At 68.9% G+C, this 54,941-nt stretch carries 55 protein-coding genes (2 of these 55 cut by a window edge); 17 read left to right on the top strand and 38 right to left on the bottom strand.

The features are described from left to right. The 3 genes in view from NX780_RS19150 to NX780_RS19140 are tightly spaced (at most 12 nt apart) and all read left to right on the top strand, a layout consistent with a single transcriptional unit that may run on beyond the window. Window positions 1-378, top strand: partial view of a phosphoribosyltransferase gene (locus NX780_RS19150; RefSeq protein WP_258829478.1) — the 3' portion only. Its footprint begins 324 nt before the window's first position; only the last 378 of its 702 coding nucleotides appear in the window; its start codon lies beyond the left edge, outside the window; the stop codon is at window positions 376-378. Continuing rightward, complete coding sequence (locus NX780_RS19145; protein ID WP_258829477.1) at window positions 375-1,127, top strand: hypothetical protein; 753 nt, start codon at window positions 375-377, stop codon at window positions 1,125-1,127. The genes NX780_RS19150 and NX780_RS19145 overlap by 4 nt, the downstream gene beginning before the upstream one ends. A 12-nt stretch (window positions 1,128-1,139) precedes the next feature. Next, window positions 1,140-2,486, top strand: a complete 1,347-nt coding sequence (locus tag NX780_RS19140; RefSeq protein ID WP_258829476.1) for an erythromycin esterase family protein — start codon at window positions 1,140-1,142, stop codon at window positions 2,484-2,486. Between the two features lie 23 nt (window positions 2,487-2,509). On the opposite strand, the gene NX780_RS19135 is transcribed toward NX780_RS19140, so the two are convergent. Next, a complete protein-coding gene (locus NX780_RS19135) occupies window positions 2,510-4,495 on the bottom strand; it encodes a diguanylate cyclase domain-containing protein (protein WP_258829475.1) in 1,986 nt (661 codons plus the stop codon). A gap of 183 nt (window positions 4,496-4,678) precedes the next feature. On the opposite strand from NX780_RS19135, the gene NX780_RS19130 reads away from it, so the two are divergent. Further along, window positions 4,679-5,158, top strand: a complete 480-nt coding sequence (locus NX780_RS19130) for a (2Fe-2S)-binding protein (RefSeq protein WP_258829474.1) — start codon at window positions 4,679-4,681, stop codon at window positions 5,156-5,158. After that, window positions 5,155-7,401, top strand: coding sequence for a xanthine dehydrogenase family protein molybdopterin-binding subunit (locus NX780_RS19125; protein WP_258829473.1), 2,247 nt, complete (start codon window positions 5,155-5,157; stop codon window positions 7,399-7,401). The genes NX780_RS19130 and NX780_RS19125 overlap by 4 nt, the downstream gene beginning before the upstream one ends. A 12-nt stretch (window positions 7,402-7,413) precedes the next feature. On the opposite strand, the gene NX780_RS19120 is transcribed toward NX780_RS19125, so the two are convergent. Continuing rightward, window positions 7,414-7,737, bottom strand: coding sequence for a hypothetical protein (locus NX780_RS19120; RefSeq protein WP_258829472.1), 324 nt, complete (start codon window positions 7,735-7,737; stop codon window positions 7,414-7,416). Window positions 7,738-7,856: 119 nt separating this feature from the next. Between NX780_RS19120 and NX780_RS19115 the strand changes: the two genes are divergently transcribed. Beyond that, window positions 7,857-8,408 (top strand): PH domain-containing protein, encoded by a 552-nt coding sequence (locus tag NX780_RS19115; protein ID WP_258829471.1) that lies wholly within the window; start codon window positions 7,857-7,859, stop codon window positions 8,406-8,408. Here NX780_RS19115 and NX780_RS19110 read toward each other — a convergent pair. Continuing rightward, the gene (locus NX780_RS19110) at window positions 8,405-9,298 is read right to left on the bottom strand and encodes a LysR family transcriptional regulator (RefSeq protein ID WP_258829470.1); all 894 of its coding nucleotides are present in this window, start codon (window positions 9,296-9,298) and stop codon (window positions 8,405-8,407) included. The two genes, NX780_RS19115 and NX780_RS19110, sit on opposite strands and share 4 nt — an antisense overlap. A gap of 89 nt (window positions 9,299-9,387) precedes the next feature. Here NX780_RS19110 and NX780_RS19105 point away from each other — a divergent pair, with 89 nt between their 5' ends. Further along, window positions 9,388-9,771 carry a nuclear transport factor 2 family protein gene (locus NX780_RS19105; protein WP_258829469.1) on the top strand — a complete coding sequence of 128 codons (384 nt, stop codon included), beginning with the start codon at window positions 9,388-9,390 and terminating at the stop codon, window positions 9,769-9,771. Window positions 9,772-9,783: 12 nt separating this feature from the next. On the opposite strand, the gene NX780_RS19100 is transcribed toward NX780_RS19105, so the two are convergent. From NX780_RS19100 to NX780_RS19085, 4 genes are read right to left on the bottom strand one after another with little or no spacing between them, the layout of a single operon-like run. Continuing rightward, complete coding sequence (locus NX780_RS19100; RefSeq protein WP_258829468.1) at window positions 9,784-10,176, bottom strand: RidA family protein; 393 nt, start codon at window positions 10,174-10,176, stop codon at window positions 9,784-9,786. Then, window positions 10,176-11,342, bottom strand: coding sequence for an acyl-CoA dehydrogenase family protein (locus NX780_RS19095; RefSeq protein ID WP_258829467.1), 1,167 nt, complete (start codon window positions 11,340-11,342; stop codon window positions 10,176-10,178). The genes NX780_RS19100 and NX780_RS19095 overlap by 1 nt, the downstream gene beginning before the upstream one ends. A gap of 1 nt (window position 11,343) precedes the next feature. Next, a complete protein-coding gene (locus NX780_RS19090) occupies window positions 11,344-12,198 on the bottom strand; it encodes an enoyl-CoA hydratase family protein (protein WP_258829466.1) in 855 nt (284 codons plus the stop codon). A 24-nt stretch (window positions 12,199-12,222) separates the two neighbouring features. Next, a complete protein-coding gene (locus NX780_RS19085; RefSeq protein ID WP_258829465.1) occupies window positions 12,223-14,607 on the bottom strand; it encodes a bifunctional salicylyl-CoA 5-hydroxylase/oxidoreductase in 2,385 nt (794 codons plus the stop codon). Window positions 14,608-14,764: 157 nt separating this feature from the next. Between NX780_RS19085 and NX780_RS19080 the strand changes: the two genes are divergently transcribed. From NX780_RS19080 to NX780_RS19065, 4 genes are all read left to right on the top strand, one after another. Beyond that, complete coding sequence (locus NX780_RS19080; RefSeq protein ID WP_258829464.1) at window positions 14,765-17,011, top strand: hybrid sensor histidine kinase/response regulator; 2,247 nt, start codon at window positions 14,765-14,767, stop codon at window positions 17,009-17,011. 45 nt (window positions 17,012-17,056) lie between these two features. Further along, on the top strand, window positions 17,057-18,703 hold the full coding sequence (locus NX780_RS19075) for a Na+/H+ antiporter (RefSeq protein WP_258829463.1): 1,647 nt from the start codon (window positions 17,057-17,059) through the stop codon (window positions 18,701-18,703). Between the two features lie 92 nt (window positions 18,704-18,795). Beyond that, window positions 18,796-20,016 (top strand): DNA topoisomerase IB, encoded by a 1,221-nt coding sequence (locus NX780_RS19070; RefSeq protein ID WP_258829462.1) that lies wholly within the window; start codon window positions 18,796-18,798, stop codon window positions 20,014-20,016. Beyond that, window positions 20,013-21,077 (top strand): L-dopachrome tautomerase-related protein, encoded by a 1,065-nt coding sequence (locus NX780_RS19065; RefSeq protein WP_258829461.1) that lies wholly within the window; start codon window positions 20,013-20,015, stop codon window positions 21,075-21,077. The genes NX780_RS19070 and NX780_RS19065 overlap by 4 nt, the downstream gene beginning before the upstream one ends. 14 nt (window positions 21,078-21,091) lie before the next feature. Here the strand turns inward: NX780_RS19065 and NX780_RS19060 are convergent, their stop codons facing one another. The 7 genes from NX780_RS19060 to NX780_RS19030 all read right to left on the bottom strand — a co-directional run bounded on the left by NX780_RS19060 (window position 21,092) and on the right by NX780_RS19030 (window position 26,695). Continuing rightward, window positions 21,092-21,541, bottom strand: coding sequence for a DUF4019 domain-containing protein (locus NX780_RS19060; protein ID WP_258829460.1), 450 nt, complete (start codon window positions 21,539-21,541; stop codon window positions 21,092-21,094). Between the two features lie 88 nt (window positions 21,542-21,629). Beyond that, window positions 21,630-22,373 carry a GAF domain-containing protein gene (locus NX780_RS19055; RefSeq protein ID WP_258829459.1) on the bottom strand — a complete coding sequence of 248 codons (744 nt, stop codon included), beginning with the start codon at window positions 22,371-22,373 and terminating at the stop codon, window positions 21,630-21,632. A 252-nt stretch (window positions 22,374-22,625) separates the two neighbouring features. Further along, window positions 22,626-23,816 (bottom strand): nicotinate phosphoribosyltransferase, encoded by a 1,191-nt coding sequence (pncB, locus tag NX780_RS19050; protein WP_258829458.1) that lies wholly within the window; start codon window positions 23,814-23,816, stop codon window positions 22,626-22,628. Between the two features lie 9 nt (window positions 23,817-23,825). Further along, window positions 23,826-24,323, bottom strand: coding sequence for an SET domain-containing protein (locus NX780_RS19045; RefSeq protein WP_258829457.1), 498 nt, complete (start codon window positions 24,321-24,323; stop codon window positions 23,826-23,828). Between the two features lie 89 nt (window positions 24,324-24,412). Continuing rightward, window positions 24,413-25,078, bottom strand: a complete 666-nt coding sequence (locus tag NX780_RS19040; protein ID WP_370663628.1) for an N-acetyltransferase — start codon at window positions 25,076-25,078, stop codon at window positions 24,413-24,415. Continuing rightward, window positions 25,075-25,938: a FapA family protein gene (locus tag NX780_RS19035; protein ID WP_258829456.1), complete on the bottom strand. Its 864-nt coding sequence runs from the start codon at window positions 25,936-25,938 to the stop codon at window positions 25,075-25,077. Before NX780_RS19035 ends, NX780_RS19040 begins: the two co-directional genes overlap by 4 nt. Window positions 25,939-26,041: 103 nt before the next feature. After that, a complete protein-coding gene (locus NX780_RS19030) occupies window positions 26,042-26,695 on the bottom strand; it encodes a universal stress protein (RefSeq protein WP_258829455.1) in 654 nt (217 codons plus the stop codon). Window positions 26,696-26,862: 167 nt separating this feature from the next. Between NX780_RS19030 and NX780_RS19025 the strand changes: the two genes are divergently transcribed. Together NX780_RS19025 and NX780_RS19020 are read left to right on the top strand one after the other, a co-directional pair. After that, a complete protein-coding gene (locus NX780_RS19025; protein ID WP_258829454.1) occupies window positions 26,863-28,458 on the top strand; it encodes a sensor histidine kinase in 1,596 nt (531 codons plus the stop codon). A 3-nt stretch (window positions 28,459-28,461) separates the two neighbouring features. Next, window positions 28,462-29,073, top strand: coding sequence for a response regulator transcription factor (locus NX780_RS19020; protein WP_258829453.1), 612 nt, complete (start codon window positions 28,462-28,464; stop codon window positions 29,071-29,073). 30 nt (window positions 29,074-29,103) lie between these two features. Here the strand turns inward: NX780_RS19020 and NX780_RS19015 are convergent, their stop codons facing one another. The 19 genes from NX780_RS19015 to NX780_RS18925 all read right to left on the bottom strand — a co-directional run bounded on the left by NX780_RS19015 (window position 29,104) and on the right by NX780_RS18925 (window position 45,967). Continuing rightward, window positions 29,104-29,352: a hypothetical protein gene (locus NX780_RS19015; protein WP_258829452.1), complete on the bottom strand. Its 249-nt coding sequence runs from the start codon at window positions 29,350-29,352 to the stop codon at window positions 29,104-29,106. Window positions 29,353-29,685: 333 nt separating this feature from the next. Further along, on the bottom strand, window positions 29,686-30,606 hold the full coding sequence (locus NX780_RS19010) for a universal stress protein (protein ID WP_258829451.1): 921 nt from the start codon (window positions 30,604-30,606) through the stop codon (window positions 29,686-29,688). A 52-nt stretch (window positions 30,607-30,658) separates the two neighbouring features. Next, entirely contained in the window at window positions 30,659-31,027 is a 369-nt protein-coding gene (grpE, locus tag NX780_RS19005; protein WP_258829450.1) for a nucleotide exchange factor GrpE, read from the bottom strand. Between the two features lie 13 nt (window positions 31,028-31,040). Beyond that, entirely contained in the window at window positions 31,041-31,433 is a 393-nt protein-coding gene (locus NX780_RS19000) for a GreA/GreB family elongation factor (protein WP_258829449.1), read from the bottom strand. Window positions 31,434-31,861: 428 nt separating this feature from the next. Continuing rightward, complete coding sequence (locus tag NX780_RS18995; protein ID WP_258829448.1) at window positions 31,862-33,550, bottom strand: AMP-binding protein; 1,689 nt, start codon at window positions 33,548-33,550, stop codon at window positions 31,862-31,864. 92 nt (window positions 33,551-33,642) lie between these two features. Next, the gene (locus tag NX780_RS18990) at window positions 33,643-35,310 is read right to left on the bottom strand and encodes a 4Fe-4S binding protein (RefSeq protein ID WP_258829447.1); all 1,668 of its coding nucleotides are present in this window, start codon (window positions 35,308-35,310) and stop codon (window positions 33,643-33,645) included. Beyond that, the gene (locus tag NX780_RS18985; RefSeq protein ID WP_258829446.1) at window positions 35,307-35,777 is read right to left on the bottom strand and encodes a DUF3306 domain-containing protein; all 471 of its coding nucleotides are present in this window, start codon (window positions 35,775-35,777) and stop codon (window positions 35,307-35,309) included. Before NX780_RS18985 ends, NX780_RS18990 begins: the two co-directional genes overlap by 4 nt. A gap of 11 nt (window positions 35,778-35,788) precedes the next feature. Further along, window positions 35,789-36,229 (bottom strand): DUF3305 domain-containing protein, encoded by a 441-nt coding sequence (locus tag NX780_RS18980; protein WP_258829445.1) that lies wholly within the window; start codon window positions 36,227-36,229, stop codon window positions 35,789-35,791. After that, on the bottom strand, window positions 36,226-36,876 hold the full coding sequence (locus tag NX780_RS18975) for a hypothetical protein (protein ID WP_258829444.1): 651 nt from the start codon (window positions 36,874-36,876) through the stop codon (window positions 36,226-36,228). Before NX780_RS18975 ends, NX780_RS18980 begins: the two co-directional genes overlap by 4 nt. Next, window positions 36,873-37,328, bottom strand: a complete 456-nt coding sequence (locus NX780_RS18970) for a hypothetical protein (RefSeq protein ID WP_258829443.1) — start codon at window positions 37,326-37,328, stop codon at window positions 36,873-36,875. Before NX780_RS18970 ends, NX780_RS18975 begins: the two co-directional genes overlap by 4 nt. 16 nt (window positions 37,329-37,344) lie before the next feature. Continuing rightward, window positions 37,345-38,448, bottom strand: coding sequence for a formate dehydrogenase subunit gamma (locus NX780_RS18965; protein WP_258829442.1), 1,104 nt, complete (start codon window positions 38,446-38,448; stop codon window positions 37,345-37,347). Window positions 38,449-38,461: 13 nt separating this feature from the next. Next, window positions 38,462-38,677 carry a hypothetical protein gene (locus tag NX780_RS18960; RefSeq protein WP_258829441.1) on the bottom strand — a complete coding sequence of 72 codons (216 nt, stop codon included), beginning with the start codon at window positions 38,675-38,677 and terminating at the stop codon, window positions 38,462-38,464. Further along, window positions 38,674-39,357, bottom strand: a complete 684-nt coding sequence (gene fdh3B, locus NX780_RS18955; RefSeq protein ID WP_258829440.1) for a formate dehydrogenase FDH3 subunit beta — start codon at window positions 39,355-39,357, stop codon at window positions 38,674-38,676. The genes NX780_RS18960 and fdh3B overlap by 4 nt, the downstream gene beginning before the upstream one ends. A gap of 28 nt (window positions 39,358-39,385) precedes the next feature. Then, the gene (locus tag NX780_RS18950; protein ID WP_258829439.1) at window positions 39,386-42,205 is read right to left on the bottom strand and encodes a formate dehydrogenase subunit alpha; all 2,820 of its coding nucleotides are present in this window, start codon (window positions 42,203-42,205) and stop codon (window positions 39,386-39,388) included. Between the two features lie 28 nt (window positions 42,206-42,233). Next, window positions 42,234-42,473 (bottom strand): twin-arginine translocation signal domain-containing protein, encoded by a 240-nt coding sequence (locus tag NX780_RS18945; RefSeq protein ID WP_258829438.1) that lies wholly within the window; start codon window positions 42,471-42,473, stop codon window positions 42,234-42,236. A gap of 17 nt (window positions 42,474-42,490) precedes the next feature. Beyond that, window positions 42,491-43,192: a TorD/DmsD family molecular chaperone gene (locus NX780_RS18940; RefSeq protein ID WP_258829437.1), complete on the bottom strand. Its 702-nt coding sequence runs from the start codon at window positions 43,190-43,192 to the stop codon at window positions 42,491-42,493. 75 nt (window positions 43,193-43,267) lie between these two features. Beyond that, complete coding sequence (locus NX780_RS18935; protein ID WP_258829436.1) at window positions 43,268-43,471, bottom strand: DUF2474 domain-containing protein; 204 nt, start codon at window positions 43,469-43,471, stop codon at window positions 43,268-43,270. Next, window positions 43,471-44,478: a cytochrome d ubiquinol oxidase subunit II gene (cydB, locus tag NX780_RS18930; RefSeq protein ID WP_258829435.1), complete on the bottom strand. Its 1,008-nt coding sequence runs from the start codon at window positions 44,476-44,478 to the stop codon at window positions 43,471-43,473. Before cydB ends, NX780_RS18935 begins: the two co-directional genes overlap by 1 nt. 1 nt (window position 44,479) lies before the next feature. Continuing rightward, window positions 44,480-45,967, bottom strand: a complete 1,488-nt coding sequence (locus tag NX780_RS18925) for a cytochrome ubiquinol oxidase subunit I (protein ID WP_258829434.1) — start codon at window positions 45,965-45,967, stop codon at window positions 44,480-44,482. Window positions 45,968-46,297: 330 nt separating this feature from the next. Between NX780_RS18925 and NX780_RS18920 the strand changes: the two genes are divergently transcribed. From NX780_RS18920 to NX780_RS18905, 4 genes are all read left to right on the top strand, one after another. Then, on the top strand, window positions 46,298-47,944 hold the full coding sequence (locus tag NX780_RS18920) for a M10 family metallopeptidase domain-containing protein (protein ID WP_258829433.1): 1,647 nt from the start codon (window positions 46,298-46,300) through the stop codon (window positions 47,942-47,944). 205 nt (window positions 47,945-48,149) lie between these two features. Next, window positions 48,150-48,914 carry a fumarate/nitrate reduction transcriptional regulator Fnr gene (fnr, locus tag NX780_RS18915; RefSeq protein ID WP_258829432.1) on the top strand — a complete coding sequence of 255 codons (765 nt, stop codon included), beginning with the start codon at window positions 48,150-48,152 and terminating at the stop codon, window positions 48,912-48,914. A 15-nt stretch (window positions 48,915-48,929) separates the two neighbouring features. Beyond that, window positions 48,930-49,673 (top strand): helix-turn-helix transcriptional regulator, encoded by a 744-nt coding sequence (locus NX780_RS18910; protein WP_258829431.1) that lies wholly within the window; start codon window positions 48,930-48,932, stop codon window positions 49,671-49,673. Window positions 49,674-49,730: 57 nt separating this feature from the next. Next, window positions 49,731-50,660: a DMT family transporter gene (locus NX780_RS18905; protein WP_258829430.1), complete on the top strand. Its 930-nt coding sequence runs from the start codon at window positions 49,731-49,733 to the stop codon at window positions 50,658-50,660. Window positions 50,661-50,664: 4 nt separating this feature from the next. Here NX780_RS18905 and NX780_RS18900 read toward each other — a convergent pair whose 3' ends face one another. From NX780_RS18900 to NX780_RS18880, 5 genes are all read right to left on the bottom strand, one after another. Continuing rightward, on the bottom strand, window positions 50,665-51,498 hold the full coding sequence (locus NX780_RS18900; protein ID WP_258829429.1) for a metallophosphoesterase: 834 nt from the start codon (window positions 51,496-51,498) through the stop codon (window positions 50,665-50,667). A 49-nt stretch (window positions 51,499-51,547) separates the two neighbouring features. Continuing rightward, a complete protein-coding gene (locus tag NX780_RS18895) occupies window positions 51,548-51,976 on the bottom strand; it encodes a VOC family protein (protein ID WP_258829428.1) in 429 nt (142 codons plus the stop codon). A 35-nt stretch (window positions 51,977-52,011) separates the two neighbouring features. Next, window positions 52,012-53,406, bottom strand: coding sequence for a serine hydrolase domain-containing protein (locus NX780_RS18890; RefSeq protein ID WP_258829427.1), 1,395 nt, complete (start codon window positions 53,404-53,406; stop codon window positions 52,012-52,014). A gap of 36 nt (window positions 53,407-53,442) precedes the next feature. Further along, on the bottom strand, window positions 53,443-53,808 hold the full coding sequence (locus NX780_RS18885) for a hypothetical protein (RefSeq protein WP_258829426.1): 366 nt from the start codon (window positions 53,806-53,808) through the stop codon (window positions 53,443-53,445). Window positions 53,809-53,900: 92 nt separating this feature from the next. Next, window positions 53,901-54,941, bottom strand: the 3' portion of a protein-coding gene (locus tag NX780_RS18880) for a DUF885 domain-containing protein (RefSeq protein ID WP_258829425.1). The gene runs 795 nt beyond the window's last position; 1,041 of the gene's 1,836 nt are visible here — the last part of the coding sequence; its start codon lies beyond the right edge, outside the window; the stop codon is at window positions 53,901-53,903.

Genomic DNA, 54,941 nt, shown 5'->3' with positions numbered 1-54,941 from the left:
CTGGTCGAACTCGAACGGCGCGACCGGCGCTACCGGGGCGGACGCGCCGCGCCGCGCATCGCCGGACGCTGCGTGATCGTGGTCGACGACGGCATCGCCACCGGCGCGACCATGATGGCGGCGCTGCAGGTGCTGCGCCGCCAGGGCCCGGCCCGGCTGGTCGTGGCGGCTCCGGTCGGGGCGCCCGACACCGTCGGGCTGCTCGAGAACGAGGCGGACGAAGTGGTCTGTCCGCTGGCCCCGCCGCGCTTCCAGGCGGTCGGGCAGTTCTACCAGGCCTTCGGGCAGACCGGCGACGAGGAAGTGCAGGATTTACTGGCGCAGGCATGGGCGAAGCCCGGCGCGCAGGATCAGAACAACAGAAAGGAGCGGACATGAAACCAATTCCAACCGAGACGGCAACCGATGTGGGCAGTGTGGGCAAGTGGCTGGGCGCAGCCGCGGCGGGCGCGCTCCTGATGTACCTGCTCGACCCCGAACGCGGGTCGGCGCGGCGCTCGCGCGCGGTGTCCGCGCTGAAGAGCGGCGCCGCGCGCACGGGCAGGACGGTCGACCACGCCCTGCACAGCGCCGGCGAAAGCCTCGGCGCACTCGGCGGCAGTGCAGCCGACGCCATCTCGCGCGGAGCCGGCAAGCTGCAGGCCCAGGCCGCGCCGCTGCTCGACCGCGTCCGTCACGGTGCGCACGAGGCCGAAGAGCGCGTCGCGGCCGAAGCCGATCATGCGCGCGAGCGCGCCCGCCGCGAAGCGCAGGCAGCGCAGGAACGCTACGAGGCCGAGCGCTCCTGGGCCAGCCGCAACCGCTACGACCACGACGAGCGCTATGGCCATGGCGGCGGCCTGGCGGGCGTGCTCCAGGACCTGGGCGAGCGCCTCGGCGGCGCCTTCGGCGCAGGCCGCGGCACCGATTCCGCCCTGCTCGGCGGCAGCCTGCTGGGACTGCTCGGCGTGATGCGGCGCAATCCCGCCGGCCTGCTGGTCGGCCTGGCCGGCCTGGCCCTCCTGATGCGCAGCAGCACGCACCGCTACTCGGTCGGCAGCCTGGCGCTGCCGAAGACCCGGCAGGCCGGCGAAACGACGCCCTACCTGCCGTCCAATGCCGAGCCGGGCAGCCGCACCCTGCACTGACAGCCATGCGCCATGGTCACCGTCACCGCCTATGAAACCGGCGCCATCCGCGCCGCCGCCCATCCGCTCAGCGGGGGTGACGCCGACTACGACCCGCTGCTCGCGCTGGTCGGCGACGCCCGCTTCGTCCTGCTGGGCGAAGCGACCCACGGCACCGCCGAGTTCTACGACGAGCGTGCACGCATCACCCAACGCCTGATCGAAGAGAAGGGCTTTACGGCAGTCGCGGTGGAGGCCGACTGGCCGGACGCCTGGCGCGTCAACCGCTACGTGCGCGGCGAAGGCAGCGACGAGGACGGCCGCGCGGCCCTAGGAGGCTTCGAACGCTTCCCGGCCTGGATGTGGCGCAATACCTCGGTCCTGAATTTCGTCGAGTGGCTCCGCCAGCGCAACGACCGCGCCGGCAAGGACAAGGCCGGCTTCTACGGCCTCGACCTGTACAGCCTGTTCACCTCGATCCAGGAAGTGCTGCGCTACCTCGAGCAGGTCGACCCTGTAGCGGCCGAGGAAACCCGGCGCCGCTACGCCTGCTTCGACCACTACGGCGAAGACAGCCAGCACTACGGCTACGCCACCGGCGTCGGCCTGTCCGAATCCTGCCAGCAGGGCGTACACGCGGCGCTCACCGAACTGCAGCAACGCGCCTTCGACTATATGCGCGATGGCGGCGCCGGCGAGGCCAGCCCCGAGGACGCCTTCTTCTACGCCCAGCAGAATGCGCGCCTGGTCAAGAACGCCGAAGAGTATTACCGCACCATGTTCCGCGGCCGCATCTCGTCCTGGAACCTGCGCGACAGCCACATGGCCGACACCCTGGACGCGCTCGCGCGCCATCTTTCGCGCGAAGGCAAGCCCGCCAGGATCGTCGTGTGGGAACACAACTCCCATATCGGCGACGCGCGCGCCACCGAGATCGGGCGCCAGGGCGAGTGGAACGTCGGCGAGCTGGCGCGCAAGGCCTACGGCCGGGACGCCTGCCTGATCGGCTTCAGCACCTACGACGGGCGGGTGACGGCCGCTTCGGAATGGGACGGCCCGGCCCTGCACAAGCACGTACGCCCGGGGATGCCGGGCAGCTACGAGCACCTGCTGCACGAGGTGGGAATGGAACGCTTCTTCCTGCCGCTGCGCGATCCCGGACCGGCGCGCGACGTGCTCATGGAGGAACGCCTGGAGCGCGCGATCGGCGTGCTCTACCTGCCGCGCACCGAGCGCCAGAGCCATTACTTCATGGCCCAGCTGCCGCGCCAGTTCGATGGGATCATCCACATCGACCGCACCAGTGCGGTGACGCCGCTGGACGCGACGAGCGGGTGGCATTCCGGGGAGCCGCCGGAGACCTACCCTCAGGGCTTGTGATCTGCCCACCAACGAAAGCCACATCAGACTTCGAAGAAGGCGTAACCGTTCCTCCCCTTCCCCTTTGCCGCATACAGCCCGCTGTCGGCCGCCGCCAGCAACTGCTCCTGGTTCTGCGTCGGCATCGACAGCGCCACGCCCACGCTGGTCGAGGCCTGCACCAGCCCCGCGCTGGTCCGGAAGGGCGTGCGCATCGCCTCGACGATCTTGGCGGCGATGCGCTCGGCCTCGACCCTCCCCCCGATCTCCTCGAGGATGACGACGAACTCGTCCCCCGACAGCCGGGCCGGCGTGTCGGTGGCGCGCACGCCCACCGTCAGGCGGCGCGCGAACTCCTTCAGCACCTCGTCGCCCACGCCGTGGCCGTGGGTGTCGTTGATGCGCTTGAAGTGGTCGATGTCGAGGTAGGCCAGGGCCAGCGGCCGGCCGCTCCTGCGTGCGCGATCGAGGGCGTGGTGCAGGCTCTCGCCGAACATGCGGCGGTTGGCGATGCCGGTCAGGGTGTCGATGCGCGCGAGCTGCTGCAGCTGTTCCTCGACTTCCTTCACGTGGGTCATGTCGTGCACCAGCGAATACACGCCGGCCACGCTGCCGTCCGGCTGCAAATCGGGGATATAGGTCGCCTGCAGGATGCGCGGATCGCCGCGCACCGGGATGCGGATCTCATGGGTCACGCTGTGTCCCGCGAAAGCTTGTTCCAGGTGCGGGAAGACCTCGGCCGCGATGCCATCGCCCAGCAGGCTGGACACCGGCATGCCTTCGAGCTGCTCCGGCGTCACCCCGAACCACTTTTCGTAGGTGGCGTTCCCGAACTGGAAACGGTGCTCGCGGTCCATGTAGGAGATCAGCACGGGCAGGTTGTCGGCGATGAGGCGCAGGCGCTTCTCGCTGGCCGCGCGCCCGCTCTCGGCGCGCTCGCGTTCGGCCATGAGGGCGTGGAAGGCCCGGCCCAGCTCGCCGATCTCGTCCCTGCGGCCGTCGCGCAGCACCTCGATCTCGGCGCCGTCGTGACGGATCGCGGCCACGTTGTCGCGCAGTTCCTGCAGGGGTGCGAGCAGGCGGAACACCAGCACCCAGGCCAGCAGCCCGGCGGCCAGCGCCAGCCCGCCCGCGCTGAAGAAGGCATTGTGGCGCATCGCGGCCATCGGCGCGAAGGCTTCCCGCTGCGGATAGCGCGCCGCCAGGATCCAGCCGGTCGTGCGCAGGCGCTTGTAGGCGTAGATCGATTCGGTCCCGTCCTTGCTGCGCGCCTCCAGCCAGCCTTCGAAACCGGCCAGCGCCCTGTCGGTCCCGTAGTTGCTTCCCGGGGTGCTGCTGACATGTTCGAACAGGCGCGACTGGTCCGGGTGGTCGATCACGACGCCCTCGGCGGTCATGATGAAGAGGTAACCGGACTTGCCCGGCTTGAGCGCGCCGATCTGGCGCAGGAAGCCGGAGCGGCGCAGGTCCACGCTGCCGGTCAGCACCGCGACCACGGCCCCCGACTCGTCCTTGACCGGCGTGCTGAACACCACGATGTGGTTGCCCGTCAGGCGGCTGCGCATGGGCCGGGAGATCACGCTGCGGCGTTCTTCCAGCGCCCTGTCGAAGTAGTCGGTGCCGCGCGCATTCAGGGAGGTCGGTCCGGGCAGTTCGCGCAGCGAGAGCTTCATGTCGCCCTCGCTGTCGAACACCACCAGGTTCAGGTACTCATCGGCGCCCCACAGGCGCACCTGGCCGGCGAGGAAGGCAGGCAGGTTCTTCCAGTCGGTGCGCAGCGCCGGTGGAATCCCGGCGCCCAGCGCCTCGATCTGGGCCATGCGCGCGCCGATGCGGTCGTCCATGAAGGAAGCAGCCCCCGCCAGCATCGTGTACTGCTGGTCACCGATCACCGACTTCATGCCGCGTTCGGCGACCGAGAGGGTCGATAGCGTCACCAGCAAGGTCGCGGCGAATACCAGGGCCGCAGCGACGCATGCCAGGCGCAGCTTCAGATTGGCGGACCTCAGGCGCGACCTTGATATCACCATGAAATTTGACGGAAATGCTCAGTAGAATGACAAAGTATTACATATTCCCTGGTCCTGACGAGTTTCATTCCGCGTTGCAATTGTATATAACACTTACTCGTGAGACATTGCAAGCTGGCACTGTCGATCCCCCGGATTTTCGATTAGCATTTCAGGTTTCCCGCAGACGGACGAGGACCACCCATGAGTAAATACACCCTGAACATCAACGGCAAGACGCAGGCCGTCGATGTCGAACCGGATACGCCTTTGCTCTGGGCGCTGCGCGACACGCTCGGCCTGGTCGGCAGCAAGTATGGCTGCGGGCTCGGCCAGTGCGGCGCCTGCACCGTGCACGTCGACGGCGTGCCGGCGCGCTCCTGCGTGCTGCCGGTGTCCAGCCTCGGCAAGCAGAAGATCACCACCATCGAGGGCCTGGATGCCAATGCCCGGCATCCGCTGCAGCAGGCCTGGCAGGAACTCGACGTGCCCCAGTGCGGCTACTGCCAGGCCGGCCAGATCATGACGGCCTGCCACCTCCTCAAGCAGCATCCGAAGCCGAGCGACGCCCAGATCGACGAGGCGATGGCGGGCAATCTGTGCCGCTGCGCCACCTACACCCGCATCCGCGCCGGCATCCACCGCGCGGCCGAGATCGCCGCCACTGGAAAGGGCAAGAAATGAAGCGCACGCTCCCGTTTTCGGCATCGCGCCGCGGCTTCCTGCGGGCCGGCAGCGTCGGCGCCGCCTTCATGCTCGGCATGTCGGCCGAAGGCGCCCTGGCTGCCACAGCCCGCGCCGCCGGCGCGCCTGGCCCGGAATTCGTCCCGAACGCCTTCATCCGCATCGGCCGTGACGGCCGCGTGACCCTGACCTCGAAGCAGCCGGAGATCGGCCAGGGCATCAAGACCTCGCTGCCCATGGTGATCGCCGAACAGCTCGAGGTGCCCTGGCAGCACGTGCGCATCGTGCAGGGCGACCTCGATACGGCAAGGTTTGGTTCCCAGGGTGCGGGCGGCTCGACTTCGACCCCGACCAACTACGAGAACTTCCACCGCCTCGGCGCGGCGGCTCGCATGATGCTGGTGCAGGCCGCCGCCGAGACCTGGGGCGTGCCGGTCGCCGAATGCGCGGCCGAGCAAGGCGCCGTCGTCCACGGCAGAACCAAGCGCCGGCTGGCCTATGGCGCGCTGGTGGAGCGCGCAGCAAAGCTGCCGGTGCCGGAAGCATCGCAGGTGGTCCTGAAAGACCCGGCCAGCTACACCCTGCTGGGCACCCGCGTGGGCGGCGTCGACAATGCCGCCATCGTCAGCGGCCAGCCGCTGTTCGGCATCGACGTGCGCCTGCCCGGCATGCTCTACGCCGTGTACGCGAAATGTCCGGTCTTCGGCGGCAAGCCGCTCAAGGCCAACCTGGGCGCCATCAAGGCCATGCCGGGCGTGAAGGACGCCTTCATCATCGAGGGCACGCCCAACCTGAACGGCCTGCGTCCGGGCGTCGCGATCGTCGCCACCTCGACCTGGAACGCGATCCGCGCCCGGCGCGCACTCGAAGTCGAATGGGATGAAGGCGAAGCCGGAGGTCACAGCTGGGCCGACTTCACGGCCCAGGCGAAGGCCCAGGCAGCCAGGCCCGGCGCCACCAGCGTGCGCAGGGACGGCGACGTCGCGGGCAGCCTGGCCAAGGCGGCCAAGGTGGTCGAAGCGGCCTACAGCTACCCCTTCATCTCGCACGCGAGCATGGAGCCACAGAACTGCACCGCCTGGTTCAAGCCGGCGGAAGGAACACTGGAACTGTGGGCGCCGACCCAGAACCCGGGCGCCGGCCAGGCCCTGGTGACGTCGACCTTCGGCATCCCGAAAGAGAAGATCCAGCTGCACATCATCCGCAGCGGCGGCGGCTTCGGCCGGCGCCTGAGCTCGGACTTCATCGTCGAGGCGACCGCCATCGCACAGAAGGTCGCGGCGCCGGTCAAGCTGACCTGGACCCGCGAGGACGACCTCCAGCACGACCACTTCCGCCCGGGCGGCTTCCACTTCCTGCGCGGCGGCGTCGATGCGAACGGCCGCGCCGTGGCCTGGCACAACCACTTCGTCACCTTCGCCAACCGGGTCGAGCGCGAAGGCAAGAGCATCCTGCAGCCGGGCAGCGGCGGCAACCTGTCGGGCGACGAGTTCCCGGGCCGCTGGCTGGCCAACTGCCAGCTGGAGCAGACCGCCCTGGAATGCCGCGTGCCGATGGGCCCGTGGCGCGCGCCGGGCAGCTGCGTGTTCGCCTGGGTCTTCCACAGCTTCATCGACGAGCTGGCCCATGCGGGCGGGCGCGACCCCTTGGCGTTCCGCATGGAGCTGCTGGGCGACCGCGACATCGTGCCGGGCACCGGCGAGCGGGGCCAACCTTATAGCGTGGCGCGCATGAAGAAGGTGTTGCAGGTGGCGGCCGACCAGGCCGGCTGGGGAAAGAAAAAATTCCCGCGGGGCCAGGGCCAGGGCATCGCCTTCCACTTCAGCCACCGCGGCTATGTCGCGCAGGTGGCGGAAGTGACGGTGTCGAAGGACGGCAAGCTGAAGGTGGACCGGGTGGTGGTGGCGACCGACATCGGTTCGCAGATCGTCAACCTGTCGGGCGCCGAGAACCAGGTCGAAGGATCGGTGATCGACGGCCTGTCGACGATGATGTACCCGGCCCTCGACATCGAGAAGGGCCGCATCGTGCAGAGCAACTTCCACGACTACCCGCTGCTGCGCATGCCGGATGCGCCTGCGAAGATCGAGATGCACTTCGTCAAGACCGACTACCCGGTGACCGGCCTGGGCGAACCCGCCCTGCCGCCGCTCGCGCCGGCCGTGTGCAATGCGATCTTCGCGGCGACCGGCAAGCGCGTGCGCGAGCTCCCGCTCAGCAAGACGGACCTGAGCTGGAGCTGATTTGCAGCGTAATCAGTGACGGTGCGCGGGGTCGTTGTCCTGTGCGCCGTGGTACGCGAGGATGGAGGCGGCTTTTTCCAGCCGCCCCTCCTCGGCCGTGACGGTGACGACGCACTTGCCGATCTCCAGCCCCGGCGTGTACACGTCCTTGTAGTCGGTGCCGCCCTTCACCGCCGGCGAATCGCCCACCGTAAAGTTGGCCTCCGAAGGGCCGGCTTCGTCGCCGGTGTGGCTGATCTCGATGCCGTCCCGGTCGAAGCCGGCGTCCAGCAGGGCCTGGCGCGCGCGCTCGGCGTCCTGCACGCTTTCAATCACTCGTACGAGCTGCTGTTTCATACTGCCTCCATCGATGCCTGTTGCTGTCCACCGTAACAGAATCGGCATCACGCCGGCGCTCGGCTCGGGTGCGCTCGCCGGAAAGATTGCCGGCGTCGATGGGAGCGCATACACTCGGGATGAGCTCAACCCTTCCCAACGCCATGGCCCCTGACCACGCGACCGTCCGCGCCCAATTCAATCCCCTGATCAAGCCCTTCCTGGTCGTCAAGATCGGCTGCGCGATGATGTGCACCATCATCGGGATTCCCCTTGCCATCGTCTGGTTCCTAGGCGTCGGCCGCTGGTGGGCCCGGCATTATTTCGACCGGCTCGAATGCCAGATGGACGAGCGCAGCATCCGCTTCCGCAAAGGCATCCTGGTCACGCTTGAAAAGACCATTCCGCTGGAGAACATCCAGGACGTGACTTTCGTGGAAGGCCCGATCCTGCGGCGCTTCAACCTGAGCACCCTGAAGTTCGAGACCGCCGGCCACAGCGCCGGCCAGGCCTCGGACATGCAGCTGACCGGCATCATCGATGCCCAGGCTTTCCGCGCGCAGATCATCGGGGCGCGCGAGGCCTTGCGCCATGCGCCCAGGATCGACGAGGACGACGCCCAGCTGCGCGTGCTGCGTTCGATCGAAGCGAAGCTGGACGAGATCGCGCAGCTGCTCCGCGCGAAAGCCTAGGGATTCGCGGCGCTCTCGCGGATCAGTTCCAGATAGCGTCGCGCCGCAAGCCCCAGCGGCCGCTCGCGCGACCAGACGATGTCGATCACGAGGCGGGTATCGCGGCTGGCGTTTTCGAAGGCGATCTCGACCAGGCTGCCGGCGGCGATCACGGGCTGGACCAGGGCGCGCGGCAGCACGGCCCAACCCAGGCCCGACTGCACCAGATTGAGCGTCGCGAGCTGGTTATCGGTCTTCCAGACCTGGCGCGACAGGATGAAGCGGCAATCGACCGGCTCCGCGACGCGGCTGGTCATGGCGATCTGGCGCAGTTCCAGCATGTCTTCGACCCGCAGCGCCGTCGACTGGCGCTCACGCGGCAGGAAGCCGGGCGCGGCGACGGCCACGATGACGTCGCTGCCGAGCTGCAGGAAACTCTCGCGTTCGTCGAGGCGCTCCCGTTCGAACACCAGCGCCAGGTCGGCGCCGCCCGCGTGCAGCAGGCGCAAGGCGTCAGGCTGCGGGACCGAGACGATCGCGATCTCCAGCGAGGGATATTCCCGGCCGAGCGCCGCCAGCGCCGGCGTCCATGGCGCGGCGATCAGTTCCGGCGCCACGGCGAGGGTGAGCCGGCGCTCCAGGCCCGCGTGCAGGGCGAGCGCATCGGCCCGCAGCTGGCGCAGCTGGCTCGCCAGTTGCCGGGCGCGCGGCGCCAGTGCCCGCGCGGCCTCGGTGGGCGTCGGCTCGCGCGTGCCGCGGTCGAACAGGCGCAGGTCCAGTTCGGCCTCCAGCTGGGCGATCGTCATGCTGACTGCAGACGGCACCCGTCCAAGGACGCGCGCCGCCGCGGAGAATGACCCCTGGTCGAGGACGGCAAGGAAGACGGTGATGTTATCGCTCGTAAACGCCATGACCTGTGAAAAAGACTGATAGGAGCCGACTTTATACCGCAAGACTTCCAGCCTAGACTAGACTCCCTTCATCGCTTCGAAAGACAGACATGGCACACCGCACGCCGCAAGACCTCGTCCTTGACTACATCGCGGCCTACAACGGGTTCGACCTCGACGGCATGGCCGCCCTGCTCTCGAGCGATATCCGCTTCGAGAACCATTCGGATGGCGCCCTCACCGCCCGGGCCGAGGGCCTGGCGGCGTTCCGGCAGCTTGCGGAACAGTCCAAAGCGCTGTTCTCCCAGCGCGAGCAGCGCGTCACCGGCTGGACGATCGGGGAGGATGCCATCGCCGTCGACATCGATTACACCGGAACGCTGGCGCGGGATATCCCCGGCGGTCCCGCCGCCGGCAACGTGCTCGCGCTCAAGGGCAGGAGCGAATTCGGCTTCGCGGAAGGGAAGATCACGCGGATCACCGACCGCAGCTGAGGGGCAAGCGCACTAATCGGGAACCACCGCCGTCACTTCGATCTCGACCCGCGCCCGCTCCTCCATCAGCCCCGCCACCTGCACCGCGCTCATGGTCGGATAGTGGCGCCCGATGACGTCGCGGTAGGCTGCGCCCAGGGCGGCGCCAGCCTCCAGGTATTCGCGGCGGTCGAGCACGTACCAGGTCATGCGCACGATGTGCTCCGGCCCGGCGCCCGCTTCGCGCAGCACGGCCACGATGTTTGCCAACGCCTGGCGCGCCTGGCCGACGAAGTCGTCGGTCTGGAAGCGGCCTTCGGCGTCCCAGCCGATCATGCCGCTCACAAAGACCTGGCGGCCGCTGGCGGCGATGCCGTTCGAGTAGCCTTTCGGGCGCGGCCACCCCGGTGGTTGCAGGATCTCCATCAGCTTCCCTCCTGGGCCAGTACTTCGCGGGCGATGATCAGGAGCTGCACCTCGCTTGCCCCTTCGTAGATGCGCAGGGCGCGGATTTCGCGGTACAGGGTCTCGACCGTTTCGCCACTGACGACGCCCTGGCCGCCGAAGAGCTGGACCGCCGCGTCGATGACCTGCTGGGCCGTCTCGGTGGCGGTCAGCTTGGCCATGGCGGCCTCTTTCGTCACCCGCTTGCCGTGGTCACGCATCCATGCCGCGCGGTAGGTCAGCAGCGCCGCGGCGTCGATACCGGTCGCCATCTGCGCCAGCCTGGCCTGGGTGAGCTGGAAGTCGGCCAGCGTCTTGCCGAACATCGCCCGTTCGCGCGCACGCCGCAGGCCTTCGTCCAGGGCCCGGCGCGCGAAGCCGAGGCCGGCCGCCGCCACCGAGGTGCGGAACACGTCCAGCGTCGCCATCGCGACCTTGAAGCCCTGCCCCTCTTCGCCGATCAGCTTCGCCGCGGGCACCCGGCAGCCCTCGAAGCGCAGGCGGGCGAGCGGGTGCGGCGCGATCACGTCGATGCGTTCGGCGATCGTCAAGCCGGGCGTATCGGCATCGACGATGAAGGCCGAGATGCCGCGCGAGCCCCGTCCGCCCTCCCCGCCACCGTCGCCCGTGCGGGCGAAGACGACGTAGAAGTCGGCGATGCCGCCGTTCGAAATCCAGGTCTTCTCGCCATCCATCACATAGTGCTCGCCTTCGCGGCGGGCGGCACACTGCATCGCCGCGACATCGGAGCCGGCCTGCGGCTCGGACAGGGCGAATGCGGCGATCGCCTCGCCGGCCGCTACGCGCGGCAGATAGTGTTCCTGCTGCGCGGCGCTGCCGAACAGCGAGATCGCCCCGCTGCCCAGGCCCTGCATGGCGAAGGCGAAATCGGCCAGGCCGGCGTAGCGCGCCAGGGTCTCGCGGATCAGGCAGATGGCGCGGGTGTCGATGGCCTGCCCTTGTCCACCGATGGCGTGGCGCAGCCAGCCGCCGCGTCCAAGCAGGGCCACCAGCGCACGGCAGTCCGCGTCGACGTCGGCGCCATGCGCGTGCCGGAGATGCTCGCCGGCCCAGGCATCCAGCGCCAGGGCCAGTGCGCGATGGTGGGGCTCGAAGAAGGGCCAGTCGAGGTAGTCACGGTCCGCCATCTCAATCTCCCTCGAAGCGCGGCTGGTCCTTGGCCACGAAGGCGTGGTAGGCCCGGTGGAAATCATTGGTCGCCATGCAGATGGCCTGGGCCTGGGCCTCGGCCTCGATCGCTTCGTCGACTCCCATGTTCCACTCCTGCTGCAGCATCTTCTTGGTCATGCCATGGGCGAAGGTCGGGCCATTGGCCAGGGTGGCGGCGAAAGCCTGCGCCTCCGCCAGGAGGTCTTGCGGCTCGCAGAGGCGGTTGAAGAAGCCCCAGCGCTCCGCTTCCTCGCCCTTCATGGCGCGGCCGGTGTAGAGCAGTTCCGCCGCCCTTCCCTGGCCGATCACGCGCGGCAGCAGGGCGCAGGCGCCCATGTCGCAGCCGGCCAGGCCGACGCGGGTGAACAGGAAGGCCGTCCTGCTGCGCGCGGTGCCGTAGCGGATGTCCGAGGACAAGGCCAGGATGGCGCCGGCGCCGGCGCACACGCCGTCCACGGCCGCCACGATGGGCTGCGGGCAGGCGCGCATCGCCTTCACCAGCTCGCCCGTCATGCGGGTAAACGCGAGCAGGCCCGGCATGTCGAGTTTCGTCAGCGGGCCGATGATCTCGTGCACGTCGCCGCCCGAGCAGAAGTTTTCTCCCGCGCCCGAGATGACGATCGCCTTGACGTCGTCGGCGTAGGCGAGCGCGCGGAACAGCTCGCGCAGCTCGGCGTAGGAGTCGAAGGTGAGCGGGTTCTTGCGCTCGGGGCGGTTCAAGGTGATGGTCGCCACCCGGTCCTGGACCTGGTACTGGAAATGGCTGGCCTGATAGGCGGCCAGGCTGGTGCGGTTGCCCGGCAGCCGGTGCGATTCGCCCGGTAGGTAATGCATGGGTGTGCTCCTGGATTGAATGGGTCAGCCCTCGAGCAGGCGCGCGGCCAGCTCCTGGGGCGAGAGGCCGGCATTGGCCGCCTGCTGCTGGCGCTCGCGCTCGAGGTTGCGCTCCAGCTGGCTTTTACCTGCGCGGTACTGGCGCGGCCAGCTCGCGCCGCCGTAGCCGATGCGGGCCGCTTCCAGCAGGGTCCAGGCGGGATTGGCCAGGTGCGGGCGTGCGACCGCGCACAGGTCGGCGCGGCCGGCGGCGATGATGCTGTTGACGTGATCGGCCTCGTAGATGGAGCCGACCGCGATGGTCGCAATAGCGGCCTCGTTGCGGATGCGGTCGGAGAACGGGGTCTGGAACATGCGCCCATAGACCGGCTGTTCGTCCTTGCTGACCTGGCCCGAGGAGCAGTCGATCATGTCCGCGCCCGCCGCCTTGAACAGGCGCGCGATCTCCACCGCGTCGGCGGGCAGGATGCCGCCTTCGACCCAGTCGTGGGCCGAGACGCGCACGCTGACCGGCAACGCGGCCGGCCAGACGGCGCGGATCGCGGCGAACACCTCGAGCGGATAGCGGCAGCGGTTCTCCAGGCTGCCGCCGTATTCGTCGTCGCGGTGGTTGGTCAGTGGGGAGATGAAGCTCGACAGCAGGTAGCCGTGGGCGCAGTGCAGTTCGAGCCAGTCGAAGCCGGCGCTGGCAGCCGCTTCGGCGGCGCGCACGAAGTCCGCCTTGATTCGATCCAGGTCTTCGCGCGTGGCGGCGCGCGACCACTGCGAGACCCCGGCCAGGTACTGCTGCCTTGAAGCCGACACCAGCGGCCAGTTGCCTTCGACGAGAGGCTGGTCGATGCCGTCCCACATCGGCCGGGTCGAGCCCTTGGCGCCCGCGTGGCCCAGCTGCACGCCGATCTTCGCATCGCTGTTGGCATGCACGAAGTCGACGATGCGCTTCCAGGCCGCCGTGTGTTCGGACGTGTAGAGCCCGGGGCAATTCGGCGTGATGCGCGCGTCGCTCGAGACACAGGTCATCTCGGCCATCACCAGGGCCGCGCCGCCCAGCGCCCGGGCGCCCAGGTGCGCCAGGTGGAAGTCGCCGACAAGGCCGTCCACCGCCGAATACTGCGCCATGGGCGAGACGATGACGCGATTCTTGAGCAGCACCTCGCGCACGCGCAAAGGCGTGAACATGGGCGGCGTCGGGCCGGGCGGCGCCGGCACGCCCGCCTGCGCCGCGGCTCGGCGCGCGAACCAGTCCTCGAAGCCGGCGATGTAGTCCGGGTCGCGCAGGCGCAGGTTCTCGTGCGAGAGGCGCTGGCTGCGCGTGAGCAGCGAATAGGCGAACTGCTCGGCCTCCATGGCGCCGTACCTCGCCACGTTCTCGAACCATTCCATCGAATTGCGCGCCGCGCTCTGCAGCTTGAGCACCTCGACGCGGCGCGCCGCCTCATACCTTGCCAGGGCATCTTCCAGCGGCTGTCCCGGGTCGTCGAGGCAGTTCGCCAGCTCGATCGCGTCTTCCAGCGCCAGCTTGGTGCCGGAACCGATCGAGAAATGGGCGGTGTGGGCCGCGTCGCCCATCAGGACCACCGGCACGCTCCGCCCATCGACCTCCTCAAAGTGCACCCAGCGCCCGCAGGCGATGCGCGGGAAGCGGATCCACATGCCTGATCCGCGCAGGTGGGCCGCATTCGCCATCAGCGCGTGGCCGTCGAGATGGCGCGCGAACAGGCGCTCGCAGAAGGCCAGCGCCCCGGCCTGGTCCATGGCCTCCAGTCCCGCGGCCTGCCAGGTCTCTTCCAGGGTTTCCACGATGAAGGTCGAGGTCTCGCCATCGTACTGGTAGGCGTGGGCCTGGAACCAGCCGTGCTCGGTCTCTTCGAAGGCGAAGGTGAAGGCGTCGAACTTCTTGCGGGTGCCGAGCCAGACGAAACGGCAGTGGCGGCGCTCGACCTCGGGCTGGAAGACCTGGGCGTGGCGGCTGCGGATGGCGCTGTTGACGCCGTCGCAGGCCACGACCAGGTCGGCGCCAAGGCTGCGCGCCAGCTCGGCTTCGTCCCTCACCTCGGTCTCGAATTCCAGGCGCACGCCGAGTTCCAGGCAGCGCTCCTGCAGCAGGTTGAGCAGGCGCTTGCGCCCGATGCCGCAGAAGCCGTGGCCGCCGGACGTGACGGTGCGGCCCTTGAAGTGGACGTCGATGTCGTCCCAGTGGTTGAAGGACTGCAGGATGGCGCGCGCGCTCGCTTCGTCGGCGCCCGCAAGGCGGCCGAGGGTCTGGTCCGAGAACACCACGCCCCAGCCGAAGGTGTCGCTGGGCCGGTTGCGCTCGACGACGGTGACGGCATATCCGGGATGACGTTTCTTGGCCAGCAATCCGAAATACAGGCCGGCCGGCCCGCCGCCCACGCACACGATGTTCATTCACGCTCCTTCAGGTCTTCCCCTCCTATATTACCGCGCCAGATAGTTTAAGTGTCAAGGAATTGACCGGCGTGCAGCAATACAGCTTTCGCCTTGTTTAGTACAATAGAGAAACGTCTGCACCTTTCGGGTGCATCCGCCACCCACCGAGAACCGAATGAGCTCCTTGATTCCGCGCCTACGCCTGAAGAGCCTGCGCAGCCGGCTGATGCTGCTGGTCGCCCTGGCCATCACGCCGATCGCCGTGATGACGGTGCTCGGCGGAATGCGCGAGCGCGAGGCGGCGATCCGCGCCTCCGAGGAAAACCTGCAGCGCCTGACCGCCCTGGCGTCGGCCAACGAGGCCCAGTCGCTCGAGCGTGCGCGCCAGATCCTGGTCGACCTGGTGAGCGTGCCCGACCTGTTGGGCCCGACCCCACGCTGCAACGCCCTGCTGGCGGACGTCCTGGACCGCAACGAAGGCTACGTCAACTTCGGCCTGATCCGCCTCGACGGCGAAGTCACCTGCAGCGCGGTGCCGATGCTGCACCCGGTGAACCTGGGCGACCGGCGCCATTTCCGCCGCGCGATCGCGGAACGCCGCTTCATCGCCGGCGACTATGTGTTCGGGCGCGTGATCCGCAAGCACACGATCAACCTCACCTACCCCGTCACCGACCGCAGCGGCACGGTCGTGGCGGTGGTGTTCTCGGCCATGGACCTGGCCGGCCTCGACACCTATGTGAACGAGATCAACCTGCCGCTCGGCTCGGTCCTGGCGACGGCCGATTCCGGCGGCACCGTGATCTCGCGCCGGCCGGACCCCGAGCGCTGGTTCGGCCGCAAGATCGCCCCCAGCCTGGAGGCGGCCATGCGCGCTCCCTCGCACCGTCCGGTGGTCGTGGTCGGCGAAGACGGGGTCGAACGCCTGCACGCGTTCGCCCGGGTCGGCGGGCCCTCGCTGTCCGAATACACGGTGACCATCGGCGTGCCGCTCGAAACCATCACGGCCGCCGCGCGCGAGGCCCAGCTGATGTCCCTGCTGGGACTCGCGGCCACCACCCTGCTGGCCCTGCTGGCGGCCTGGCTGGCCGGCGACATCCTGATCGTGCAGCGCGTGCGCAAGCTCATGGACACGGCGCGCCGCATCGCCGCCGGGGACCTGCAGGCGCGCAGCGGCATCGCCTATGGCCGCGAAGAGATCGGCCGCCTGGCCGCGGCCCTGGACGAGATGGCCGCCACCCTGCAGGCCAAGGAAGCGGCGCGCAGCCAGGCCGAGCGCGAGCTGCGCGCGGCCGACCAGCGCAAGGACGAGTTCCTGGCCATGCTGGCCCACGAGCTGCGCAACCCGCTGGCGCCGATCAGCACGGGCGCCCACCTGCTCAAGCTCCTGCACTCGGACAATGCCCAGATCACCCAGACCTGCGCCATCATCGCGCGCCAGGTCGAGCACATGACCAGCCTGGTCGACGACCTGCTGGACGTCTCGCGCGTCACGCGCGGCCTGGTCTCGCTGTCGACCCAGGTGCTGGACCTGCGCAAGGTGGTGGACGACGCGGCCGAGCAGATCCGCCCGCTGATCACGGCGCGCCGCCACCAGGTGGTGCTCGACCTGCCGGACGGCCCGGCCAGCGTCAAGGGCGACCACAAGCGCCTGGTGCAGGTGGTCGCCAACCTGCTTGGCAACGCCACCAAGTACACGCCGGAGGGCGGCCACATCCGCCTGCAGCTGCGCCTGGAAGCGGACAAGGAATTCGTGATCGAAGTCCGTGACGACGGCATCGGCATGGAGCCGGCCCTGGTCGAGCGCGTATTCGAACTGTTCACCCAGGCCGAACGCACGCCGGACCGCTCCCAGGGCGGCCTGGGCCTGGGCCTGGCGCTGGCCAGGAGCCTGGTCGAGCTGCACGGCGGCAGCGTCAGCGCCACCAGCCCGGGGCTTGGCCTCGGCAGCACCTTCACGGTGCGCCTGCCGCGCTTCACCCAGGCCGTCGAGTCGCCGCTGGACGCCGCCGTGCGCGAGGCGGCGCTGGTCTCGCGCCCGCTGCGGGTGCTGGTGGTGGACGACAACCTGGACGCCGCCCACACCCTCAACCTCTACCTGGCCGCCGCCGGCCACCGCGTCGAGATCGCCTACAACGGGATCGACGCCCTCAAGCTCGCCCGGGTCTTCGCGCCCCAGGTCTGCCTGCTCGACATCGGCCTGCCCGACATGGACGGCAACGAGCTGGCGCGCCGCCTGCGCCGCCTTCCCGAGACCGCCGGCGCCACGCTGGTGGCGGCCACCGGCTACGGGCGCCAGCAGGACCGCGAAGCCGCCGCGGCGGCCGGCTTCGACCACTACATGGTCAAGCCCGTCAATACGGTGCAGCTGAGCGAGCTGCTGGCCCGCGTCGCCGCCGCGGACACGCCCGCGCCCCGCTAGCTTCGCTTCGCCTATCATCGGGCTTTCCGTGACAAGGAGGGCGCGATGGGTGAAGTGGGCGTGGTGCTGGCGATGCTGCTGGCCGTGGTCGCGAGCGGCTATGTGGTGCGGCTGCTGCCCGTCGCCCTACCGCTGCCGCTGGTGCAGATCGGCCTGGGCGTGGCCATCGCCAGCTTCGGCTGGCATGCGGTACGTCTCGATCCGCACACCTTCTTCGTCCTCTTCCTGCCGCCGCTCCTGTTCCTGGACGGCTGGCGCATCCCCAAGGTCGGCCTGTTCCGCGACAAGGGCGTGATCCTCGAACTGGCCCTCGGCCTGGTGCTGTTCACCGTGGTCGGCGCCGGCTTCCTGATCCACTGGCTGATTCCCGAGCTGCCGCTGGCCGTTTCCTTCGCCCTGGCGGCGATCCTGGCCCCGACCGACCCGGTGGCCGTCGGAGCGATCGCCGCGCGCGTTCCCATCCCGCCGCGCCTGATGCACATCCTGGAAGGCGAATCCCTGCTGAACGATGCCAGCGGCCTGGTGTGCTTCCGCTTCGCCGTGGCCGCCGCCCTGACCGGCGTCTTCTCGCTCTCCAGCGCGGCCCTGACCTTCCTGTGGGTGGCGCTGGGCGGCATCGGCATCGGCGTACTGGTCACGGCCGCCATGGCCACCGCCCAGCGCCTGCTGGCGGTGCGCATCGGCGAGGAACCGGGCGCCTCCATCCTGCTCAACCTCCTGCTGCCCTTCGGCGCCTACATGGCGGCCGAACACCTCGAGGCATCCGGCATCCTGGCGGCGGTGGCCGCCGGCGTCACGATGAGCTACGTGGAACTGAGCGGCCGGGCGCTCGCCACCACCCGCATCCGCCGGGCCGTGGTCTGGGACACCGTCCAGTTCGCCCTGAACGGCGTGATGTTCGTGCTGCTGGGCGAGCAGTTGCCGGACATCGTGCGCGCCGCCCTGCAGGGTCCCGGCCTGCCGGCCTCGCGCGATATCTGGTGGCTGGCCGGCAATGCGCTGGCAATCAGCTTCGCCCTGATCCTGCTGCGCCTGGCCTGGGTCTGGGTCTCGCTGCAGCTGTCGATGTGGGCGGCGCGGCGCGCCGGACGGCCGGGCATCATGCCGAGGAAGCGCCTGATCCTGGCCACCTCGCTGGCCGGCGTGCGCGGCGCCATCACCCTCGCCGGCATCCTCACCCTGCCGCTGGCGCTGCCCGGCGGCGAACCGTTTCCGGGTCGCGACCTCGCGATCTTCCTGGCCAGCGCCGTGATCGTGGTATCGCTGGTGGTGGCCAGCATCGGCCTGCCGCGGGTGCTGCGTGGCCTCGAACTGCCGCCCGAAACGGCCTCCCTTGCCGAGGAAGACCGGGCCCGCGAGGCGGCCGCGCTGGCGGCGCTGGGCGCCATCGATACGGCCGGCCACCCCGAGCCCTGCGACGAGAAGGATGCCGACATCCACGCCAGCGCGGCCGAGCAGGTGCGCAGCCTCTACCAGCACCGGCTGGGCGGAACGGCCGACGGCACCCATCCGGCGCGCGTCCGGGTGGCCGAGGAGGCCGAGCGCTTCTACCGCCTGGCGGCGCTGGCCGCCGAGCGCCGGGTGCTGCAGCAGCTGGCCCGCCACGGCAAGCTGTCGGACGAGACGGCGCGCCGCCTGGTGCGGGAAATCGACCTGGTCGAGGCGCGCTACCGTTCACCCCAGAAACACTGAGCGGCTTCCCTACGGCGCACACGTGCGCAAGCGAGCGGTGCGCCACTCCCGTTCGGCGTAGCATCGGGCGCAGAGAATACGAGGAAGCCACCATGCACAGCGAAGACCAGGCCAGCGCCGACACGCCACTTACCGACCCGCCCGCCGCCGCCAGGGCCGCCGGGCTGCGCTACGTCCACGACGACCGCCCCGGCATCCGCCGCGAAAGGAAGGGCGACGGCTTCGTCTACCTCGACGCGCGCGGCGAGCCGGTCGAGGATGAGGCGACGCTGGCGCGCATCAAGTCGCTGGTGGTGCCGCCCGCATGGACGGAGGTGTGGATCTGCCCCCAGGCCAATGGCCACCTGCAAGCCACCGGGCGCGACGCCAGGGGCCGCAAGCAGTACCGCTACCATCCGAAATGGCGCGCCGTGCGCGACGAGGTGAAGTACGAACGCATGATCAGCTTCGGCCAGGCCCTGCCCCAGATCCGGGCGGAAGTCGACCGCGCTCTCGGCCTCCCCGGACTGCCGCGCGAAAAGGTGCTGGCCACCATCGTCTACCTGCTGGAAGCGACCATGATGCGGGTCGGGAACGAGGAATACGCCCGCACCAACAAGTCCTTCGGCCTCACCACCCTGCGCAACCGCCACGCGAAGGTCGACGGCAGCGATGTCGAGTTCAGCTTCAGGGGCAAGAGCGGGGTCTACCACAAGGTCAAGGTGCACGACCGGCGCCTCGCGCGCATCATCCGGCGCTCGCGCGACCTGCCCGGCCAGGAGCTGTTCCAGTACATCGACGACGATGGCGAGACCCACAGCATCGATTCGAGCGACGTCAACGACTACCTGCGTGCGATCACCGGCGAAGACTACACGGCCAAGGACTTCCGTACCTGGTCCGGCACCGTGCTGGCCGCGCTGGCCCTGCAGGAATTCGAAAAGTTCGATTCCGAGGCCCAGGCCAAGAAGAACATCGTGCGCGCGATCGAGTCGGTGGCCGAGAAGCTCGGCAACACGCCTTCTGTCTGCCGCAAGTGCTATGTGCACCCGGTGGTGCTGGACGCCTACCTGGACGGCGCCGTGCTCGAAGTGCTGCGCGAACGCACCGAAGAGGAATTGAAGCAGGACCTGCACGCCCTGCAGCCCGAGGAGGCCGCGGTGCTGGCCATGCTGCAGCAGCGCCTGCGCCACGAGCAGGAGCAAGCCGCGGCGAACGGCAAGGCTAACGGCAAGGCGAACGGAAAGACCACGAAACCGGCGCGCCCCGCCGCGAAGAAAAGCGCCCGCGCTCCCGGCGGTGCCGCGCCCCAAGCCATGAGAGGAGCAGCATGAGCAATGCACCGCAATGGACCATCGAACAGGTGGCCGCCTTCGAACACCAGGTCACCGGCGTCACGGTGTCCGAGGACAAGCGCATCTTCGTCAACTTCCCCCGCTGGACCGAGGACACGGAAGTCTCGGTGGCCGAGCTAAAGGCCGACGGCAGCCTGCGTCCCTACCCGGACGCGGACTGGAACGCCTGGCGCAATGCCCGCAAGGACGAGCTGGACCCCGCCAAGGGCTGGGTCTGCGTGCAGAGCATCGTGGCCGATGGCCGCGGCAGCCTGTGGGTGCTGGACCCGGCCGCGCCGGCCCAGGCCCACCTGGTGTCGGGCGGCGCCAAGCTGGTGCAGATCGACCTGGCCAGCGACAAGGTCAAGCGCAGCATCGCCTTCGACGAGGACGCGGCCCCGCAAGGCTCCTACCTGAACGACGTGCGCTTCTCGAACGACGGCAAGCACGCCTTCATCACCGATTCCGGCGTGGTCGGCGCCATCCTGGTGGTCGACCTCGAAAGCGGCAATGTCGCGCGCCTGCTCGACGGCCACCCCTCGACCCAGATGAAGAAGGGCCTGGACGTGAAGGCCGACGGCAAGGAGCTGCGCCGCCCGGACGGGCGTGGGGTGGAATTCTCGGCCGACGGCATCGCACTGTCCGATGACGGCCGCTGGCTGTACTGGCAGGCGATCAAGGGCGACACCCTGTACCGCATCGCCACCGACGTCCTGTGCGGCAAAGGGATGGGCGGAAAAGACGTGGGCGGCGAGGTCGAGGAGTTCGGCATCAACGGTGTCTCCGACGGCCTGTTGATCCCGCGGGGGACCAACAAGATGCTGCTCAGCGCCGTGGAAGATGATGCGGTCAAGGTGCGCGACCTCGACGAAGGCCCGGGCGGCAAGCCGCGCATCCTGGTGCAGGATGCGCGCCTGCGCTGGCCCGACACCTTCACCCAGGGCCCGGACGGGACGATCTACGTCACCACCTCGCACATCCAGGATTCGGCCTTCTTCAAGCCGGACGCGCCGCCCGCCCTGCCGACCCAGCTGTGGCGCCTGCGCGGTGAAGGATTGTGAGGCCTACTTGATGCTCATTTGATGTAATAGCCCGAGACGCGCCACGTGCCGTCCGCCTCGCGCATCGGCACCACCGTCTCGACGGCGCCGGGCTTGCCGGCGAAGTCGGTGCTGTACTGCAGGACGACGTATTCGCCGGCCGGGGCGCCCGGCAGCGCGCGGGTGTACTGGGAGCGCGTCAGGGTGCGGGCGCCGGCCGCGCCGACGGGGGCGCGTACCGCGCGCAGCCCCTCTTCCCATTTGGCCTGGGTCACCGCGGCGCGCAGTGCGGCTGCACCTTCGCTCCAGCTTTCCCCGTACTTTCCCGCGTCGAGGACGGCGAGCCAGGCGCCGGCCGCCTTGATGGCGGCATCCGTCGCATTGGTGACCGCGGCCCTGTCCCTGGCCGCATCCTGGGCTTCCTCCTGGGCGGAGGCGGGCATGGCGAAAACGGTGAGCGACAAGAGGACGGCAGCCAGGCGCATGGTGGTCTCCGGTATCTGAAAAAAGTGAAGGACAGCCCCGAGCATAGCCGAAGACAAGGCGCGCAAGATGCGCGCTTTGTCACGGGTCTTACTTGGCCTGGATCTCGCTTGATGCGATGTCGGCCAGGTCGCACAGGGCCTGCAGTTCCGCGCTGCGCAGGCGGCGCGGCTCGCGGTCGATCACGCACAGGGTGCCCATCGGCATGCCTGAGCGGTCGCGCAGCGGCACGCCGGCGTAGAAACGGATATGCGGTTCGGCCAGCACCAGCGGATTGTCGCGGAAGCGTTCGTCGGTGGCGGCGTCTTCGACCATGAAGGGGGCATCCTGCAGGATCGCATGCGAGCAGAAAGCCCATTCGCGCGGGGTTTCCTGGGGCCCGAGGCCGACCCGGGCCTTGAACCACTGGCGGCGCGCCGTCAGCAGCGACACCAGGGCGATCGGCGAAGCGGTCACGGTGGCGGCCAGGCGCACGATGCGGTTGAAGCGCTCTTCCGGCGCACTGTCGACCAGGCCGGTCGCGGCCAGGGCGGCCAGGCGGCGCGCCTCGTCGCCGGATGCTGGCCAGGTTTCCTTGCCACTCAGGAGAAATTCGGGATCGTCCAGCACGGGCGGGGTGGATTCGCCGGAAAGGGAACCCGACAGGGGGCCTGCGCGCTCGATCATCGCCTGGATCGTGCTTTGGCGGGTGCGGCGGTGGCCGCCCGGTGTCTTCCACGAAGGGATGGCGCCGCTCTCCATCCACAGCTGCACGGTGCTGGTCGCGACACCCAGCATCCTCGCCGCGGCACTGGTGGTCAGGATTGGGTCCTCTTCGATGATCTTGCTCTGCATTTGCGATCCTATCTATTTACATAGTATAGCCGATTTGCCGAAATCCCTCATCGAAAATGCTTGTATTAGCGAAAGTGTTCTGATATACACATTTCCGTCAAATTTCATTAACAAAAAGAAATTTATTGCGAGCAAAAACAATCGATTTGCACAAATCTGTTTCGCAGGTCAATGCCGGTTCAGGATCACGACGGCGACAGGAAATGGCGGCCTCCGGCATGGCGGGGCCGCGGGAACGCTGGCAGGTCGGGATTATTCGCCGGGATGGTTGAACACCTGGCGCAGGTAAGCCAGGAAAGTCTCGTCGGTGCACATCGACTTGCCGGCCGTGTCGGCCAGCTTGGCCACCGGCTGGCCGTTGCAGCGGGTGAGCTTCATGACGATGTTCAGGGCCGGGTAAGGCGTGTCGTTGGTCAGCTTGGTGCCGATGCCGAAGCCCAGCATGGTGCGGTCGGCGAAGTGCCGGTACAGCATGAGCGCCTTCGGCACCGTGAGCGCGTCCGAGAACACCAGGCGCTTGGTGCGCGGGTCGATGCGCAGGCGGGCGTAGTGCGCCAGCGCCTTCTCGCCCCACTCCACCGGATCGCCCGAATCGTGGCGCAGGCCGTCGAAGAGCTTGGTGAAATACAGGTCGAAGTCATTGAGGAAGGCGTTCATGCCGACCACGTCGGTGAGCGCGGTGCCGAGGTCGCCCCGGTATTCCTGCACCCAGTCTTCCAGGGCCGCCTTCTGGAAGTCGACCAGCCGCACGCCGAAGCCCTGGTAGGCCTGCAGGTATTCGTGGGCCATGGTCCCGATCGGCACCAGATTGTATTTCTTCGCCAGGTAAACGTTCGACGTGCCCTTGAAGAACTGCGGCAGCTCGCGCGCCAGCGTCGCCACCACCTCGTCGTGCCATTCGCCGGAAAAGCGCCGGCGCACGCCGAAGTCGAAGAACTCGAAGGGCGTGGCGCGCTTCGGCTCGGCCTCGAAGGCGCGCAGCTCCGCGATCTTCTGGTTCAGGCGCACCCGCGCCTCCACGATGGCCGCCTCCTGGTCGAAGCGGCGGAAGTAGAGCTCGTTGACGATGTAGAGCACGAAGATCTCGAAGCCCATCACGTGCACCAGCGGGCCGGCCGCGTGGATGCGCAGGTGGGGCCCGCTTGTAGACACCTGGATGAACTTGCGCTGGAAGCGGAACAGCGTGAGGAAGTCGGCGAAGTCGCTCTTGATGAAGCGCAGGCCGCGCAGGTAGGCCACCTCGTCTTCCGTGAACATCAGCTCGCACAGGTGGTCGAGCTCGCGCTCGACGTCTTCCTTGAGCTCGGCCAGCGGATAGGCCGGCTCGTTACGGCAGCGGAATTCGTATTCGCCGTTCGCGCCCGGATGGCTGTGCATCAGGGCCTGCCACATGGTGAACTTGTACAGATCGGTTTCCAGGAGGCTGCGGACGACGTGCTTCATGCTGTTCCTTCAGGCGGTGGCGTTTTTCTTTTTCGTTTTCTTCTTCGGAGCGAGCATGGTGCCGGTGCAGCCGGGCGTGCCGCAGCGGCAGGCGAACAGCTTCTTGAGGGCCGGCGTGTGGCGCTCGTCGTAGATCAGGGCGTAATTGTAGTTCAGTTCTTCGCCGGGCTCGATGTCGCGCATCGCGTGGATGTAGACCCTGCCCTCGTCCTCGAAGGCTTCGCAGTTGGGCGAACAGGCATGGTTGATCCAGCGCGCCGCGTTGCCGCGGCTGCCGCCGTCGATCACGCGGCCGTCGGCCAGGGTGAAGTAGAAGGTGTGGTTGATCGGGCCACCGGCCCTGGCCGCGCGCTCGGTCGCCTCGTCCCAGGTGATGCGCTCGCCGCGGTATTCGATGATGCGTTCGCCCGCGCCGATGGGCTTGAGCGCGAACACGCCGTTGCCATGGACGGGAGACTTCCGAACTTCGTAGGCGGGGCCGGCGGCCTCGCGGGTCGTGGTGCTCATTGCGTCCTTGTGTGGTCGAGGGGCCTCGGGCCGCCTGTGATTGTCGAACTGCTATTATGAGGCGAATCGCAGGCCGCGTGCCGCACACTTTAGCGCAACGCCGGATCGACCCCGCAGAGGCCCGCGCAGGCCGCCAGCCCGGTCAGGCTCCAGCCTTCTCCGAGCAGGATCATGCGGGTATGGAGGTCGTCGCGCAGGCCGGGCGATGCGTCCTGCGGCAGGTAGCGCAGCCGCCTGTCGCGCAGCTCCACGCAGACCAGGGCGCGCTCGCGCGCCAGCGCATGCCACAGGGCGTGCGCGCCGGCCGACTGGCGCGCCCCGCTGATCAGGCAGTTCCCTCTCCCCAGCCACCAGCGGTAGACGGCGCTGGCGATCCCGCGCCGCTGGTAGCCCTGCGCATATTTCGAATGCGGCGCGCGCAGGATGCGGTCGGCGCGCCGGTCCAGCTCCACCAGGCGGTTGAACACCGTGTAGCCGGCCAGGCGGCGCCGCGCCGGATCTTCCGCGTACACGTAATGCTCGCCATCGGCCTCCCGATGGCGGAACACCAGGCCGGGCAGGCCGACCGCCACGCAGGCCATCCCGTGCAGGCGCTCACCTGGCCGGCACATGCGCCGGTACAGTTCCTCGAGTTCCCGCTCCAGCTCCTCGGGGCGGTGCACGACGTCGATCCGCAGCTCGGCCGGCCGGCGCCAGCGCCAGCCGGGCCAGGGCGGCAGCGCCGGCAGGCCCGGGAAGGCAACGGCGGCCTTCACGTGCCTGCCCAGTGGCCGCTCAGCAGGCGCGCCGGACGTGCGCCGGCGCGCACCAGGGCGCTGCTCTCCCAGCACTCCTGGCGCACCGCCAGGCCCGCGTACACGCCATAGCCGGCGCCGGAACGGATCTCGCCGCCGGCCAGCAGGCTTTCGCCCGCGCGGATCGCGCCGCCTGCGACGATGGCGCCGGCGGCCCGGATGCCCCAGTCGGCTTCGAGGTGGCCGGCGCTCTCGATGCTCTCGCCGGATTCGATGCCGCGCCCCGCGCGCAAGGCGTCCCGACAGGTGAGCGCGCCGCCCGCACGCAGGCCCTTGCCGGCACGCGCGGGGCCGCCCAGCACGATCTCGTGGCCGGCGCCGCAGTCGCCCGCCAAAGCCAGCGCGCCACCGCAGGCGATGTCCCAGCCGGCCTTCAGGTCGCCGCGCACGCGCATGCTGCCCAGCACATGGATACCCCAGCGCGCGTCGACGTTCCCGCCGGATTCGAGCGTGCCGGAACACTGGATGCCGCCGCCCGCACGGATGTCGTCGCCGGCCGCGATGCTGGTCCCGGCGCGGATGCCGCCGCCCGCACGGATCGCGCCACCGGCCGTGAGGATGCCGTCGACCTCGATATTGCCGCGCACCTCGAGCGAACCGGCGAACACCAGCGCGGCGGCGTCGATCGCGTCGACCTCCAGCACCGCGTCGCTCGGGCCGAACTGCGCCAGCAGCCAGCAGGCGTCGTCCACCCGGCCGTCGGCCACCAGGGCGTCGAGCAGGGGCTGGTAGTCGCTTCCCTGCGCATGGTGCTTGAGGAACCAGCGGAAGCCTTCCGCACAGGGTCGTTTGGTCTTGATGAAGTTCTTGTTGAGGTCCATGGCAATCGAAGTAATGCGCGCAGTGTCGCGCCTTGCGGGTCGGGCGGCAGTATCGGAGAAAACGAAGGGCCTGCCTATTCGCCCGCCCGCGTAGGGGATTCCCTTATACAGCTGCCGCGCCCTGCTCCGTCGTCAGCAGCAGCACATCGCAGGCGGTCTGCGAGAGCAGTGCGCACAGGCGCGCCTGGCGCAGTTGCCGCGCCAACCATCCGCCACAGCTGCCTTCCACAACCAGCACGTCGGCTTCGCGCGCGCGGGCGAGCGCGGCGACGGCGCCAGGCCAGGGCTGGCGCAAGGCCCGGATCTCGATCAGGATGCCGGGGTGGGCGGCCTGGACGGCGAGATGGCGCGCGGCCAGGCGCGCACGGCGTTCGGCGCCGAGGCGGCACGCTTCGACCGCGTCGTCTCCGACGCCGGCAGCCTGCAGGTAGCCGTCGCCGCTGGCCCGGCTCAGGTGCAGCAGCGTGAAGCGCGCATGCGGCAGCGCGCGCATCGCGAGCCGCAGCAGGGCCAGCGAAGCTGGCGAGAAGTCGCCCGGAAACAGGGCATGGCGGGGCAGGTGCGGGGCCGGCCGCCGCCGCAGCAGGACCGGCCGCCCGTCCGCGCACAGCAAAGCCTGTGCGCGCAGCAGGTTATGGAGGGCCAGTTGGGGGGGCGCATGCTCCCAGTCCAGCACCGCCATGGCGGCGGGCGCGATTGCCGCAAGGCCTGCAGGAATCGCATCCCGCGATGCCAGGGCATGGCTGTGCTTCCACACGTCGATCTCCCCGATGGTCGATACGCTGCCGGCCCGAGACCGACGCAGGCATGATGTCTTCAGTATAATGAGTACCCGATAGACGCCACATCCGTGGCCCGCGTAAGGAAAATCCTTACCCAAGCAATGCCCCCGCCGCTTACCGGGCGCTCCCCGAGGAATCCGAGATGTTCGAACTGCGTGCCGTGCGGGCCGTCTGGCTCGCCGGCGCATTCTGCCTTGCCTATATCGCCCTCGACGTGATCAGCGGCCCCGAGGCGCGCTACCAGACCATCGCCCCGGTCTGGCATCCGGCGGCGGGCCTGGCCCTCTACCTGGTCCTGCGCCGCGGCCTGGGCGCGGCGCCGCTGCTGGCCCTGGCGGCCGTGCTGGCGGCCACCATCACCCCTGCCCTCCCCGCGCAGCCGGGCCTGTCCCTGCTGACCGGCCTGCTGCCGCTGCCGATCTACCTGGCCGTGGGCGCCGCGATGCGCCGCTTCCTGCCGGGCGACGCCTTCCATGCGGGCCACGGCGGCCTGCTCCTTTGGCTGGCGTTCGCCACGCTCGGCAGTCTGCTCGGCGCCGTCGCCTATGCCAGCATGCTGCATGCGCCGGCAGGCTTCGCGAGCCGCCCCTGGCTCGACGTGGTGGCGCGCTATGCGATCGCGGAAACTGCGGGCATGCTGGTGATGGTGCCGGTGTGCCGCTTCCTCCTCGACGAGGAACTGCGCGCCGCCTACCTGGGCCGCATCGCGCGCCGCGAGACCGCCGCCTACATCGGCCTAATGGCCGCCGTGCTGGCGGTCGCGCTGCAGCGGCCGGCGCCCGAATCGCTCGCCTATTACCTGCTGATCCTGCCGCTGGCCTGGTCGGCCGCGCGCCAGGGCATGGCCGGCGCCGTCACCGCCGCGCTGGTGCTCGAGATCGGCGTCACGGTGGCCGCGCTGCGCCCGATCGCCTACCCGGCGCAGATGCCGAACGTGCAGATGCTGGTGCTGACGCTGACCTTGTCCGGCTTCCTGATCGGCATCGCCGTCGACCTCGCGCGCCGCGCCAGCCACGAGCTGCGCCATTCGCTGCGCCTGGCCACGGCGGGCGAGATGGCCGGCGCCGTCGCGCACGAACTGAACCAGCCGCTGACGGCCCTGTCGATCTACGGGAGCGCCTGCGAGCGCCTGCTGCAGCGCGAAATGGGCGGCGGCGCCGCCGATGCGGCGCTGCTGCACAAGACCGTGCGCGCCATGGTCGCCGAGTCGCAGCGCGCCTCGGACGTGCTGAAACGCCTGCGCGAGTTCTTCCGCACCGGCACCACGGCCCTCGAGAAGCTCTCCCTGCCCGAGCTGCTCACGGAAGCGCTGGACTCCTTCGCGGCGCAGGCCGAACGCGAGGGCGTGCGCCTGGAGACGGGCGAGCTGCCTCCCGCCTGCCTGCTGGGCGACCGGGTCCAGCTCGGCATCGTGCTGCGCAACCTGCTGTCCAACGCGCTCCAGGCCGTGGCCTCGATGCCGCAAGGACAGGAGCGGCGCATCGCCGTGGACGCCGGCACCGACGGCGCCTGGATCTGGATCCGCATCGCCGACAACGGCCCCGGCATCGCGGACAAGATCCGCGCGCGCCTGTTCGAACCCTTCATCTCGCTCAAGTCGAGCGGCCTGGGCCTGGGCCTGGCGATCAGCCGCTCCATCGTCGAAACCCATGGCGGCGCCCTCGGCGTAGAGCCGGGGCCGCATGCCATCCTGAAAATCACGCTGCCGGCACAGCTCGATGCCGGAGAAAGGAGCTAGCGCATGTCCGCCACCCCTACCGTCTACATCGTCGACGACGACGCCGCCGTGCGCGACGCGCTCGGCCTGCTCCTGAGCCTGCACGGCTACCGGAGCGCCTTCTTTTCCGACGCCGAAAGCTTCCTGCGCGCCTGGAACCCGGACGCCGCCGGGTGCCTGCTGCTGGACATCCGGATGCCCGGCATGGATGGCCTGGCGCTGCAGAAGAAGCTGGTGGAACTGGGCAGCCGCCTGCCGGTCCTGATCATCACCGGACACGGCGACGTGCATTCGGCGCGCGAAGCCTTCCGTTCGCAGGCCGTGGACTTCCTGGAAAAGCCGCTGCAGGAGGCGCAACTGGTGAGCGCCATCGAAGAGGCGCTGGCGCGGGCGGCGGCGCGGCCGCAGGGCGGCGGGGCGTCCCCGGACTACCTGAAGCGGCGCGCCAGCCTCACCCCGCGCGAGGGCGAGGTGATGGAACTGGTGGTGGCGGGACGCCACAACCGCGAGATCGCGGCGGAACTCGGGATCAGCGTGCGCACCGTGGAAGTGCACAAATCGCGGGTGATGGAAAAGCTGCAGGTGGAATCGATCGCCGACCTGGTGCGGCAACACCTGCAGAACCAGGTCGGCTGAAGCGCTGCCGCGCAGGGCGGCGCAGGGGCCTCAAGCCTGCTCGAGCACGCCGGCCTGTGCGCGCGGCGCCGGCGCATCCGCGGCCGCCTCGCTCACCACCAGGTGGGTAGCGACCATCGCGGCCAGCCCGGCCGCCATGGCCCTGGCGGCCAGGCGCCGCCACTGCGCATTACGCGCCACCATGTGTTTCATGAGTCGCCGCCTGCTGCGCCGCTCCAGCCGCTGCTGCGCGCGCACGGCGGCGTCGCGGTCGAACGCTTCCAGCCTGTTTCTTGTCATGCCTGTCCTCCTGTTCGCCCCGTGAGGGGCATCATCGATCATGGCGCGGCGCGAAGGCGCGGCGCCGGTATGCGCGAACCGGAATGCCCGGGAAATGCGCCGGGCGGCCGCATGGGCCGCCCTGGCGGATTTCCCGAGCACGCGGGAGGCCGGCGGGGCCTCGCATCCGGCGCATCCGGAACATGACGAAAGGAGTGAGATGCAGCATGGGCTCAACGGGTTGGATCGGAGGTGATCCGGCACGGGGACCGGACCACGTCCGCGATGATCGCATGGGCGGCGGCGTCCCCGCATCAGGGAAACGCGTAGGACCTGCGCGCCGGGCCGTCGCCTTCATGCCGCCAGGCGCCGGCCCTCGTCGTCGCCGAAGCGGTCCGGCCCCACCAGCATGTCGCACAGGCCCTCGTCCATCAGCCTGTGCATCACGTTGGTGCACGACAGCCAGGCGCCCGGATGGGTCGCGCCCCGCCCCAGCACCAGGAGGTCGGCCCCGTGGCGGCGTACGCAGGCGGCGATCACCGCGTGGGGCCGGCCGGCATGCACCTCGCGCGTCCCGGTCGGCATGTCCGCCAGGTAAAGGGCGAGGAATTCGTCGAGGCGCCGGCGCCCCGCCCCGCAGGCCTGCTCGCGGTAGGACTGCAGCACCGGCACGGGCAGGTCCATCTCGCGCATCAGGAGCGCCTCCGGCAGCGCGCAGGCATGCACGAAGACGAAGCGCGCCGACGGCGCAACCAGCGCCGCCATGCGCGCCGCCGCCAGGGAGGCGCGGCTGAAGTCCATGGCCACGATCACGGTGCGGTAGACCTCGCGCGGCTCGCCGTGCACCAGCAGCACCGGTGTGCGGCACAGCCGCACCAGGTCGGCGTTGCGCGAGGAGCGCACCCAGGACGGCAGGCGCGGCCGCGCATTGCCGGCCGCCAGCGTCAGGTCGGCCTGCACCCGTTCGGCGGCGCCGGCGATCACTTCGGCCGGATGGCCGCGGTGCACCTGCCATACGTTCTCCAGTTCGTCGGGATAGAGGCGCGGCCCGAGCGCGCGCCTGCCGCCCTCCACGAAGGCGCTGAGCGCCGTCTCGTCCACCTGCACGTGGCTGTAGGCCGTGGTCGCGCCGCGCACGCCGACGCCGGTGCGCTTCACGGCCAGCACGTCGAAGGCCTTGAGGTCCAGCTGGGGCGCCAGCAGCGCCGCGCGCTGCTCGACCCGGCCGGGATGATGCTGGTTGATGGCTAACAGAATCCTGTCGATGCGACACATTGCTTTCCTCCTCGATGATGGGTTCGGTGTCACCCGGGGCCGGACCCGTGGCTCAGTCATGGCGGCGCGCCAGCGCGGCGGCCAGCTGCCGGTCGGCCAGCACCAGTCCTTCGCGCAGGGCCGTGGCGTCGTCGGTGCGCACGGCGAGGGCCGCTTCGAGCGCGTCCCGGAACGGCAGCAGGGCCCGGGCCAGGCCCGCGTGCCCGTAGGTCGCGGCGGCGGCGCAATCGGCCTCCGCGCGCCGCCGTGCCCGCACCAGCTCGGCGAGCGCCGCGTCGAGCTCGCGCTGGAGCACGGCGATCCGGTTTCCGGCCTGGGCGATGCGCTCCTCGACGTCCTGCCGCGGCGCGGCCACCGGGTCCGGCACTGCCGGTTGTTCGTGAGCGCAGGCGCGCGCATCGGCATGGTTCGATCCGCTCATGGTCGTTCTCCTTTCAGCGTGGATTGCAAAGATGGCTGGACGGCGGCTGCACCGCGACGATGTCGATTGGCAGCGTGCGCGCATGCGGCAGTGCGATCCCGACCGTGCAGCCTTCGGCATGCCCGAGCAGTCCCAGGGCCAGTGGCGTGAGGATCGAGACGCGCGCCAGCAGGGCATTGGCGTCGTGCGGACAGGCGATGACGATGGCCTGGGTTTCGCTCGCGCCCGCCGTGCGGTAGCGCACCGTGCTGCCGAGCGCGACGCGGCGCGCCTGTTTCTCCGTCGCGGGCAGCGGGATGCTCGACGCGATCAGGGACGCGAGTTCGCGCGCGCCCTCGCCCCGCACGCGCGCGAAGGCGCTCAGGATGGCCAGGTCTTCCTGGCTCAGGTAGGGTGTAGTGCACATGGCATGCCTTTCCCAGCCCTTTATGCGCCGGACGATGCCGGGCAATGCGGGCTGGCCAACGAGAAGGAGTCAGGCCCCGGCGCGCGCGACGCGGGCGCGCTGGCTCAGGGTCGGATGCTTGTGGAAGTGGCTCGGGAGAGTCCGGGAAGCCTGGGCTTCACCGCCTCTCGCCGAGCTCAGGAGAGGCAGGCGAGATCGCGCGTCGAGCGCTGGGCGAGGCGGGCGTGGAAGGCGCTCAGCCCCGGCATGAGGGGGGTATGCGAGGGGCAGGGCGTCAGTGCGGCGCGCGCATGTGCTGCGCACGTGCGGGAAGCGAAGAAGGCGCTGTCAGTATGGATGCAAGGCATGTCGACCTCGTATCAGCCCGTGGATGGAAACGGAATCAGTATATACGAGCTGGTTTCTTAGTCAACATGCCCCGTGCGCGGCTAGCCTGCCGCGAAGTCTTCCTCACGGTATTCGAGGCCGCCGTCCTGGGCGGGCGCGCCTCCCCTGCCCGCTTCTTCCCGGCGCAGCTCGACCCGGCGGATCTTGCCCGAGATGGTCTTGGGCAGCTCGCGGAACTCGATGCGGCGGATGCGCTTGTAGGGCGCCAGCTTCTCGCGGGCAAACGCGAAGATCGAGGCCGCCACCTCGCGCGATGGGAGGACGCCCTGGCGCAGGGTGATGAAGGCCTTGGGCACCGACAGGCGCAGCGGGTCGGGGCTGGGCACGATCGCCGCCTCCAGCACATCGTCATGCTCGATCAGCACGCTCTCGAGCTCGAAGGGGCTGATGCGGTAGTCCGAGGACTTGAACACGTCGTCGTTGCGGCCGACGTAGAAGTAATAGCCCTCCTCGTCGACGGTGGCGGTGTCGCCCGTGTGGTAGTGGCCGGCGCGCATGACCTGCGCGGTCTTCTCCTCGTCGCCCTCGTAGCACAGCATCAGGCCGAGCGGGGCCGGATCGAGGCTGAGCGAGATCTCGCCCTCCGCGGCCGGCTGCTCGTCGATGTCGAGCAGGGTCACGCGGTAGCCGGGCAGCGGGCGGCCCATCGAGCCGGGCTTGATCGGCTGGCCGGGCGGATTGCCGATCTGCGCCGTGCTTTCCGACTGGCCGAAGCCGTCGCGGATGCGGATGCCCCAGGCCTGTTCGACCTGATCGATGACTTCCGGATTGAGCGGCTCGCCCGCGCCCACGAGTTCGCGCAGCGGCGGCCGCCAAGCCGAGAGGTCTTCCTGGATCATCATGCGCCAGACGGTCGGGGGCGCGCACAGCGAGGTCACGCCGCAGCGCACGATGGTGTCGAGCGCGGCCTTGGCGGAAAAGCGCTCGTAGTTGTAGACGAAGATGGTGGCGCCGGCGTTCCAGGGCGCGAAGAAGCAGCTCCAGGCGTGCTTGGCCCAGCCGGGCGAGGAGATGTTCCAGTGGACGTCGCCCGGCTGCAGGCCGATCCAGTACATGGTCGACAGGTGGCCGACCGGATAGCTCTGGTGGCTGTGCAGAACCAGCTTGGGCTTGGCCGTGGTGCCGGAGGTGAAGTAGAGCAGCAGCGGATCGGTGGCGCGGGTCTCGCCCTCGGGCGTGAAGACCGAAAGCACGTCGCGGCAATCGTCGAAAGCGCGCCAGCCCTCGGGCTTGCCGCCCACCGCGATGCGGGTGAAACTGCCCTGCATGTGCGCGAACTTGTGGGCCTCCGAGCTTTGGGCGATCACGTGCTTCACGCGGCCGCGGTCGAGGCGGTCCTGCAGGTCCGCGCCGGAGACCAGCATGGTGGTCGGCACCAGCACGGCGCCGAGCTTGATCCCGGCCAGCATGATCTCCCAAAGCTCGACCCGGTTCGGCAACATCAGGAGCACCCGGTCGCCGCGGTTGACGCCGCACAGGCGCAGGTACTCGGCCACCTGGCAGGAGCGCGCCGCCATGTCGGCGAAGGAGATCTTCTGTTCGGATCCGTCTTCTTCGACCACCCACAGCGCGGGGGCGTGGTTGTCCTTGGCCATCTGGTCGAAGTAGTCGAGCGCCCAATTGAAGTCTTCCAGCTGGGGGGCGCGGTAGTCGCGGTAGGCGGTCTCGTAGTCGAGGCGGTGTTGCAGCAGGAAGTCGCGCGCGTGAAGGAAGCGCTGGGTCGGCGTCATGGTGTCTCCTGGTCGCTGGTTGGCATGGCTGCTCATGGCCATTTTGCCATGATTGTAGACGCTGGGCGGCCTTGAGGGCCACCCGGCGAGGATCAGTCGCGCCTGAGGGCCGTCACCCGCATCTCGCCCTCCGGCGCCATCATGTCGATGACACGGCAGTCCCCGCACATGCGCAGGCGGTCGAGGTGGCCGCTGAAGGCCGGGTGGGAGGCCAGGCGGCCGAGCATGTTCTCGACCATCTGCAGGGTGCCGAAGGGCTTGTCGCAGCGGATGCAGTGGAAGGGCCGGGATTCGTTGAGCACCACGGCCTGCTTGCGGCTGTCCAGGAAGGACAGGCGCGGCTGCAGCGTGATGGCGTTCTCCGGGCAGGTGGCGGCGCACAGGCCGCACTGGACGCAGTTCTTCTCGATGAAACGCAGCAGCGGCGCGCCCTGCCCGTCCTGCAGCGCGCCGGCGGGGCAGGCGCCGACGCAGGACATGCACAGGCTGCAGGCCTTGCGGTCGACCTCGATGGCGCCAAAAGGGGCGCCGGCCGCCAGCGCGACCATCTCGGGCTTGAGCGGCGCGTGGCGGTGCAGGTGCTCGAGCGCGTAGTCGAGGGTGTTGCGCTTGTCGTTCGCCAGGTGGAACACGGCCGGCTCGGCGGGCGCCGTCCCGCGCGGGGCGTGGCGCAGGGCGACGGCCAGCTCCTCGGGCGCCCCGGCGCGCAGCAGCTGCAGGTGGGGGCCGTCGTAGCCCAGGCCATCGAGGACGGACTGCGCGATCGCCATCTGCTGGTCCAGGGCGGCGACGTATTGCGGCGCTTCCTCGCCCGTATTCAGGACGACGATGCCGGCCGCGCCATAGGCGATGGCGGCGAACCAGACGTCGATGCCGGTCGAGGCGGTGTGCTGCAGGGCCAGCGGGATGACGCGCCCGGGAATGGCGTCGCCCAGCTGGGCCAGCAGCGCCGCGCCCTGCTCCGGATCGTGCAGCAGCAGTACCGGCTCGCTGCCCCCTGCGTCAACGTAGGAGCGCAGCGCCGCCTGCATGCGCTTGCCGGTCAGGGCGGCCGGTGGGAAGGCGTAGCTGATCGCGCCGGTCGGGCAGACCGTCGAGCAGGCGCCGCAGCCGGCGCACAGGTAGGGATTGACCTTGATGCGGTCGCCGTCGTCCTGGATCGCCTGGGCCGAGCAGATGTCGATGCAGGCGCTGCATCCCGTCACGCCGTTGCGGCCGTGGGCGCAGGTCCTTTCCTTGTACGAGAAATACTTGGGCTTTTCGAAGTCGCCGACCATGTCCAGCATGGCCTGCACGGCCTGCTCGCGCGCGGCCTCCTCGTAGCCCGGCGCATAGTAGCCGTGCGGGCGCTGGTGGCTGGGGATCAGGCGGCTCGGACTGAGATCGAGCACCAGGTCGAAGCGTCCCTGCTGGACCGCTTGACCCGGCGCCTGCCAGCGCGCCTCGAAGGCGCCCAGCCAGCCGGCCACTGCGGCCGTGCGCGCCACGTGCACCGGATAGGGGCGCACCGGCATGCTGTTTTGCTGGTCGAGCAGCAGCACGGCGACCGGCAGCGCGGCCGCCAGGCGATCGGCCCAGGGCAGCGCATGCTCGCTCGCCCCGACCACCAGCGTGTGCCCGGAGGAGCGGTAGCTCACCGTGACCGATGGTTCGAACACGGGAATCGCTTCGCTTGCTGCGATGGCGGCGGCGCGCGCCTGGATGTTGCGATCTTCCTGGACCGGGTCGATCGGTGGATGCTCGGTAAATCGGATGTTCATGTGTTCCCTTGTTGGATGGGGGAAGAAGCTTCGGCAGCGCTGCCGCCGGGCCCCTCCTCCTCTTTGTCGGCGTCCCGCCGGTCGCCCAGCAGCTGCGCCAGCAGACCCGGCGCATGCTGGAGCGAAGCCAGCATGGCGGGCGCCATCGGCGACGCCTTGTTGTAGTCACTCATATACATGTCGAGTCCGTCGACCACATTGAAGTGCGGATCGGCGAACAGTTTTTTCAGGGCCAGGCGCTGCACCGACTTGTCGACGTCCTTCGCGACAAACGTGGAGAAGTCGGATTCCGGCGTCAGGCCCGCGGCGTCCTCGAGCGTGGGCGGCGGCCGCGCCGGCGCTTCCGGCTCGGCAGGGGCAGCTGCCTCGACCGGCACGGGAACCGGCGCCGGCGCGGGCCTGGCTTCGGCAGCCTCGCCCGTCGCCTTCAGGCGCGACCAGCGCCGGAAGAATCCTTCTTCGGACATTCAGGCCCCCTTCATCCGTGCTGGCGGCCGCGCCGGGGCTTGGGCTGGTAGTGCTCGCGCAGGTAGCCAGCCACCCAGGCGTAGATCTCGGCCGGCATGGTCACGCCGTCGGCCTGCTCGCCAGAGTCGAACATGCGGGTGCCCTCGACATAGCTGGCCGAGGCGCGCACGGGAATGGCCCGGCCCTCCTCCATGCGCCACAGCACGAAGATCTTCGATTCCGGCGCCATGCAGTTCTCGTAGTAGCCGTCGTTCTCGTCGGTCCACAGCTCGAGTTCCAGGCCCGAGACCAGATAGTAGTCGCGATCAAGGCTTTCGCTCAGCACCTGCAGGCGCGGCAGCCCGCCGCGGTCCGGCACCACGCCCACCGCCGCCCAGGCCTCGTCGGCCCAGCGGTGCTGGACGGCGCGGCGCTGCATGATCACCGCGATCGGCATGCTGCCCATCTTCATTGCTTGTTCGCCGTCTCGGGGCTGGCCTTTTTCTCCACCGCCGGGCCGACCCCTTTCGGCACCGACTTCGTGGGTCCGCGCTTGACGTCCTCGCTGGGCGCGGCCGTGCCGAGCTTCTCGCTCTTGATCGGGACGTTGGCGGCGTTCAGCGCCTGGCGGCTGAGCGGCGCCGCCCCGGTGGCCGGGCTGGCCGCGGCCGTGCCGGGCGCCGCATTGGCGGGAGGCGCGGCCGGCATGCCGGCCGCGGGCGGCGTCACGCCGACCGGCACGGCGCCGGCCGCGGCAGCCGCGCGCGCCGCCCCCGGTGCGGTGCCGCCGGCGGCCGCCTGGGTGCCGCCAGCCGCGGTGCCCGGCGTGCCGAGCACCATGTTCGGGGGCGCGCCGGCAGCCGGCGTCGCGGCCGCGACCGTCACCGGCGGATTGATCTTCCAGCCCTTCGACGGCGCCTGCGTGCGCCAGCGCGCGGCGAGCGCATCCATCGATGCCGCCAGTCGTTCCTTGTCCTTGGCGGCCTTGGCCTCGTCCGCCGCCTTCTTGGCCGCGGCGGCCTGCTGCTGGGCCGGAGTCGGCGGGGGCAACGCGGCCCCGGCCTGCGCGCACAGCAGCAGGCCGGCCAGCGCGCATGCCAGTCGTGTCGTGGTCATCATTGCTTGCTCTCCAGGGTGCCGCGACCGGCCGGCGCCTGCGGTGCGGTGTTGGTGGCAGCCGGGGCCTCGATCGTGCCCGGCGCTGGCGCCGCCGGTGTGCCATATTCGCCTGGCGGAGTGCGGGTTCCGGTTTGCGCGCCAGATGGTGGCGTCACGCCGGCGCTCGGACCTTGTCCGGTTTCGCTTGTGGCGCCGCCAATATTGGCGCCCGAAGTGTTCCCGCCGGATCCGCCGGCAATGCCCGGCGTGCCGCCGGCATAGGTGGCGTTGACGGCGGGTTTGGCGGTCTGGGCGATGATCGTGCCGCTGGTCGCCCCGCCGGCCGTTACCTGGCCGGGATACTTGGTCTGCGCGATGCCGCCCACGCTCTCGGTACGGTTGCGATCACAGCCGCTCGCCAACAGGGCCAGTGCGGCGACGGCGCCATGGATCAGGATGGTCGATGCTTTCATGATGTTCCCTGCCTCCTCAATGGGCCGGTCCCGGGCGCGGCGCCGGGCCGCGCGGTGCGTCCGGATGCGGGCGGTGGGCCGGATCGGTCGCGGTGCCGTTCTTCACCTGTTCGTACCAGATCGCGTGGTGGGCCTGGGCCCAGGCTTCGTCGACCGTGCCTTCGCGCATGGCCTGGTAGGCGCCCGGGGTGCCCCAGGTGCCGATGTAGATGTGGCCCATGGCGGCGGCGATGTAGCAGGCGGCACCGGCGATGTGCAGGTAGTTCGCCACTTGCAGCACGTAGCGGGTCTGGCCGAAGGTGACGAAGTCCAGCACCAGGCCGGTGACCGACATGACGATGCCCAGCAGGGTCACGCCCAGCCAGAACCATGCCTTCTCGCCGGCGTTGAAGAAGCCGGCCGGCACGTGCTTGTGCGAGACCAGGCCGCCGCCCTGCTTCACCCACTGCCAGTCGTTGCGGTTGAAGAAGTTACGGCGCAGGAAGGTAATGAACATCAGCACCGAGCAGATGATGAACAGCGGCCCGACGAAGTTGTGCAGGTATTTCGAGATGATGGCGAACCAGGAGAACAGGTCGTGTCCCATCCAGGGCAGCATGATCTTCTTGCCGTACATGATGATGATGCCGGTGATGGCCAGGGCGATGAAGCTGTAGGCCGTGGCCCAGTGCACATGGCGTTCCCAAGCCGTGAAGCGCTTGATGCGGCGTCCGGACGGCGGCACTTCCTTGTCCGCGCCGACGCCCTTGTAGAACACGAAGATGAGCAGGGGCACGCCCAGCAGGATGAAGCCGGAAATCGTCGCGAGCGGGCCGTTGCGCAGATGGCGCCAGGTATTGCCGCCGCGCTGGACGATGACGTTCGCTTCCGTCGCCCCGTACTGGCCCAGGAAATGGCGGTCCATGTGCACCCGGCCGGACGAGGGATTCGCCAGACCCGGCTCGGGCACGACCGAGTCGCCCTCGATCTGGAGCATGGTCTGCTCCTCGGCGTAGGCGGGCTTGGCGTCCTTGTTGGGGACGCCGGCCTGGGCGCCCTGCATCTGGACAGCCGCCAGCACGGCGAACGCCAGCGCAAGCAGCAGGCGCAGAACGAGGGAGCGTGAAGATGAAGTAGGCATCGCGATACTCCTCTCAGGGATTGGCCCGGTTGTACTCGTTCTGCTTCATGCCGCGGTTCTGGATCGTCGCCGACCAGGCCAGGCGGTCGCCGTGGAAGCGGGTCTGGTAGTGCCGCGGGTCGGTCTTGCCGGCGTATTCGCCGCGCAGCCACTCCGGATGCTGGTCGACTTCGAGGCAGCCGGCGAGCAGCAGCGGTAGCGCAAGCATGCAGTAGCGGAGCTTGTTCATTGCGGGAACCTCCCCGGGTCGTTCTGCGAATCGCCGACGATCTGGTTGCTGCGCGGTAGGTCGCCCTTCGCCTTGATCTCGCCGCCGCGCTTCGGGCGGCCGTAGGCGATCTTCCAGCCCCACAGTTCCGGGCCGTAGCCGCGGGTCTCGACACGCTGGCGGTAGATGTCGGCGATCTGGTTGGCCTCGCCGCCCAGCAGGGCCTTGGTGCCGCACATCTCGGCGCAGGCCGGCAGCTTGCCCTCGGCGATGCGGTTGCGGCCGTATTTCTTGAATTCCGCTTCCGAGGTGTCCGGTTCCGGCCCGCCCGCGCAGAAGGTGCACTTGTCCATCTTGCCGCGGTGGTTGAACATGCCTGTTTCCGGGAATTGCGGCGCGCCGAAGGGACAGGCGTAGTAGCAGTAGCCGCAGCCGATGCACTGGTCCTTGCTGTGCAGGACGATGCCATCCTCGGTGTGGTAGATGCAGTTGGTCGGGCACACCGCCAGGCAGGGCGCGTCGGTGCAGTGCATGCAGGCGACCGACACCGAGCGTTCGCCCGGGATGCCGTCGTTGATCGTCACCACCCTGCGGCGGTTGATGCCCCAGGGGGTCTCGTGTTCGTTCTTGCATGCGGTGACGCAGCCGTTGCAGTCGATGCAGCGCTCCGTATCGCAAATAAATTTCATCCTCGCGGTCATGTCGACCTCCTCTGGGAATCGTTTCTCGTCAAGCGCGTACCACGCGGCACAGCGATACCTTGGTTTCCTGCATCATCGTCACGGCGTCGTAGCCATAGGTCCAGGCCGTATTGACGGCTTCGCCGCGCACCGCCGGTGCCCCGCCTTCCGGATAGTGGCGTTCCAGGTCTTCGCCCATCCACCAGCCGCCGAAGTGGAAAGGCATCCACACCAGGCCGATCGGCACCCGCTCCGTCACCATCGCCATCACCTTGATGCGCGCCCCGGTCGGGGTCTCGACCCAGACGAACTCGCCGGTCCTGGCGTTCATCTGGACGGCGTCGCGCGGGTTGATCTCGCAGAACATGTTTTGCTGCAGCTCGGCCAGCCATGGATTGGAACGCGTTTCCTCGCCGCCGCCCTCGTATTCGACCAGGCGCCCGGAGGTCATGATCAGCGGATAGTCCCTGGAGTAGTCGACCTGCTGCACCGACTTGTACAGGGTCGGCAGGCGCCAGAAATTGGCCTTGTCGTCGTAGGTCGGGTACTTGGCCACCAGGTCACGGCGCGGCGACGCCAGCGGTTCGCGGTGGACGGGCACCGGGTCCGGGAAATTCCAGACATTGCAGCGCGCCCGCGCATTGCCGAAGGGCGCGCAACCGTGGGAGATGACGACGCGGATGATGCCACCCGACAAGTCGGTCTTCCAGTTCTTGCCCTCGGCCATGGCCTGCTCCTGGGGCGTGAGCTCGGCCCACCACCCCAGCTTCTTGAGGAAGACGTGGTCGAATTCCGGGTAGCCGGTGTCCAGCTGGCTGTCCTTGTTGGTCGAGCCGTCGGCCGCCAGCAGGGACACGCCGTTGTGCTCCACACCCCAGTTGGCGCGGAACGGCAGGCCCCCTTCGGCGACCGACTTGTTCAGGTCGTACAGGATGGGCGTGCCCGGGTGCTTCATCTCCGGCGTGCCCCAGCAGGGCCAGGGCAGCCCGTAGTAGTCGCCCTTGCAGGGCCCGTCGTCGGCGCGCAGGGTGGTCGGGTTGAAGGTGTGCTTGTTCTCCATGTGGAGCTTGAGGCGCTCCGGCGAACAGCCCGTGTAGCCGATGGTCCAGCAGGAGCGGTTGATCTCGCGCAGGATGTCCTCGACCACCGGCTCGTTGTGCACCACCTTGATGTTCTTGCACAGTTCCTCGTGGAAGCCGAACTTCTTCGCGAACAGGTACATGATCTCGTGGTCGGTCTTGCATTCGAACAGCGGCTGGATGACGCGCTCGCGCCACTGGATGCTGCGGTTCGACGCCGTGCACGAACCCTGGGTCTCGAATTGCGACGCGGCCGGCAGCAGGTAGACGCCGTCGGTGCGGCCGTGCATCGACGCCGTCATGCTCGGGTAGGGGTCGATCACGACCAGCATGTCGAGCTTCTGCATGGCCGCCTTCATGTCCGGCAGGCGTGTCTGGCTGTTCGGCGCGTGGCCCCAATAGAAGACGGCGCGCAGATTGCTCGGCTGGTCGACGTACTTGTTCTCCTCGTTGACCGCATCGAACCAGCGCGATACCGTGATGCCCGGCTTTTCCATCAGCTCCTTGGAGCCGAAGCGCGACTTGATCCATTCGTAGTCGACGCCCCAGACATTGGCGAAGTGCTTCCAGGCGCCCTCGGCGATGCCGTAGTAGCCCGGCAGCGAGTCGCCATTGGGACCGACGTCGGTCGCGCCCTGCACGTTGTCGTGGCCGCGGTAGATATTGGCGCCGCCGCCCGGGATGCCGATATTGCCCAGCGCCAGCTGGAGGATGGACAGGGCGCGCACGTTCGCCGTACCGACGTGGTGCTGGGTGATGCCCATGCACCAGACCACGGACGAGGGCCGGTTCTTGGCCAGCATCTCGGCCGCCATCCTGACCGAGGCCTCCGGCACGCCGGTAACGTCCGAGACCTTGTCCGGCGTCCACTTGGCGACTTCCTTGCGGACGTCCTCCATGCCATAGGTGCGCTGGGCGATGTATTCCTTGTCTTCCCAGCCGTTCTGGAAGATGTGCCAGAGGATGCCCCAGACCAGGGGGATGTCGGTCCCCGGGCGCACCCGCACGTAATGGTGGGCGAAGCGCGCCGTGCGCGTGAAGCGCGGGTCGATGACGATCATCTTCGCGCCCAGCTCCTTGGCGTGCAGGAAGTGCAGCATCGAGATCGGGTGCGCCTCCGCAGGGTTGGAGCCGATGAACATCACCGCCTTGCTATGGTGCAAGTCGTTGAAGGAATTCGTCATCGCGCCATAGCCGAAGGTCTGGGCCACGCCGGCGACCGTGGTCGAGTGGCAGATGCGCGCCTGGTGGTCGCAGTTGTTGGAACCCCAGAACGAGACCCATTTGCGCAGCAGGTAGGCCTGCTCGTTGTTGTGCTTGGACGAGCCGATCACCATCAGGGAATCCGGGCCGGACTTCTGGCGCATCTCGAGCAGGCGGTCGCCGATCTCGTTGATGGCCTGGTCCCACGAGATGCGCTGGTACTTGCCGTTCACCAGCTTCATCGGATAGCGCAGGCGGGACTCGCCGAAGCCGTGCTCGCGCACCGAGGCGCCCTTGGCGCAGTGGGCGCCCATATTGATGGGCGAATCGAAGGCCGCTTCCTGGCGGACCCAGACCCCGTTGGCGACCACCGCGTCCACCGAGCAGCCCACCGAGCAGTGGCTGCAAATGGTGCGCTTGACCTCGGTGGGCACCGGGGCATCCGCGACCTGGTCGGCCCAGGCCGGTTCGATCACGTTCAGCGGCAGGTGGCGCGCGAGGGCGCCGGCGCCGACGGCAACGCCTGCTCCGGCCAGGAAGCGGCGCCGTTTCAGCCCGCTGTCGCGGGTGGCTTTGACTAGGGACATGCTGGCTCTCCGATTGTCAGGATGCGTCTTACCAGTAGGCCGCGGTCTGGTAGTAGCGGCGGATGTGCTCGGTCTCGTGGTAGCCCCGCTTGACCTGCGGCTGCGCCTTGCCTGGCGCCGGGGTCGGGGCTTCGGCGCCCGCGGGGGCGGCTACCACCGCCAGGGCTCCCAGGGGCGCCGCCTTCAGGAAGCTGCGCCGGGCCGGGTCCGGCTTTGCTTCAGGCTCGTTTCGCGCACCGGGCGCTTGGTCGATCGGATGCTGTTCCATGTCGATGCCTCTCTTGGTTAATCGTTTGCCGCCGCCTGGAGGACGAAGGCTTGCGCCTCGATGTCGAGGAAGGCGCCGGCCAGCCTTGCGACCAGCCGGTAGTAGTTCGCCCCTTCGGCGTCCGCGATCTCGGCCACGCAGCGCGCGTACCAGGGCGCGATGTGCGCCTCGAAAAACGCCTGCTGGCGCTCGACGCTCTGGCGCGCGATGCCGGGCGCGCCCGTGATCAGGACGCGCATGGTCTCGCACAGGGCGCCCAGGTGGTCTTCGAACTCCCCTACCCCGCGCATGCGCCGGATACCCAGGCGCGCCAGGTCGCCGCGCAGCTCGGCCAGCGGGGTGTCGTTCAGGTAGCCGGACAGGTAGCGCGACCCGTACGGGTTGACCGGCGGCGTGCCGATCGAGATGAAGAGCGCGTCGAATTCTTCCTGCACCGCATCCGGGTCCATGACGCCCGAGGCAAGCGTCAAGGCTTCCCAAGCCTGTTCCAGCGCCGGCTCCTCGCCGGCCGAGACGATGGGGTCGGCGGCGGAAAGCGCATCGAGCAGGCCGGCGTCGGGCGCCGCCAGCAGCAGGCGTGCGAGCAGCGCATACAGATCGGCGCGCGCCTGGTCTTCGCCCGAGAGCGGCATGGGGACCGTGGCCTGCATGGCGGCCTGGGCCGGTGGAGTATTGACGCTGGTGGGACGATCGACCTGGGGCGCGTCGGGAAGGGACACGGTGCTGCTCTCCTGTTAGCAAAGGGTTATCGGCAGTGTAGTCCTCCATAGCGGCAGGCCGCGCACGGTTGATTCCTATTGCATACCCAGGAGCCGCATCAGCAGGCGAATCAGGTAGGCCACCAGCGACAGCGTCAGGACGCCGCCGGCCCACAGGGCGGCCATCCAGCCCAGCCGCCGCATCCATTCGCGCCTGCCCACCCTGCGCGCCCCCGCCTTGAGCGGCCCTGTCTTGAGTGGCCCTGCCTTGAGCGGCCCTGCCTTGAGTGGCCCTGCCATCAGTGATACCCCGCGTCGGCCTTGACCTTGCCCCGGAAGACCCAGTAGGACCAGGCCGTGTACATCAGGATGATGGGCAGGATGAACAGGGTGCCGACCAGGGCGAAACCCTGGCTCGCCGGGGGTGAGGCCGCTTCCCAGATCGAGATCGCGGGCGGCACGATGTGCGGCCAGATGCTGATCGCCATGCCGCTGTAGCCGAGGAAGATCAGGGCCAGGGCGGCAACGAAGGGCAGCCGGTGCGGATCGCGCTTCAGCGCGCGCAGCAGCAGGAAGATGAAGACCGCCACCAGGATGGGCACCGGCGCCAGGAAGACGATGTTCGGGAAGGTGAACCAGCGCGCCGCCACGGCCGGGTCGCGCCAGGGAGTCCAGATGCTGACGATGACGATGGCGGCGAGCAGCATCAGGGCGAAGGGACGCGCCACCTGCACCATGCGCGCGTGCAGTTCGCCCTCGGTCTTCATCACCAGCCAGGTCGCGCCCAGCAGGGTGTAGGCGATCATCACGCCGATGCCCGCGAGCAAGGGAAAGGGCGCGATCCAGTCCAGCGGCCCGCCCGCATAGCTGCGTCCCGACACCGCGATCCCGTCGAGGAAAGCGCCCAGCGAGACGCCCTGGAAAAAGGCGGCCACGACCGAGCCGCCGATGAAGGCCTTGTCCCACAGGTGGCGCTCGTGTTCCTTGGCCTTGAAGCGGAACTCGAAGGCCACGCCGCGGAACACCAGGCCGACCAGCATGAAGATCAGGGGCAGGTAGAGCCCGGACAGGATGATCGAGTAGGCCACCGGGAAGGCGGCCAGCAGCCCCTCCCCGCCCAGCACCAGCCAGGTCTCGTTGCCGTCCCAGACCGGGGCCACGGTATTCATCATGGTGTCGCGGTCGCGCTTCTTCGGCGTAAAGGGAAACAGCATGCCGATCCCCAGGTCGAAGCCATCCAGCAGCACGTACATGAAGACGGCGAAGAAGATGATGACCGCCCAGATGACGGAGGTGTCGATGCCCATGTCAGCGCTCCTTGTCGGCGTCGCCGCCCTTGATGTCGGGCAGGTGGTCGGGACGGGCGGTATCCTCGTCGTCGTCGCTCTGCACGTCGGCCGCCGAGATCGGCCGCATCGGCGTGCGCTCCTCGCCCGGACCGCCCTGTGCGGGGGTGTGCAGCTCGAAGTGCTGCGGCCCCTTGCGGATCATGCGCAGCACGAAGGCCGTGCCGGCCCCGAACACGAAGAAGTAGGCGACGACGAAGATGGCCAGGGTCAGCGCCAGCGGCCCCGCGCCATGGGGCGAGACCGCATCGGCCGTGCGCAGCACGCCGTAGACCACCCAGGGCTGGCGTCCGACCTCGGTCGTGGTCCAGCCGGCCAGGATGGCGACCAGGCCGGCCGGCCCCATCCACAGCGCGAAGCGCAGGAAGTGGCGCTGGCGCCATAGCCGCGCTTCTCCCCCTACCTTGCGCCTGAGCCACAGGCTCCACGCCCCCAGCAGTATCATCAGGAGGCCCAGCCCCACCATCAGCCGGAAGCTCCAGAACACGATCAGGGAATTCGGCCTGTCTTCACGGGGAAACTCCTTCAGGCCCCTGAACTGGCCGTTCCAGCTATGGGTGAGGATGAGGCTGCCCAAGTGCGGGATGCCGACCGCATACTTCGTCCTCTCCTCTTCCATGTCGGGGATCCCGAAGAGCAGCAGCGGGACCGCCTTGCCCGGCTCGTTCTCCCAGTGCCCCTCCATGGCCGCCAGCTTGGCCGGCTGGTGCTCCAGGGTGTTCAGGCCGTGGAAGTCGCCGACCACGGCCTGGATCGGCGCGACCAGCAGGATCATCCACATCGCCATCGACATCATCTTGCGCACCGCCGGGTTGTCGCGCTTCCTGAGCAGCTGCCAGGCGGCGGCCGCGCCGACGATCAGCGCCGTGGTGAGGTAGGCCGCGATCACCATGTGCAGCAGGCGGTAGGGAAAGGAGGGATTGAAGACGATGGCCAGCCAGTCGGCGGGCACCATGCGCCCGCCCTCGATGGCATAGCCCTGCGGGGTCTGCATCCAGCTGTTGGCGGCCAGGATCCAGGTCGAGGAGATCAGGGTGCCGATGGCCACCGCACAGGTGGCGGCGAAGTGCAGGCCGGGACCGACCCGGTTCCAGCCGAAAAGCATCACGCCCAGGAAGCCCGCTTCGAGGAAGAAGGCGGTCAGCACCTCGTAGGACAGGATCGGGCCCATGATGCTGCCGGCGAACTCGGACAGGTAGCTCCAGTTGGTGCCGATCTGGTAGGCCATGACGATGCCCGAGACCACGCCCATGCCGAAGCAGACCGCGAAGACCTTGAGCCAGTAGTGGTAGAGGTCGACGTAGACCTGGCGCCTGGTCCGCAGCCAGCACAGCTCGAGCACGGCCAGGTAGCTCGCCATCCCAATGGTGATCGCTGGAAACAGGATGTGGAACGACATCGTGAACGCGAATTGCACGCGCGCCAGATCCAAAGCGGACAAACCGAACATGCAAGCTCCTTGGCTGTCATTCCATACGGTGTCCGGAATCTAGCATGCGGGACGGGTGCGCACGTTTGCCGTTTTTTGTTTCCTGTCCAATCGTGCACAGCTTCCTGTTGGGCTGGAAACCATGGGGCACTGATCCAAATTAATGTCAACGCAGATCGCCCGAGCAGGGGCGGAGCGCTCGTCTATATTGGCTGACGATGACGAGCCCGGCAGGCCCCGCTGCCTGCAACCGGTCAGTTTTTCCGGCCCGCCATCCTTGCCCTCGACCAGCCCCTGCCTCACCTGCGGGCCGGTCGCGGTTCACACCCCTTCCCTGCAAAGGAGATTCACATGGCGCCCAACGATCGTCTCGACCGCGATGCGGTCATGAGCCTGGAAACGCCGCCGCTGCAACGCGCCGGCTCGTCAGGCAATGCCGCCCCCTGGGCCGAGGCCACGGCCGACGTCCAGGTCGGCAACGACGGCCTGCAGCCGGCCCTGAGCGGCAACGGCTTCACCTACCGCCACGACTGGGGCGCGCGGCGCGGCCAGTGGCTGCTGCGGCTGAACTGGAGCGAGCTCAATCCCCGCTCCCAGGTCTTCGTGTCGATCGCGGAAGGCGCGGGCGGCGGACCTGATTCCGGCAAGTTCATCGGCTCCGCCCGCTACACGGTCCATAACGTGGCCCCGCGCGCCGGCGGGGTCGACATCTGGGTCAATATCGAGTGGTCCTCGGACATCTCGCTCTACGTCGACTACCTGGTGGTCAACCCGGCCTTGACCGGCACCAGGACCGTGTCGGTCACGGTGCACCGCCACAGCAGCGTCGCCCTGAGCGAAGCCGAGGCAGACCGGATCCTGGGCGACATGGGCACCATCCTGCAGAACGACGACACCGGCCCGGACGTCGCTACGGCGGTGCAGTTCGTCCGCAACGGCGCGGTCCGCGTGCTGCCGGCAACGGTCCCGGCGACCATCGCCACCTCGGCCGACCTGAGCGCGCTCCTGAGCGCCGGTTCCGGGGTCAAGGTCGTGCAGGCGATCCGCTGGTGCGGCGGCCCCGGCGACAACATCATCGGCTGCGCCCCGGTCGGCAGCGCCACCGTCAACGTGGCCGCGGTACGCTTCGACGCCGACCAGGAAGGCCTGATCTGGGTCCACGAGTACGGTCACAACTGCGGCCTTGGCCACCGCACCGACGATCCGCGCGCGGTCATGTTCCCCTCCGTCGGGTCCGACCACAACGTGGTCAACGCCGCCGAGTCGGCGGCCTACCTGTCCGGCCCTTTGAACATCACGGACAAGGTGATGCCTGCCAGCGGCTGCAACTGCGACATGGCCGGCCTGCAGGCGCCGGCGGACGTGCGCGACTTCGTCCGGCAGGGCTGGATCGAGGGCGTGCCCTGGGAGCTGGCCTCCCGGTATGGCGAAGCGGATGCGCGCAAGCTGCTCGACTGGCTGGTGAACGAGCCGGAGAAGCACGAGAAGTACCTGGCGCAGATCGTGGCCACGCTCGGCTACATCGGCAGCGAGATCGCCACCGGTGCCCTGATCGACTTCGTGAGGAGCCCGCGCACCGGCCGCGCCGTCTTCAATGCGAAGAACATCGCCCTGATCCGCCTCGGCGACCTGGCCAACCGCTCGGCCAGCCAGGCGGCGGTCAACTTCCTGGCGCAGCTTGCCGGCGACATCGACCTGGCCCGCAGCCTGGCGGCGCCGCAGGCGGCCTTCGAGCAGCTTGAGGCAAGCAGGACCGGGGTAACGGCCCTGAGCGCCGAAACCCTGGCGGCCGAGCTGGCCGTGTCGGCCACCTTCGGCCTGGCCCTCAGCGGCTCGGAGCCGGCCCGCAGGACCGTCGAGGCCTTGCGGCACGATCCGAACGCCTTTGCCTCGGTTAACCAGGCTGCCGGCGAGGCGGCGCAGATCGCCGACACGGTGGTCCGGAAAGGCCGCCAGGAGTATTACCGGATGAAGGCGCAGCAGCGTCACCATCTGTAATCGTCCGCACGCGACTGATGTTCTTGTAGGGTGGACGGCTTTGCCGTCCGCGCGTTCAGCTTCCGTATGCGTAGTGGCGAAGCATCATTGTGTTGAACGCGCGGACGGGGAACCCGTCCACCCTACAGTTGTTGAATGTACGCAATAGCGGCGGCATGGACGGGGACCGGTCTATAATGGCCGGGTCTGTACTCCGTTTTCCGTCATGAACCAAGCCATCTCGCTGCCAGGCGAATCGCCGATCAACATTCAGGCCCTCAAGACCAGCTGCGGCAATTGCAGCATGCACCAGCTGTGCCTGCCGATGGGGCTCGAGGATGCCGACATCAACCGCCTCGACCAGATCATCGGCGGGCGCCGCCGCCTTGCCAAGGACGAGCGCCTGTACCAGATGGGCGAGCCCTTCCGCAGCCTGTACGCCGTGCGCTTCGGCCACTTCAAGACCTACCAGGTGAACGCGGCGGGCGAAGAACAGATCACGGGCTTCCAGATGGCCGGCGAACTGCTCGGCATGGATGCGATCAGCGGTACCCACCATTGCGACGCCGTGGCGCTGGAAGACAGCGAGGTCTGCGAGATTCCCTTTTCGCGCCTGGAAGAGCTGTTCGGCCAGGTGCCGGCCCTGCTGCGCCACTTCCACCGCATCATGAGCCAGGAAATCACGCGCGAGCAGAACGTCATGCTTTTACTTGGGAACATGCGGGCCGAGCAGCGCTTCGCCGTCTTCCTCGTGAACCTGTCGGCGCGCTACGCGGCGCGCGGCTATTCGCCCAACCGCTTCCAGCTGCGCATGTCACGCGAGGACATCGGCAACTACCTGGGCCTGACCATCGAAAGCATCAGCCGCCTGCTGTCGCGCTTCAAGAAACAGGGCTTGCTGGAAGTCGACAAGCGCGAGCTCACCCTGCTCGACCCGGGCAAGCTCAAGGCCATGGCCGCCGGGCTCGATGCCTGCAGCCCGATGGGCTGAGTCCCGGCGTATTCCATGTTCGAACTGCACCTGCGCAGCTACGGCGAAACGCGCGAGGCCGACCGCCACGCCTTTGCCCAGGTGGTGCTGCCGGTCAGCGGCCAGGTGGCGCTCGAGATCGAGGGCCGCGAGAAGCGGCTCGATCCCCTGCATGCGGCCCTGGTGGCGCCCGGCGCCTGGCATTCCCAGTACAGCCGGGTCGCCAACCGTTCCCTCATCCTCGACGTCCAGGCCGAGGCCTTCGCCCACGGTCCCTGGCGCGAACTGCTGGCGCGTCCCTTTACCGGCATCGGCCCGGCGGCGCGCAAGCTGGTCGAATTCATGGGCATCGTCGCGAACGGCCAGCCGCTCGCGCCCACGGTACTGCAGGGCTGGGCCCCGCTGCTGCTCGATACCCTGGGCATGGGTGCGCCCCGGCCGGCCTCGCGCCTGGCCGCCCTGCTCGCCCGCATCGAGCTCGATCCCGGCCTGCCCTGGACCACCGAGACCATGGCGCGCGCTGCCAACCTGAGCGTGAGCCGCCTGCACGCCCTGTTCCGCGAGGAGCTGGACGCCAGCCCGCACGGCTGGCTGCTGGACTGCCGCCTCAAGCGCGCCTGTACGCTCCTCGGCGCTACCGACCGGCCGGTCGCCGAGATCGCGCTCGCGACCGGTTTCTCCGAGCAAAGCGCATTGACGCGGGCGATGCGGCGCATGCTCGACACCACACCGGCCGCCTACCGCGCGCAACATCGCGAGAAGCGGTCAAAGGCGCAGTAGTCCCGGCCAAGATTCCGCCCGCCGTGCAGCCCAGAATCTCCACTTTCAGGAGATTCCATGCACGCGCACTCGCACACCCCGCTTCACGACACCCGGCTCGGCATCGGCGCCGGCGTCCTCGCCGGTTCCTTCTGGGGCCTGGTCTTCCTCGCTCCCATTCTCGTGCCGGGCTTCACGCCCCTGCAATTATCCGCCGGGCGCTATCTCGCCTACGGGCTGGTGGCCGCCGTGCTGGTCGCCCCGATGTGGCGCCGGCTGCTGGGCCGCCTGTCGTGGCGCGAATGGCGCCAGCTGGCCTGGCTCAGCCTGTGCGGGAACATCATCTACTACCTCTTCGTGGCCCGGGCCGTGCAATCGGGCGGCGGGGTCATGACGGCAATCGTGATCGGCCTGCTGCCCTTGAGCGTCACCCTGGTCGGCAGCCGCGACCACGGCGCCCTGCCCCTGCGGCGCCTCGCCCCGGCCCTGCTGCTGGGCGCGGCCGGCCTGGGCTGCATCGCCTGGCAGTCGCTGGCTTCCGCGCAGGGCGGCGGCTCGGCCCTGGGCCTGGCCTGCGCGGTCGGCGCGCTGGTGTCCTGGACCATCTACGCGGTGGCCAACAGCCGCTGCCTGGCGCGCCTCGGAGGCATCACGGCGCATGAGTGGAGCCTGCTCACCGGCGTCATGACCGGGGCGCAAGCCCTCCTGCTGGCGGTGCCGGCCTTCCTGCTGGGCGGCGAAGGGCACGCGAACAGCGAGTGGCTGCGTTTCGGCGGCGTGGTGCTGGCGGTGGCGATCCTGTGCTCGGTGGTGGGCAACGGCCTGTGGAACTACGCCAGCCGCACCCTGCCGCTGGCCCTGACGGGGCAGCTGATCGTGTTCGAGACCATCTTCGCCTCGCTCTACGGTTTCATGTGGGAGGCGCGCTGGCCGACCGCTTCGGAAGTGGCGGCCCTGGTGCTGATGGTGGGCGGCGTGGTGTCCTGCGCGTCGGCGCACAGGAAGTGAGGCGCTAGATCTCGATCACGAGTTCGGGGCGGAAGGCTTCCTGCTCGCCCTTGCTCAGGTAGCCGAGCGGATTGGCGACGACGCGGCAGGACCACGGGCCCGCGTCGCTCTCGCCGCTGGCGATATAGTCGTTGGCGCAGTGCAGGTGGCCGTGCATCCACACGTCCGCCAGCGGCAGCAGCGCGTCGAGCGCATTGCAGAAGCCTGCGGTGCCGGGCGTCAGGCCATAGCGCGGATCGGCGCTGCGCAGGCTGGGAGCGAAGTGCGTCACCGCGACCGTGACGCCCTCGAAAGGCGTCTCCAGGGCGCCGCGCAGCCACGCCTGGCAATCGAGCGACATCGCGCGTATGCCCTCGGCCAGCACCGGGGCGCCATCCTTCAGGGTCGTGTTCTTGGCGAGGTAGTAGTTCGCCGCGCGGAAGGCCTTTTCGCGGCGCTGCAGCTGTTTCGTGAGCACCGTCTCCTGCACGGCCAGCGCATCGAAGTCGCTCCACAGGGTGGTGCCGATGAAGCGCACACGGTCGATGACGAGGGTCTCGCGGTCCAGCCATTCGATGCCGAGATCGGCGCAGGTGGCGCGCAGGCGTGCATAGGCCTCGTCGAATTCGAGGCCGTCGAATTCGTGGTTGCCGGGAATGTAGAGCACCCGGGCTTGCGTGGCACCCGCGCGCAGCGGCGAAAAGCGCGCGAGGCCGAAGTCCTCGCCCGTGAGGCGCGAGCCGGACTGGTAGGAGCCGATGTCGCCCGCCAGGACGACGACGTCGGTGGCGGGGTCGATCAGGGGGACGAAAGCCGGGTAGCGTTCGAGGTGCAGGTCTGAGAAGAGCTGGATGCGCATGGTCGGCGCAGTATAGCGGGTTTCAAGCGCAGCCTGCGCCGCACGGTGCTCAGAAGGTGATGCGCACGTAGGGGGCGCTTTGCTTCGCCTTGCCGTGGTAGACCGCCTCGATATTGTTGCCGTCGGGGTCGAGCACGAAGGCGCCGAAATAGCCCGGGTGGTAGGGGCGCTCGCCGGGCCGGCCGTTGTCCCTGCCGCCGGCCTTCAGGGCCGCATGGTAGAAGGCGTTCACCATCTTCTCGTCGCGGGCCTGGAAGGCCAGGTGGTGGCGGCCGGTGAGCACGCCCTGCGCCGCGCTGCTCTCGCGGCTCGAGACGAACAGCTCGTCCGCCCAGAAATAGTCGGGGCCCTCGCCGGCCAGCGGGATGCCGAGCGCCTCGAACACGGCGGTGTAGAAAGTGCGCGAAGCCTCCAGGTCGCGCACCACCAGCTGGATGTGGTCGATCAGGCGGCCGCGGTAGATTTCCTGTGTTTCCATGCTGTGCTCCTCATGAAGGTCATCAAGAAAATGGCTCAGTTGGATGATCCGGCGCCTTCCCCGAGGATGGCGCCACGGTACAGGGCATCGGTGATCCGCTCCTGGAAGCGGCTCTCGGACGAGAATCGTCCGGGCTGCGTGTCCGGGTCGGCGCCGACGCCGCTGGCGACGTAGATCATACCGTTCTTCGTGGCCGGATCGAGCACGAAGAGCGCATTCAGGCCCCAGGCCCAGCCGAGATGGCCGACGCCCGTGAATCCGCCGCCGTCGACCAGGCGGTCGCCGCGCCCGCGCCCGTCCCTCATGGTGCTGGCATCCAGGAAATGCTGGTTGCCCAGGCCCCAGGCCTGGTACAGCCCGTGGAACGTGCCGCCGTCGCCGCTGCGGCTGCCGTTGACACCTTCCTCGATCGTCCACTGGCGCGACAACATGGCGTCGACCGTGTCCGCGCGCAGTATCTGCCGGTCGCCGTGGCGGCCGCCATTCATCAGCATCAGCATGATCTTCCCGAGCTCGGCGGCGGAGATGCGCAGGCTTACCTGGGGGCCGAATAGCGTGCCGTTGGTGCCAGGCACATAGCGATCCAGGCCCGGCGGCGCGGCCGGTGGCTGGATGTGGAAGTCGTCCGACTGCGCGATCCAGGGGCCGCTTGGATCCCAGCGCTCCGCGCCGTCCTTTTCGCGCCTGCGGTAGAGGGTCGCCACGTCCCCGATGCGTGCGGGCGCGAAGTCGGCCAGGTAGAAGCCGGCCTTCAGGCCCATGGGATCAAAAACGAGGCGGCGCATCAGGCGGTCGAAGCGCTCGCCGGATGCGGCCTCCATGATGGTGGCGACCACGCCGGAATTGACATTGACGTACTCGAACCAGCGTCCCGGCGCATGCGCCCTGGACCACATGGCGCCGCCGCCATGGTGGCGCCCGCCCGGCAGCAGCACTTCCCTCAGGTCGACCTCCGGCCCCCACTTGAAGCCGCCCTCGTCGCGCAGCGAAGAGGTATGGGTGAGCAGCATGCGCAGGGTGATCGGCTGCTCCGGAAAGTGCGGGTTGCGCAGGCGGTAGCCCAGGTAGGCGCCGACGTCCGCGTCGAGGGACAGGGCGCCCTGCTCCACCATCTTCATCACGCCGAGCGCCGTGACCAGCTTGGAGATCGATGCGATGCGGAACATGGTGTCCGCATCCACCGGCTCGGCCGGCGTCGCTGCGGTGGCCAGGCGCTTGTGGCCGAACTGGCGGGTGTAGACGATCTCACCGGCGCGGATCGCCACCACCGACAGCCCCGGCAGCGGCATGGCCGGGTCGTCGACGATGGCCTGGAGCTGGCGCGTCAGGGCGCCGGCCTGCGCCTCGGACAGGGGGGCCGCCGGAGACCGGCCGGGGAATGCGGATAGGGCGAGTGTCATCGTCAACGCTGTCAGCCAATGTCGTCTCATGGCTGCCTCCTCATGGTCGCCATGCGGCAAACCGGTTCAATGCTTGATGGGTTCGCGCAGGACGTCTTCCACCGTCGGTGCGACTCCTACCTTCATCGTGTAGAGGTAGTCCTGGGCCAGGCCGCTGATCTTCCTGCGTTCGCCCGACTTGATCCGGAACGGCGGCGCCGCTTCCGTGTAGGTGCAGGTACGCTCCTTCTGCCCCGGCGCAATGAAGCGCTCGTTGCACAGCGAGTGCAGGATCAGGTAGTGGCACTCGCGCCCACCGCTGACGGTGCAGGAGAATTCGGTGCTCGAGACGCCCAGCCGGGTGACCACGGTGCTGGACGGCGCTGCATCGGCCGCGGCCTGCGCTTGCGCGAACGGGGCGAGGATGGCCAGGGCCAGGATTGCTGCTTTCATTGTGTCCTTGTCATTGCGGGGAGTCCGACACGATAGCAAAGCGGGGGGCGCGACAGGCTCACGCATTGTCACGCCCGGCCGCCTGTCCCGCTTCAAGCCTTCTTCTGCTTCGCGATCCAGCCGTCCACCAGCTCGCCCAGCACGTCCAGCGGGACCGAGCCGGCGCCCAGTACCAGGTCGTGGAAGGCCGCGAGCGAGAACTTGTCGCCCAGTTCCTTCTTCGCCTTCTCGCGCAGGTCGATGATGCGCAGCATGCCGATCATGTAGGCATTGGCCTGGCCCGGCCAGGCGACGTAGCGCTCGACTTCCTGGGCGCCGATGCCGTAGTCGATGGCTTGCTGGCGGGTCCAGCCTTTCGAGTGCAGGCCGGTGTCGACCACGAGGCGGCGGGCGCGGAACAGTTCCGAACCCAGCGCGCCGAGCAGGCCCGGGACGTCGCCTTCATACCAGTTCTGCTCCACAGCCAGGCGCTCGGTGTACAGGGCCCAGCCTTCCGAGTGGGCGCTGCCGCCGCTGAAGATGCGCTGGCTGCGGTATTTCGGGATGCCGGTCAGTTCCTGCTGGATCGCCAGCTGGAAGTGGTGGCCCGGGACCGCCTCGTGGTAGGACAGGCTGCGCATGCGGATCATGTCGAAGGTCGGGCCGCGCATCGGCACCCAGAAGATGCCGGGACGGGTCCCGTCCGGCGCCGGCAGCGAGTAATGGGCGGCGGCCGAGGGTTCGGTCAGCGGCGGCTCACGGCGCACTTCGACCGGTGCACGCGGCTTCAGGTTGAACAGCGTGGCGCTCCTGCGTTCGGCGTCCTTCACCATCTCGGCGTAGCTGGCCAGGATGGCGGGACGCGGATCGCCCTCGCCTTTCGGCTGGAAGCGCGCGTCGAGCTGCTTCATGCGGGTCTCGATGTTCCCGTCAAGGAGACCGAGCGAGCGCAGGTGGCGGTCCATCTCGCCTTCGATGCGCGCCACTTCGCGCAGGCCGATCTCGTGGATCTCGTTCGGGCTCAAGCGGGTGCTGGTGAAGTTCTCGACCGCGCGCGCGTAGGCGGCGGCGCCGTTCGGCAGGCGCGAGATGCCGGCCACGTCGCCGGTGCGCGGGTGGATCTCCGCCATGAAGTCCTGCACCCGCTTGTACGA

The sequence above is a fragment of the Massilia agri genome, assembly GCF_024753255.1.
GTDB classification, from domain to species: domain Bacteria; phylum Pseudomonadota; class Gammaproteobacteria; order Burkholderiales; family Burkholderiaceae_D; genus Telluria; species Telluria agri.
This window is presented reverse-complemented; position numbering and strand designations above follow the sequence as displayed.

What these genes read in the sequence shown, in the direction of transcription:
- NX780_RS19145 (WP_258829477.1), top strand. Translation starts at nt 375, where the DNA reads ATGAAACCAATTCCAACCGAGACGGCAACCGATGTGGGCAGTGTGGGC.
- NX780_RS19140 (WP_258829476.1), top strand. Translation starts at nt 1,140, where the DNA reads ATGGTCACCGTCACCGCCTATGAAACCGGCGCCATCCGCGCCGCCGCC.
- NX780_RS19135 (WP_258829475.1), bottom strand. Translation starts at nt 4,495, where the DNA reads ATGGTGATATCAAGGTCGCGCCTGAGGTCCGCCAATCTGAAGCTGCGC.
- NX780_RS19130 (WP_258829474.1), top strand. Translation starts at nt 4,679, where the DNA reads ATGAGTAAATACACCCTGAACATCAACGGCAAGACGCAGGCCGTCGAT.
- NX780_RS19125 (WP_258829473.1), top strand. Translation starts at nt 5,155, where the DNA reads ATGAAGCGCACGCTCCCGTTTTCGGCATCGCGCCGCGGCTTCCTGCGG.
- NX780_RS19120 (WP_258829472.1), bottom strand. Translation starts at nt 7,737, where the DNA reads ATGAAACAGCAGCTCGTACGAGTGATTGAAAGCGTGCAGGACGCCGAG.
- NX780_RS19115 (WP_258829471.1), top strand. Translation starts at nt 7,857, where the DNA reads ATGAGCTCAACCCTTCCCAACGCCATGGCCCCTGACCACGCGACCGTC.
- NX780_RS19110 (WP_258829470.1), bottom strand. Translation starts at nt 9,298, where the DNA reads ATGGCGTTTACGAGCGATAACATCACCGTCTTCCTTGCCGTCCTCGAC.
- NX780_RS19105 (WP_258829469.1), top strand. Translation starts at nt 9,388, where the DNA reads ATGGCACACCGCACGCCGCAAGACCTCGTCCTTGACTACATCGCGGCC.
- NX780_RS19100 (WP_258829468.1), bottom strand. Translation starts at nt 10,176, where the DNA reads ATGGAGATCCTGCAACCACCGGGGTGGCCGCGCCCGAAAGGCTACTCG.
- NX780_RS19095 (WP_258829467.1), bottom strand. Translation starts at nt 11,342, where the DNA reads ATGGCGGACCGTGACTACCTCGACTGGCCCTTCTTCGAGCCCCACCAT.
- NX780_RS19090 (WP_258829466.1), bottom strand. Translation starts at nt 12,198, where the DNA reads ATGCATTACCTACCGGGCGAATCGCACCGGCTGCCGGGCAACCGCACC.
- NX780_RS19085 (WP_258829465.1), bottom strand. Translation starts at nt 14,607, where the DNA reads ATGAACATCGTGTGCGTGGGCGGCGGGCCGGCCGGCCTGTATTTCGGA.
- NX780_RS19080 (WP_258829464.1), top strand. Translation starts at nt 14,765, where the DNA reads ATGAGCTCCTTGATTCCGCGCCTACGCCTGAAGAGCCTGCGCAGCCGG.
- NX780_RS19075 (WP_258829463.1), top strand. Translation starts at nt 17,057, where the DNA reads ATGGGTGAAGTGGGCGTGGTGCTGGCGATGCTGCTGGCCGTGGTCGCG.
- NX780_RS19070 (WP_258829462.1), top strand. Translation starts at nt 18,796, where the DNA reads ATGCACAGCGAAGACCAGGCCAGCGCCGACACGCCACTTACCGACCCG.
- NX780_RS19065 (WP_258829461.1), top strand. Translation starts at nt 20,013, where the DNA reads ATGAGCAATGCACCGCAATGGACCATCGAACAGGTGGCCGCCTTCGAA.
- NX780_RS19060 (WP_258829460.1), bottom strand. Translation starts at nt 21,541, where the DNA reads ATGCGCCTGGCTGCCGTCCTCTTGTCGCTCACCGTTTTCGCCATGCCC.
- NX780_RS19055 (WP_258829459.1), bottom strand. Translation starts at nt 22,373, where the DNA reads ATGCAGAGCAAGATCATCGAAGAGGACCCAATCCTGACCACCAGTGCC.
- pncB (WP_258829458.1), bottom strand. Translation starts at nt 23,816, where the DNA reads ATGAAGCACGTCGTCCGCAGCCTCCTGGAAACCGATCTGTACAAGTTC.
- NX780_RS19045 (WP_258829457.1), bottom strand. Translation starts at nt 24,323, where the DNA reads ATGAGCACCACGACCCGCGAGGCCGCCGGCCCCGCCTACGAAGTTCGG.
- NX780_RS19035 (WP_258829456.1), bottom strand. Translation starts at nt 25,938, where the DNA reads ATGGACCTCAACAAGAACTTCATCAAGACCAAACGACCCTGTGCGGAA.
- NX780_RS19025 (WP_258829454.1), top strand. Translation starts at nt 26,863, where the DNA reads ATGTTCGAACTGCGTGCCGTGCGGGCCGTCTGGCTCGCCGGCGCATTC.
- NX780_RS19020 (WP_258829453.1), top strand. Translation starts at nt 28,462, where the DNA reads ATGTCCGCCACCCCTACCGTCTACATCGTCGACGACGACGCCGCCGTG.
- NX780_RS19015 (WP_258829452.1), bottom strand. Translation starts at nt 29,352, where the DNA reads ATGACAAGAAACAGGCTGGAAGCGTTCGACCGCGACGCCGCCGTGCGC.
- NX780_RS19010 (WP_258829451.1), bottom strand. Translation starts at nt 30,606, where the DNA reads ATGTGTCGCATCGACAGGATTCTGTTAGCCATCAACCAGCATCATCCC.
- grpE (WP_258829450.1), bottom strand. Translation starts at nt 31,027, where the DNA reads ATGAGCGGATCGAACCATGCCGATGCGCGCGCCTGCGCTCACGAACAA.
- NX780_RS19000 (WP_258829449.1), bottom strand. Translation starts at nt 31,433, where the DNA reads ATGTGCACTACACCCTACCTGAGCCAGGAAGACCTGGCCATCCTGAGC.
- NX780_RS18995 (WP_258829448.1), bottom strand. Translation starts at nt 33,550, where the DNA reads ATGACGCCGACCCAGCGCTTCCTTCACGCGCGCGACTTCCTGCTGCAA.
- NX780_RS18990 (WP_258829447.1), bottom strand. Translation starts at nt 35,310, where the DNA reads ATGAACATCCGATTTACCGAGCATCCACCGATCGACCCGGTCCAGGAA.
- NX780_RS18985 (WP_258829446.1), bottom strand. Translation starts at nt 35,777, where the DNA reads ATGTCCGAAGAAGGATTCTTCCGGCGCTGGTCGCGCCTGAAGGCGACG.
- NX780_RS18980 (WP_258829445.1), bottom strand. Translation starts at nt 36,229, where the DNA reads ATGAAGATGGGCAGCATGCCGATCGCGGTGATCATGCAGCGCCGCGCC.
- NX780_RS18975 (WP_258829444.1), bottom strand. Translation starts at nt 36,876, where the DNA reads ATGATGACCACGACACGACTGGCATGCGCGCTGGCCGGCCTGCTGCTG.
- NX780_RS18970 (WP_258829443.1), bottom strand. Translation starts at nt 37,328, where the DNA reads ATGAAAGCATCGACCATCCTGATCCATGGCGCCGTCGCCGCACTGGCC.
- NX780_RS18965 (WP_258829442.1), bottom strand. Translation starts at nt 38,448, where the DNA reads ATGCCTACTTCATCTTCACGCTCCCTCGTTCTGCGCCTGCTGCTTGCG.
- NX780_RS18960 (WP_258829441.1), bottom strand. Translation starts at nt 38,677, where the DNA reads ATGAACAAGCTCCGCTACTGCATGCTTGCGCTACCGCTGCTGCTCGCC.
- fdh3B (WP_258829440.1), bottom strand. Translation starts at nt 39,357, where the DNA reads ATGACCGCGAGGATGAAATTTATTTGCGATACGGAGCGCTGCATCGAC.
- NX780_RS18950 (WP_258829439.1), bottom strand. Translation starts at nt 42,205, where the DNA reads ATGTCCCTAGTCAAAGCCACCCGCGACAGCGGGCTGAAACGGCGCCGC.
- NX780_RS18945 (WP_258829438.1), bottom strand. Translation starts at nt 42,473, where the DNA reads ATGGAACAGCATCCGATCGACCAAGCGCCCGGTGCGCGAAACGAGCCT.
- NX780_RS18935 (WP_258829436.1), bottom strand. Translation starts at nt 43,471, where the DNA reads ATGGCAGGGCCACTCAAGGCAGGGCCGCTCAAGGCAGGGCCACTCAAG.
- cydB (WP_258829435.1), bottom strand. Translation starts at nt 44,478, where the DNA reads ATGGGCATCGACACCTCCGTCATCTGGGCGGTCATCATCTTCTTCGCC.
- NX780_RS18925 (WP_258829434.1), bottom strand. Translation starts at nt 45,967, where the DNA reads ATGTTCGGTTTGTCCGCTTTGGATCTGGCGCGCGTGCAATTCGCGTTC.
- NX780_RS18920 (WP_258829433.1), top strand. Translation starts at nt 46,298, where the DNA reads ATGGCGCCCAACGATCGTCTCGACCGCGATGCGGTCATGAGCCTGGAA.
- fnr (WP_258829432.1), top strand. Translation starts at nt 48,150, where the DNA reads ATGAACCAAGCCATCTCGCTGCCAGGCGAATCGCCGATCAACATTCAG.
- NX780_RS18910 (WP_258829431.1), top strand. Translation starts at nt 48,930, where the DNA reads ATGTTCGAACTGCACCTGCGCAGCTACGGCGAAACGCGCGAGGCCGAC.
- NX780_RS18905 (WP_258829430.1), top strand. Translation starts at nt 49,731, where the DNA reads ATGCACGCGCACTCGCACACCCCGCTTCACGACACCCGGCTCGGCATC.
- NX780_RS18900 (WP_258829429.1), bottom strand. Translation starts at nt 51,498, where the DNA reads ATGCGCATCCAGCTCTTCTCAGACCTGCACCTCGAACGCTACCCGGCT.
- NX780_RS18895 (WP_258829428.1), bottom strand. Translation starts at nt 51,976, where the DNA reads ATGGAAACACAGGAAATCTACCGCGGCCGCCTGATCGACCACATCCAG.
- NX780_RS18890 (WP_258829427.1), bottom strand. Translation starts at nt 53,406, where the DNA reads ATGAGACGACATTGGCTGACAGCGTTGACGATGACACTCGCCCTATCC.
- NX780_RS18885 (WP_258829426.1), bottom strand. Translation starts at nt 53,808, where the DNA reads ATGAAAGCAGCAATCCTGGCCCTGGCCATCCTCGCCCCGTTCGCGCAA.